47 protein-coding genes and 1 pseudogene are annotated in these 57,671 nt (G+C 38.8%); 17 read left to right on the top strand and 31 right to left on the bottom strand.

What is annotated here, in order from left to right:
- Positions 1–364 precede the first annotated feature (364 nt).
- The 8 genes from ASE74_RS12905 (at position 365) to ASE74_RS12870 (ending at position 6,738) form a co-directional block, all read left to right on the top strand.
- Positions 365–1,645: an OmpA family protein gene (locus ASE74_RS12905; RefSeq protein ID WP_055909672.1), complete on the top strand. Its 1,281-nt coding sequence runs from the start codon at positions 365–367 to the stop codon at positions 1,643–1,645.
- Positions 1,646–1,668: 23 nt separating this feature from the next.
- Positions 1,669–2,250 carry a hypothetical protein gene (locus tag ASE74_RS12900; protein ID WP_055909669.1) on the top strand — a complete coding sequence of 194 codons (582 nt, stop codon included), beginning with the start codon at positions 1,669–1,671 and terminating at the stop codon, positions 2,248–2,250.
- 144 nt (positions 2,251–2,394) lie between these two features.
- Positions 2,395–3,408: a hypothetical protein gene (locus ASE74_RS12895; RefSeq protein WP_157255419.1), complete on the top strand. Its 1,014-nt coding sequence runs from the start codon at positions 2,395–2,397 to the stop codon at positions 3,406–3,408.
- Positions 3,409–3,411: 3 nt separating this feature from the next.
- Positions 3,412–3,813: a hypothetical protein gene (locus ASE74_RS12890; protein ID WP_235526080.1), complete on the top strand. Its 402-nt coding sequence runs from the start codon at positions 3,412–3,414 to the stop codon at positions 3,811–3,813.
- Positions 3,814–3,844: 31 nt separating this feature from the next.
- Positions 3,845–4,030, top strand: a complete 186-nt coding sequence (locus ASE74_RS12885) for a CsbD family protein (protein WP_055909662.1) — start codon at positions 3,845–3,847, stop codon at positions 4,028–4,030.
- A gap of 212 nt (positions 4,031–4,242) precedes the next feature.
- Entirely contained in the window at positions 4,243–4,812 is a 570-nt protein-coding gene (locus tag ASE74_RS12880) for a Crp/Fnr family transcriptional regulator (protein ID WP_055909656.1), read from the top strand.
- A 74-nt stretch (positions 4,813–4,886) separates the two neighbouring features.
- The gene (locus tag ASE74_RS12875; RefSeq protein ID WP_055909654.1) at positions 4,887–5,816 is read left to right on the top strand and encodes an alpha/beta fold hydrolase; all 930 of its coding nucleotides are present in this window, start codon (positions 4,887–4,889) and stop codon (positions 5,814–5,816) included.
- A 16-nt stretch (positions 5,817–5,832) separates the two neighbouring features.
- Entirely contained in the window at positions 5,833–6,738 is a 906-nt protein-coding gene (locus ASE74_RS12870) for an NmrA family NAD(P)-binding protein (RefSeq protein WP_055909651.1), read from the top strand.
- A 302-nt stretch (positions 6,739–7,040) separates the two neighbouring features.
- On the opposite strand, the gene ASE74_RS12865 is transcribed toward ASE74_RS12870, so the two are convergent.
- A complete protein-coding gene (locus ASE74_RS12865; RefSeq protein ID WP_055909795.1) occupies positions 7,041–9,383 on the bottom strand; it encodes a mechanosensitive ion channel family protein in 2,343 nt (780 codons plus the stop codon).
- A gap of 310 nt (positions 9,384–9,693) precedes the next feature.
- Between ASE74_RS12865 and ASE74_RS12860 the strand changes: the two genes are divergently transcribed.
- Together ASE74_RS12860 and ASE74_RS12855 are read left to right on the top strand one after the other, a co-directional pair.
- Positions 9,694–10,284: a Crp/Fnr family transcriptional regulator gene (locus tag ASE74_RS12860; protein ID WP_055909647.1), complete on the top strand. Its 591-nt coding sequence runs from the start codon at positions 9,694–9,696 to the stop codon at positions 10,282–10,284.
- Between the two features lie 91 nt (positions 10,285–10,375).
- A complete protein-coding gene (locus ASE74_RS12855; protein WP_055909643.1) occupies positions 10,376–11,128 on the top strand; it encodes an SDR family NAD(P)-dependent oxidoreductase in 753 nt (250 codons plus the stop codon).
- A gap of 263 nt (positions 11,129–11,391) precedes the next feature.
- Here the strand turns inward: ASE74_RS12855 and ASE74_RS12850 are convergent, their stop codons facing one another.
- Both ASE74_RS12850 and ASE74_RS12845 read right to left on the bottom strand, forming a co-directional pair.
- Positions 11,392–12,228 carry an AraC family transcriptional regulator gene (locus ASE74_RS12850; protein WP_055909640.1) on the bottom strand — a complete coding sequence of 279 codons (837 nt, stop codon included), beginning with the start codon at positions 12,226–12,228 and terminating at the stop codon, positions 11,392–11,394.
- On the bottom strand, positions 12,229–13,200 hold the full coding sequence (locus ASE74_RS12845) for an aldo/keto reductase (protein WP_055909637.1): 972 nt from the start codon (positions 13,198–13,200) through the stop codon (positions 12,229–12,231).
- A 250-nt stretch (positions 13,201–13,450) separates the two neighbouring features.
- On the opposite strand from ASE74_RS12845, the gene ASE74_RS12840 reads away from it, so the two are divergent.
- Entirely contained in the window at positions 13,451–14,566 is a 1,116-nt protein-coding gene (locus tag ASE74_RS12840) for an acyltransferase (protein ID WP_055909634.1), read from the top strand.
- A gap of 88 nt (positions 14,567–14,654) precedes the next feature.
- On the opposite strand, the gene ASE74_RS12835 is transcribed toward ASE74_RS12840, so the two are convergent.
- From ASE74_RS12835 to ASE74_RS12800, 10 genes and pseudogenes are all read right to left on the bottom strand, one after another.
- Complete coding sequence (locus ASE74_RS12835) at positions 14,655–15,530, bottom strand: alpha/beta fold hydrolase (protein ID WP_055909631.1); 876 nt, start codon at positions 15,528–15,530, stop codon at positions 14,655–14,657.
- A 249-nt stretch (positions 15,531–15,779) separates the two neighbouring features.
- Entirely contained in the window at positions 15,780–16,394 is a 615-nt protein-coding gene (locus tag ASE74_RS12830; RefSeq protein WP_055909792.1) for a GNAT family N-acetyltransferase, read from the bottom strand.
- A 7-nt stretch (positions 16,395–16,401) separates the two neighbouring features.
- Positions 16,402–16,557, bottom strand: a complete 156-nt coding sequence (locus ASE74_RS24730) for a hypothetical protein (RefSeq protein ID WP_157255418.1) — start codon at positions 16,555–16,557, stop codon at positions 16,402–16,404.
- Between the two features lie 424 nt (positions 16,558–16,981).
- A complete protein-coding gene (locus ASE74_RS12825) occupies positions 16,982–18,397 on the bottom strand; it encodes an arylsulfatase (RefSeq protein ID WP_055909628.1) in 1,416 nt (471 codons plus the stop codon).
- 6 nt (positions 18,398–18,403) lie between these two features.
- Entirely contained in the window at positions 18,404–19,894 is a 1,491-nt protein-coding gene (locus tag ASE74_RS12820) for a RagB/SusD family nutrient uptake outer membrane protein (protein ID WP_055909625.1), read from the bottom strand.
- Positions 19,895–19,903: 9 nt separating this feature from the next.
- Positions 19,904–23,287: a TonB-dependent receptor gene (locus ASE74_RS12815; RefSeq protein ID WP_235526079.1), complete on the bottom strand. Its 3,384-nt coding sequence runs from the start codon at positions 23,285–23,287 to the stop codon at positions 19,904–19,906.
- An 812-nt stretch (positions 23,288–24,099) separates the two neighbouring features.
- Positions 24,100–24,297, bottom strand: a pseudogene (locus ASE74_RS24420) (helix-turn-helix domain-containing protein); the annotation flags it as partial.
- Positions 24,298–24,313: 16 nt separating this feature from the next.
- Positions 24,314–24,679, bottom strand: a complete 366-nt coding sequence (locus ASE74_RS12810) for a DUF2200 domain-containing protein (RefSeq protein WP_055909622.1) — start codon at positions 24,677–24,679, stop codon at positions 24,314–24,316.
- A 197-nt stretch (positions 24,680–24,876) separates the two neighbouring features.
- A complete protein-coding gene (locus tag ASE74_RS12805; protein WP_055909612.1) occupies positions 24,877–25,410 on the bottom strand; it encodes a DinB family protein in 534 nt (177 codons plus the stop codon).
- Positions 25,411–25,814: 404 nt separating this feature from the next.
- Positions 25,815–26,609 (bottom strand): SDR family NAD(P)-dependent oxidoreductase, encoded by a 795-nt coding sequence (locus ASE74_RS12800; protein ID WP_055909609.1) that lies wholly within the window; start codon positions 26,607–26,609, stop codon positions 25,815–25,817.
- Between the two features lie 221 nt (positions 26,610–26,830).
- On the opposite strand from ASE74_RS12800, the gene ASE74_RS12795 reads away from it, so the two are divergent.
- Complete coding sequence (locus ASE74_RS12795) at positions 26,831–27,469, top strand: hypothetical protein (protein ID WP_055909606.1); 639 nt, start codon at positions 26,831–26,833, stop codon at positions 27,467–27,469.
- 127 nt (positions 27,470–27,596) lie between these two features.
- Here the strand turns inward: ASE74_RS12795 and ASE74_RS12790 are convergent, their stop codons facing one another.
- From ASE74_RS12790 to ASE74_RS12735, 13 genes are all read right to left on the bottom strand, one after another.
- Positions 27,597–28,139 (bottom strand): DoxX family membrane protein, encoded by a 543-nt coding sequence (locus ASE74_RS12790; protein WP_055909604.1) that lies wholly within the window; start codon positions 28,137–28,139, stop codon positions 27,597–27,599.
- A gap of 180 nt (positions 28,140–28,319) precedes the next feature.
- Positions 28,320–30,104: an ATP-binding protein gene (locus tag ASE74_RS24415; RefSeq protein ID WP_082458766.1), complete on the bottom strand. Its 1,785-nt coding sequence runs from the start codon at positions 30,102–30,104 to the stop codon at positions 28,320–28,322.
- A 148-nt stretch (positions 30,105–30,252) separates the two neighbouring features.
- The gene (locus ASE74_RS12780) at positions 30,253–30,621 is read right to left on the bottom strand and encodes a PleD family two-component system response regulator (protein WP_055909601.1); all 369 of its coding nucleotides are present in this window, start codon (positions 30,619–30,621) and stop codon (positions 30,253–30,255) included.
- 186 nt (positions 30,622–30,807) lie between these two features.
- Positions 30,808–31,173, bottom strand: a complete 366-nt coding sequence (locus tag ASE74_RS12775; RefSeq protein ID WP_055909598.1) for a hypothetical protein — start codon at positions 31,171–31,173, stop codon at positions 30,808–30,810.
- Between the two features lie 165 nt (positions 31,174–31,338).
- The gene (locus ASE74_RS12770; RefSeq protein WP_055909595.1) at positions 31,339–32,469 is read right to left on the bottom strand and encodes a histidine kinase; all 1,131 of its coding nucleotides are present in this window, start codon (positions 32,467–32,469) and stop codon (positions 31,339–31,341) included.
- A gap of 6 nt (positions 32,470–32,475) precedes the next feature.
- A complete protein-coding gene (locus tag ASE74_RS25135; protein ID WP_055909592.1) occupies positions 32,476–32,724 on the bottom strand; it encodes a hypothetical protein in 249 nt (82 codons plus the stop codon).
- A gap of 133 nt (positions 32,725–32,857) precedes the next feature.
- On the bottom strand, positions 32,858–33,928 hold the full coding sequence (locus tag ASE74_RS12760) for a porin (RefSeq protein ID WP_055909589.1): 1,071 nt from the start codon (positions 33,926–33,928) through the stop codon (positions 32,858–32,860).
- A gap of 138 nt (positions 33,929–34,066) precedes the next feature.
- A complete protein-coding gene (locus ASE74_RS12755; protein ID WP_055909586.1) occupies positions 34,067–34,627 on the bottom strand; it encodes a K(+)-transporting ATPase subunit C in 561 nt (186 codons plus the stop codon).
- Between the two features lie 36 nt (positions 34,628–34,663).
- Positions 34,664–36,691 (bottom strand): potassium-transporting ATPase subunit KdpB, encoded by a 2,028-nt coding sequence (gene kdpB, locus ASE74_RS12750; protein ID WP_055909582.1) that lies wholly within the window; start codon positions 36,689–36,691, stop codon positions 34,664–34,666.
- 88 nt (positions 36,692–36,779) lie between these two features.
- Positions 36,780–38,498, bottom strand: a complete 1,719-nt coding sequence (gene kdpA, locus ASE74_RS12745) for a potassium-transporting ATPase subunit KdpA (protein WP_055909580.1) — start codon at positions 38,496–38,498, stop codon at positions 36,780–36,782.
- Positions 38,499–38,538: 40 nt separating this feature from the next.
- Complete coding sequence (locus ASE74_RS24410; RefSeq protein ID WP_082035969.1) at positions 38,539–38,616, bottom strand: potassium-transporting ATPase subunit F; 78 nt, start codon at positions 38,614–38,616, stop codon at positions 38,539–38,541.
- 649 nt (positions 38,617–39,265) lie between these two features.
- Positions 39,266–40,369, bottom strand: coding sequence for a M20/M25/M40 family metallo-hydrolase (locus ASE74_RS12740; protein WP_055909577.1), 1,104 nt, complete (start codon positions 40,367–40,369; stop codon positions 39,266–39,268).
- Between the two features lie 19 nt (positions 40,370–40,388).
- On the bottom strand, positions 40,389–40,994 hold the full coding sequence (locus ASE74_RS12735) for an N-acetyltransferase (protein WP_200912306.1): 606 nt from the start codon (positions 40,992–40,994) through the stop codon (positions 40,389–40,391).
- A 352-nt stretch (positions 40,995–41,346) separates the two neighbouring features.
- Here ASE74_RS12735 and ASE74_RS12730 point away from each other — a divergent pair, with 352 nt between their 5' ends.
- Complete coding sequence (locus ASE74_RS12730; protein WP_157255417.1) at positions 41,347–41,976, top strand: Crp/Fnr family transcriptional regulator; 630 nt, start codon at positions 41,347–41,349, stop codon at positions 41,974–41,976.
- Between the two features lie 224 nt (positions 41,977–42,200).
- Here ASE74_RS12730 and ASE74_RS12725 read toward each other — a convergent pair whose 3' ends face one another.
- The 4 genes from ASE74_RS12725 to ASE74_RS12710 all read right to left on the bottom strand — a co-directional run bounded on the left by ASE74_RS12725 (position 42,201) and on the right by ASE74_RS12710 (position 50,888).
- Positions 42,201–43,169, bottom strand: coding sequence for a phosphatidylinositol-specific phospholipase C (locus ASE74_RS12725; protein WP_055909570.1), 969 nt, complete (start codon positions 43,167–43,169; stop codon positions 42,201–42,203).
- A 507-nt stretch (positions 43,170–43,676) separates the two neighbouring features.
- On the bottom strand, positions 43,677–46,052 hold the full coding sequence (locus ASE74_RS12720) for a hypothetical protein (RefSeq protein WP_055909569.1): 2,376 nt from the start codon (positions 46,050–46,052) through the stop codon (positions 43,677–43,679).
- A 23-nt stretch (positions 46,053–46,075) separates the two neighbouring features.
- The gene (locus tag ASE74_RS12715) at positions 46,076–47,812 is read right to left on the bottom strand and encodes a RagB/SusD family nutrient uptake outer membrane protein (protein WP_055909565.1); all 1,737 of its coding nucleotides are present in this window, start codon (positions 47,810–47,812) and stop codon (positions 46,076–46,078) included.
- Positions 47,813–47,822: 10 nt separating this feature from the next.
- Positions 47,823–50,888, bottom strand: coding sequence for a TonB-dependent receptor (locus tag ASE74_RS12710; RefSeq protein ID WP_055909562.1), 3,066 nt, complete (start codon positions 50,886–50,888; stop codon positions 47,823–47,825).
- Between the two features lie 175 nt (positions 50,889–51,063).
- On the opposite strand from ASE74_RS12710, the gene ASE74_RS12705 reads away from it, so the two are divergent.
- The 4 genes from ASE74_RS12705 to ASE74_RS12690 all read left to right on the top strand — a co-directional run bounded on the left by ASE74_RS12705 (position 51,064) and on the right by ASE74_RS12690 (position 55,354).
- On the top strand, positions 51,064–52,353 hold the full coding sequence (locus tag ASE74_RS12705) for a hypothetical protein (RefSeq protein ID WP_055909560.1): 1,290 nt from the start codon (positions 51,064–51,066) through the stop codon (positions 52,351–52,353).
- A gap of 104 nt (positions 52,354–52,457) precedes the next feature.
- Complete coding sequence (locus ASE74_RS12700; protein ID WP_055909558.1) at positions 52,458–53,645, top strand: glycosyltransferase family 87 protein; 1,188 nt, start codon at positions 52,458–52,460, stop codon at positions 53,643–53,645.
- A complete protein-coding gene (locus ASE74_RS12695) occupies positions 53,638–54,570 on the top strand; it encodes a glycosyltransferase family 2 protein (RefSeq protein WP_055909556.1) in 933 nt (310 codons plus the stop codon). Before ASE74_RS12700 ends, ASE74_RS12695 begins: the two co-directional genes overlap by 8 nt.
- Position 54,571: 1 nt before the next feature.
- The gene (locus ASE74_RS12690) at positions 54,572–55,354 is read left to right on the top strand and encodes a polysaccharide deacetylase family protein (protein WP_055909554.1); all 783 of its coding nucleotides are present in this window, start codon (positions 54,572–54,574) and stop codon (positions 55,352–55,354) included.
- An 18-nt stretch (positions 55,355–55,372) separates the two neighbouring features.
- Here the strand turns inward: ASE74_RS12690 and ASE74_RS12685 are convergent, their stop codons facing one another.
- On the bottom strand, positions 55,373–57,139 hold the full coding sequence (locus ASE74_RS12685) for a S8 family peptidase (RefSeq protein ID WP_055909552.1): 1,767 nt from the start codon (positions 57,137–57,139) through the stop codon (positions 55,373–55,375).
- Positions 57,140–57,671: the final 532 nt, after the last annotated feature.

The following is a 57,671-nucleotide window of genomic DNA, read 5'->3' as shown; positions in this document are numbered from 1 at the left end:
GTAAGGCATTCTGACGAACGGATTTTCTGCCGGAAATACAAATAACTTTCTTTGATGTGTTTACATCAGGGCTGATAAGCGCTGCTACTAATTTGACACGACCATGAAAAAATATATTACTCGTTATCCTGCCACCTGCTCATATAATTTGGCCATAGAAATCTACCAAAAAGACTGAGCCGTCGCGATGTGATCTATAACAATAAATCATTTCGAAGATAATCCCCTGGCCTTTAAGATGAGTGAAAAATGCGATCAGCCTGAAGTTACTTCTGGCCTATTACCAAGCATATCGAACCGGCCAGGTATTATCCACTAACACTCAGGTATAATTAAAATAAACAATAACAAAAACACCCAAAAGATGAATTACAAATTTACAAAATCAACAATGTTGCTTGCTTTATTAAGCATCTCAACCCATCTGTTTGCGCAGGAAACCCCAACTGCATCAGCGCGGTTTGGCAAACAATCTTTAAGAACATGGAGCGTTGGCGCCCATGGCGGAATATTAAGCCAGAATACCTTTTTAGGTGGCGAAAGCATTAAGGCCAAAGAGTTTAAAAGCATTGGCTATGGCGGCTTCATTAAAAAACAAATCTTGCCAGCGTTGGGTCTTCAAGCAGACTTTTTGCGTGGCGAAATTAAATCTTTAAACTCAACCAGCACAATCGAGCAAAAAAACAGCATCAATTGGTCTGGCTCATTAACCGCGGTATTAAACATTGCAAACTTTAGCCTTAATACAGAAAACGCTGTACTTATTCCTTACGTTAAAGCAGGTGCAGGTTATATGTCGTCGGATTCTCAGACCGGAAATGTGGAAGTATTTTCCAAAAGGGAAGGCTGGTTTATTCCTACCGGAGTAGGATTTAAGTTTGGTGTTGCCAAAGGGATCAATATTGATTTAGGTTATGACATCAACTTCATTAAATCTTCTCCAACTGTTAAAAGTGTTTACAACGAAAGCAGGTTTTCTTATGCCCATGCAGGTTTGGAATTTGCTTTAGGAAATAAAGAAAACTCACAACTGCAAAACTATAGTGCAGTTGCCGATCTGCGCAAGCAAAGTGCAGCAGAAAGTGCCGATCTGAGAAGTGCATTATCTACCGCAGCGCAAAATGCTGAAAGAGACAGAGCACAATATGCCAAAGATTTAGGTGATGATGATAATGATGGTGTTGCCAACAAATTTGATAAATGTCCTGGTACACCTTCTGGAACTGCTGTTGATGGTTCAGGTTGCCCATTAGCTGCACCAACCACCATTATTAAGGAAACCACAGTGATTACTGAGGCAGACCGTAAAGTAGTTAGAGATGCAATTTCGAACCTGGAGTTTGATTTAGGAAAATCAACCATCCGTTCAAAATCATACACCACGTTAAACAGAGTTGCGGCCCTTTTAATAGAGAAAAACTTCAGCTTAAAACTAGCCGGCCATACTGATAATACAGGCAGCAGAGAATTAAACCTGCGCTTATCAAAAGAAAGAGCAGAATCTATTAAAACTTACCTGGTATCTCAGGGTGTAAATGCATCAAGAGTAGAAACTACAGGTTATGGCCCGGATCAGCCAATTTCAACAAATAAAACTGCCGCAGGCCGTCAGGAAAACCGCCGTGTAGAATTCACATTATATTAATCCTTAAATAAATAACATCAATCATGAAAAAATTTTTAGCAACTGTAATTATCTCAGCAACAACTATCCTTGCTGCCAATGCCCAAATTCAAAAAGGCAATGTATTGGTAGGCGGAAACCTAACCAATATCAATCTTGGGTTAGATGATCCGAAAATCTTCAGTGTAGACATTACACCAAAAGCGGCCTGGTTTATTCAGGATAATGTAGCACTTGGCGGTTATGTAAACTTTGGATTGGAAACAGCCAAAAATTCCAATACAACAACAAGCTATGGTGTTGGCGCATTGGGCCGTTACTATACCGGTAAAGATACTGAAGTACTTCGCCACGGACGTTTCTTTGCAGAAGCAACAGTGGGTATAGGTGGCGTTAATGTGAGCAATGGCGGTGGAAATACAAATGGATTAAACCTAAGCGTAGGCCCTGGTTTTGCCTATTTCATTACCCCAAATATTGGCCTTGAAACCCTGTTGAAATACAATGGACTGGTTGGATTTGGAAGTGCTACAACACAGAACAACATTAACCTTTCATTCGGTTTTCAAATCTACCTGCCCGGACAACGGACTGCCAACAAGGTAAAAAGAGATATTACCAATTAATAAATCAAATTTAAAATGCTGCTTTCCATCCCGAAAGCGGCATTTATTTTAATACATCGCATTATTTATAAACTCAAACGGTTTAAAGTTTTGCCGATTTCCAATCGCGGTCTCCTAAATAATTTTCTATCTAACAACAAAATCATGGAACAAAATATTGATCACATAAGAAATAAACCTGCCCTCGGATTTTTAACCCGCCTATCATGGAGTGCTATAATTGCTGGGGTTTTCATTGCCATAGCAGTGCAACTTCTTTTAAGTTTCTTAGGGCTTGGCATAGGCTTCGGCAGCATTAATCCGCTCGATGAAGCCAAACCTTTCAGCGGCCTTGGTACAGGAGCATTAATCTGGTGGATAGTAACTATGCTAATTTCTATATTTACAGGCGGATGGACTGCTGGCTGGTTCTCCAATCACATACAAAAAACGGATTTGGTATTGCATGGGCTGCTCACCTGGTGCCTGCTCACTTTCCTGAATATCTACCTGATCACTTCATCAGTTGGAAAAATTGTAGGTGGCGTAGGCTCGGTAATCACCAAAGGCTTTTCTCTTGCCGGAGAAGGAATAAAGGCGGCAGCCCCAGAAGCAGGTAACCTGATTAAAGATCAACTGGGTGTGGATAAAAACACTTTTGGGAAGATGAAAGATGAAGCTCAATTATTGTTAAGGCAAACTGAAAAAAAAGAATTACAGCCCAATAAATTGAATAAAAAACTTGATCAGGAATCCCGTCTGGGTGAATCAACCGGTGAAGCTGTTCTGGAGAATCCTCAGGAGGCACAGCAAAAAGTAGATGCATTAGTTTCTAAATTATTTTCTGAAAACGACTCTACCTTCAATGCTGTAGATCAGGAAGCATTGGTAAACATTGTAAAAAACAGAACCGGAAAAAGCCAGGCTGAATCAGAACAGATTGTAGCAAACTGGGTAAGCACCTTAAAAACAGCAAAAGAAAAGATTAAAGAGGTTAAGGCAGAAGCAGAACAAAAAGCGCGCAAGGTGGGCGATGAAATGGCTTCAGCCCTTTCAAAATTTGCAATCTTCTCTTTCATCGGTATGATATTGGGAGCTGTTAGTGCAGGTTTCGGAGCAATTTTGGCCTCAAAAAAAAGGCTTACAATTATTGAAATAACACCCGAAGAACGAATTTAAATCTTGATTAAAGAAAACATGACTAAAGGGAAAAGAATAGGAACCATTGTAGCGGTAATTTTCGTTTTAATGCTTTTCGGCTTTGCTTATTACAATTACTTTTTTGTTTTTGGCGAGGGCGTTAAAGCCGGGGAATTAAATTACATCGTTAAAAAAGGCTATGTTTTTAAAACCAATGAAGGAAAACTCATACAAAGCGGAGTGCGCTCCAGACAAAAGGGAACACTTGAAAACAACGAATTTGAATTCTCTGTAGCTGACGAAAATATTGCAGCAAAATTGATGGGCAACAGTGGCAAATTTTATGAGCTGCATTATAAGGAATATAAAAGCACTTTACCCTGGAGAGGATACAGCAAATATGTTGTCGACAGTATTTATGCCGCAAAAGAAGTTCAAAACTAATTAGTAGTTAATACCAAAAAAATCAAATACAATGGACAAATTAGAATTAAAAGGTGCCTGGAATGAGCTTAAAGGAAAAGTAAAACAGGCCTATGCAGATCTTACGGAAGATGATCTGAAATACGAAGAAGGAAAAGATGATGAACTTTATGGAAAATTACAGCAAAAAACCGGCAAAACCCGCGAACAGGTTGTAGATTGGCTTAAATCTTTATAATCACAAGCTCCTAAAAGCTCCAGAACAAATGTTTTGGAGCTTTTTTATTAGCGCAATTTCCCGCTAATGGCGAGCAATTCGATTGCCCGATATTTCAAAAGTGAATAACCCTTTAGGCTTTGGCTTTATATTTTGCATAAACAAATTTCAATATTCCCCAACATATACAGTATATTGTCCGGCTTTTAATCCCCATAAAAACCGCTTAATAAATGCGTACCGCAGAGTTTGTCGCTTTCATAAAAGGAACTGTTTCCATTGAACAACATGAGCTTGATCTTGTACTATCGCGGTGCAGGTTTAAATCGATACCCAAAGGGAAGCTCGTACTGAAAACCGGCCAAATTGCCAACCAATACTTCTTTATTTCAAAGGGAGGTTTACGGTTTTATTATGATTTTAATAACAAGGAAAATACAACCTGGGTATGTTTTCAAAATGAATTTTTCACTGAAATTTCCAGTTTGAATCCGCAAAAACCCACCAGGTTTAACATTCAGGCAATTGAAGAAACAGAACTGCTGATTATCGACAAAAAGGATATGGATTTTCTATATGCGCACATTCCCAGCTGGGAAGAATTCGGGCGGAAAGTATGGGAAGCCACAGCGGCGAGGATGGTAGACCAACTTCTTAACTTTCAAACCATGTCTGCCGAAGAGCGTTATGCAGGATTCTTAGAGATGCCCGAATTGTTGAAGAAAATCCCTGTGAAACACCTGGCTTCCATTCTGGGGATCACCCCCAATGCCTTAAGCAGAATAAGGGCAAAAATCAGATAAAACATTTACTACCAATTGGTAGTTTTACCAACCTGTGGTCATGTTAACTTTGAAATCACAAAAAACATGACAATATGCAACAAAATTCAATAGCAAATGATATTTCTTATCCTGACGAAAAGTTAATTGAAGACTTTCCAGGTTTTACCAACGGCTATGCAAAGGTAAATGGAGTTAAACTTCACTACGTTGATGGAGGTTCGGGAGAACCCTTATTATGCTTACCCGGCTGGCCACAAACCTGGTATTCTTATCGCCCAATTGCGCTTGAACTTGCTAAAACGCATCGGGTAATTATAGTGGATATCAGAGGAATGGGCACATCAGAGAAACCTGAATCCGGCTTTGATAAAAAGAATATGGCACAGGATATTGTGGAGCTGATAAAAATACTCAACCTTGAGCAGGTGAACATTATCGGCCATGATATTGGTGGCATGGTTGCCATGAGTTTGGCCTTCAACTTCCCTCAGTATATAAAAAAACTGATCGTTGCAGATGGCATACACCCCAATGAAGGCATGATGCATATGGCACTCCTACCAACCGCTGGTACCTTTGGAGAAAAAATGGATGCCAATTTACCTTATGCTTGGTGGATGGGTTTTAACCAGGTGAAAGGCCTCCCTGAACTGATTCTAGAAGGTCGATTTAGGTACCTTATAGACTGGCTTTTCCGTTATGTGATGATTGATGAATCGCTGATGAGTGAAAAAGAGTGCGCAATTTATGCTGCTGCCTACAACGATAAAGAAAGTATCCGGGCATCCAATGCATGGTATCAGAGTTTTATTACCGATATCGAAGATGCAAAATCATACCAACCCTTATTAATGCCTGTACTTGGCATTGGAAGCTATGTAAGTTATAACTACATGAAAATGGCTTTGCCCTATGTTTGTAAAAACCTTGAGATGGCCGGGATGACCGAAAGCGGGCACTATCTATTTGAGGAATGCCCCGAAGCTGTTATAGCAACAGTAAACGAATTTTTAAAAAAATAACCTACCTTAAAAAGAAATGAAAAAAACAATTTTAGTTGCAGGAGCAACAGGCAATTTGGGATCGATGATCTGCATGGCCCTAGTTAAACGTGGCGCAGTAGTAAAAGCCCTTGTACGGCCGGAAAGTGATGCTGAAAAAATTGCTCTGCTTGTAAAAAATGGAATTGAGCCAATTACGGCCCAATACAGCGATCATACAAGTTTGGCAAATGCGTGCGAGGGTGTAGATTGCGTAGTTTCTGCATTGGCAGGCTTAGAAGAGGTAATTGTTGATCACCAAAGTGCCTTGCTGGATGCCGCCCTAAAGTGTGGTGTAAAAAGATTCATTCCATCTGATTTCTGCACCGATTATAATCCATTGGTACAGGGGGAAAATAGAAATTTCGATCTTCGCAGAAAGTTTAAAGCATATATAGATGGCACAACCATACAGGCAACATCAATTTTTAACGGTGCATTTGCCGATATTCTTAAATACAATACCCCCATGCTTGATTTAAAAAATAAAACAATTGGTTACTGGGGCGAAAAGGCAGATTGGAAACTTGATTTCACTACTATGGAAAATACGGCAGACTTTACTGCTGAAGCCGCTCTTAAAGATGAAACTCCGCGTAACCTCCACATTGCCAGCTTTCAGGTTAGCCCAAATATGTTAGCGCAAATTGTAAATTCTATCAACAACGAACATTTTACTGTCCACAAAATTAGCGACCTTGATCAGTTTGCGAACTTTATAAAGCAACAGCGGGCAGATAATCCTGCTGGAGAAATGGAATTGTACGCCAAATGGCAACAGGCACAATACATGTATTCGATGTTCACCACTCAACACCCAACCCTGGATAATGAGATTTTTGGGCAAACAGCATGGACAACTGCAGCAGATTATCTAAGCCTTTTTATTAAGAAAGCAAATTAGCGTCATTATAACCACCGCAAATTTTTGGGTGATTTACCGTAATAATAAAGTATAGTTGGATTTTTAAACAGCATTATTGAGCCATATATGCTTGAATTTGTTATGATTTCATTCTGATTGTAGCAAGACACAATTAAGTTAGCGTTTTAACCACAGATGGACACAGATAAGCACGGATCTTTATAACGGTGTGCATCCTTCTCATCTGTGGTTAAATTATATTAGCCGTTACCAGAGCTTAACTTAATGCCATTGGAAACACAACGATCTGAACCATAAATTACAAAAAGTACTGGGCATCTTTAGCTTTCCTCCTTACCGCGAACGGTATTATGCAAGTATATTTCTTGTTGTGGAAAAGGAATTTTTATCGCGTTCGCTTTAAACTTTTCGTTAATAGCGGTTACAATATCACTTTTAATTAGGGCTGCCTCCTTAAAATCCCTTACCCAAAAATATATTTTCATATCAATTGAACTTTCGCTAAAAGAATCGTAAAGCACCGCATATGAAGGCTTTTTCAAAATGCGTTGCTCCTCTTCTAAAATTTGACTTACAAGCGTTTTTACAACCGGTAAATCAGAATCATAATCTATGCCTAAAGGAATAAAAACACGTCTTTTGTTTCCGGCCAGCGACCAGTTAATTAAATGCGAACTCAACAGGTCCCCATTCGGCATCACCACATCCGCCCCATCCCAGGTGGTTATTACACTGCTTCTAAAACCAACCGATTTCATTGTTCCGGCCTGCCCGCCAATATCTACCACATCGCCAACATTAACGGGCTTTTCAAATGCGATAATTAAACCACTTACCAGGTTGTTAACAATGTTCTGTAACCCAAATCCGATCCCTACGCCTAGTGCTCCAATTACTATTGTAATTCGATCAAGGGGTATCCCCACGGCTGCAATAGCAAGAAAAAGCCCAACGCTTAATATAACAATGCGAATTAAAAGCAACCAGCTCCCTATCCCTTGCATTACGTTCTTTTTTCCCTGTTTATCGTGTACGAGGTGCTTATCCGACGCAAAGAAAGATACCACTTGCGAGGTTACAACGGATACACCCATGATAAAGAAGAATAACAAAAGACCATTGATAGTAAAGGTGTATTCACCCAAGGTTCTTTCTATAGCAAAAAAGTCTTGAACTGGGTTTACCACAGATTCAAAACCTGCAAAATTTCGTCCAAGCAGTAATATCCATCCAAAAACAAGGAGAAAATAAAAAGACATTGGTACCTTTTTACCAACCTTATCGAAGTTGAGGTAGAAAAGTTTCTTATCCTGCTCCTTATATACACTAAATGCAAGAAAAAGGCCCTCATTAATCAGGCGAACAGTCCACAAAAACAAAATGGCAATAACAACATTTAAAAAACCACCGATAAAAAGCGTTTTGGCAAGATTGTACCTGCCAAATATGTTTGCCAGGGTAGAGCCGAATTCTAACAACACCATTAAACCAATTGCCAAAACGATTAATTTCTCACGGAGTTCCTGCTTCTTTCCAGTAATCATAATCACTGCACCTGCAACCGAACCTACTGTAGAAATGATCAGCACCAACCATCTTTCAGGTCTTGAAGCCTGAAGAATAAGATTATCTAAAGCCGCAACCAAGAAAAACACCACCATCAATAGCCAGGTACGCATCCAATACCGAGTAATAAATGCCCTGAACATCACTGTTAAACATAAACAAGATAGGGTCCAGATAATCACATTTAAAACAAATGGAGGAGAGATGAACATAAATTGCGATACATTTAGTACCAATAATATAGCCGAAAGCAGCGGATAACGAAGTACCAGCTTACCTTCAAAATTATCAGTTAAAAGATCTTGTTCTTTATAAATTGATTTCAGGGAGCGGATATACAGAAATGAGCATAATATCAGCAATAGAACAACAAATAATTTCCCTACGTTATTTTCAAGGTAAAAAATAAGTGTCAGCATTCCCTTTGCCTCTGCCTGTTGAAGAATTTCTTTAAAAGGCCTGCTGTAAACGGCCGAATCCCAAATATTGGCAAATTCTCTCTTAAAAGAATTCCTAGCCATATCCTGCTGGTAAGCAGATATTTCTTCCTGACTGATTTGCAGGTTAAATACCAATAGGTTTGTTCTATTTAAAAGAGCCGTTGTGCGCAAAAGATCTTGCTTTAACAGGCTGTCAATAGGATGATATTGGTAAGCCACCACTTTGATCTGTCCGATATACCTGGTTAGGACTGCAGAATCATTAGAAAATTTGAACAGGGCAGGAATGCTTAATAATGAGTCTAACTTGTACCTGAAGGTATTAAGCTGCTCTTGATGTACATCCAGAATCAATTTAATAGCGGCGGCTTTAACCTGTAGCTCGGTTAAGATTTTAGATGTCGCGGTCAAGTTTCTGAAGGTCTGCGCGCTTCCCGTATTAATGATTACCCCATCAATTGCTGTTTTAAAATCTTTATCAATGCCATCTAACCGCGATTTTGTAACCAAATTATCCGGAGACTTTTTAAGGAACATTTTTGCCTTTTGCAGGTTTCGTTTAACCTCTTCAAAAATTTTGTTTTGCGCCAGCAGGGCCTTATCAGACTCAAATTCTTTCGCGCTCGAACTTGCTGATTGCTTTGCGAATCGCTGCATTTTTTCTACAAATCCAATCCTAGCAGTATCACTATGCACAGTGTCTTTTACCTGAGACTTATTTTGTGCCAGCAAAACAATTGGCAATAAGAGTAATATCAGTTGGATTGAAAAGGGTCGAAAGAATATGCTAATATTCACCATGGAGCTTTAGTAAAACAAAAAATTAACTCAAGTTAGAAAAAAAGGTGGGATTTATCTGCACAATGGCGTAGTTCTGAAATTATAAGCAGAATAAGTACATTCGGGTAAAGCTATTTTGAAACCAATTTGAAAGTTTTATTTTTGAAGCTTCTCCTTAAGCACTTCTATGATGGATAATTTTCAGGCGCTGTTCGATTATGTTCAAAAACTTTCAGGCCAAACGCTTTCTGTAGAAGATAAGCAAATACTTACCACTCACTTTAAACCAAAAAAAATCCGCAAGCGGCAATACTTTTTACAGGAAGGCGATGTATGTAAATATACTGGCTTTATTGTAAAAGGGGCAGCCAAAACGTTTACGGTAGATGAAAAAGGGCATGAACATATTTTAAAATTAAGTGTTGAAAACTGGTGGTTGGCCGATTTTGAAAGTTTTTACAAATTAATACCAAGCCGTTTTAATATAGAAGCGTTAGAGGATATGGAGATCTTACAGATTACCCATAACCTGGTAGAGGAATTTATAAAGCCCATCCCCGCTTTTTCGGCAATGCAGAATGTGCTTAGCCAGAACAATACCATAGCGGCACAGAAGAGGATGCAGAATGCCATTAGCTTAACCGGCGAAGAGCGTTTTCAGGAACTCATTAATGATTATCCACATTTTATACAGCGGTTTCCGCAAAATTTAATTGCTTCTTACCTGGGTTTAACCCCCGAAACCTTAAGCCGGATCAGGAAGAACTCTTCCCGGTAGATTGATCTTTATCAAGCGTATTTAATGACTTTTGATAAGATGCAGCTCCTTGCGCAAGTGCATCTTTGACCTAACATTAAATAGGTAAATCATGAGTAAATTAAAAAACAAAGTAGCCGTAATTACAGGCGGTAATAGCGGCATTGGATTTGGTATAGCTGAAGCGTTTAAAAATGAGGGGGCTGCCGGAGCTATTGTTGGCAGAAATCATCAAACTTTAGAACATTCCATTAATCAGTTAGGCAATGATTTTATAGCCCTCAATGCAGATGTAACCAACCTTGCCGATTTGGAGCGGGTGTTTAAAGATACAGCAGAAAAATTTGGCAAAATTGATGTGCTGGTAGCCAATGCCGGTGCAGGAACAACCGGAACCGTAGCAGATGTTAGCGAAGAAGACTATAATAAAACGATGGATCTTAACCTGAAAAGCGTTTACTTCACTGTACAAAAAGCATTGCCTTACATGAATGATGGAGGATCTATCATCCTTATCGGATCTAATGCCGCACATCGGGCATACCCCTCATTCGGACTTTACGGTGCGGCAAAAGCTGCGGTAATCTTTTTTGCTAAAAGCTTTTCGAACGACTTGTTAGAAAGAAAAATCAGGGTAAATGTAATTACGCCGGGCACTACAGATACGCCAGCATTTGATAAATTTGTTCCTGCAGAACATATTGAAGCTGTAAAAACTCAATTTGCAGGTGTAATGCCAATAGGCAGAATCGGGCAGCCATCTGATATTGGTAAAACAGCAGTTTTCCTGGCATCTGAAGATTCTTCGTTTTTACTTGGTGCCGAAATTCTTGTTGATGGCGGCATGACCTACCTGGCCAAGTAATTCTTATTCACTGGCATGAATTTGAATTTGTGCCAGTGAGTAATTAGCTGTTGAAGGTATCCACTCAACAATATTGAAAAGTGATTATCAGCATATTCAATCCTTACTGTTTCTTTGCTTTATTAACAACAAAGGCATTTATTATTGCCATTATAATAATGACAAGGATATTTCTTTGCCAGTTAATTTCGGAGAATATAAAGTAATCGATAAGGAAAAGAACTATCCCACCTATAATAGGAGGTAGTATAATTAAGGGTAATCTATTCATATATATTTGAAGAGATACTACTGATAATGGTAGTTGGCGCCATACCGAACTTTTTCTTAAAAGAATGAGAAAAGTGCGACAAGCTTTCGAAACCCAAATCAAGATAAACGGATGAAGGCTTTTGATGTTTGGTTTCAATAAGGTGTTTGGCTTCATTAAGCCGTTTATCCTGCAACCAATGCCTTGGCGGTGCGCCGAATGTTTTCAGGAAATCGCGTTTAAAACCTGCGAGGCTGCGGCCGGTGAGTTGTGCAAATCTTTCAATGGGCACATTAAAATGGTAATTGCTTAGCATAAACTTTTCCAGGTCGATTTTATACGGTTCAGAAAAATCGAACAGAAAGTTGCGCAGCGTTGGAAGGGCCAATAACAACAATTTAATTCCTTCTTTCACTTTCAGAATCCCCATTTCATCAGTCATGCTGTCGCCCGAACTACGTGCATAAGGCACAATAGATTGAAAATAGCCCTGCAAGAATTCATTTGTAGGAATCAGGATATTGGGCGGACCTATATATTTATGGTCTGCCTCTAACTTTTCTTCAAGCACAATTTTGCGCAAAAGATTTTCTTGCAGGGATATCACAATGGTTTCATAGTTTCCACCGGGCAGCGGCGTTTTAGTAAGCGTACCCAACTGGTTTTTACCAATCAGCAGCACCTCTCCTCCCCTTATTGAGATATTCTGACCGGAGGTTTCTAAAACCAGCTGACCAGAAACCTGTAACACCAGGGTATGGTGATTCCAGAAGCATACTTTCTCCTTACGCTCTGTAGAGAGGTAGGAATAAAAGATTACGCCGGGGAGGATTTCTGCTGGACTGTTCATTTAGCGTTGTAAATAAGTGCCACCATGTATTGCACCTATTGCAAAAGTAGTATTTAAAGTGTTCATTTCTTCAGGTGTAAATGCAATATCCATGGCTTTAATATTTTCAGGCAATCGCGATCTATGGCTCATGCTCACCAAAGGCATAATGTTATTTCCCTGCTCTTTAACCCAGGCAATGGCCAACTGTGTTGGCGTACAGCCTTTATTATGGGCCAGTTGCTTTAACACTTCTACTTTTTCGAGGTTATGCACCAGGTTATCACCCTGAAAACGAGTAAAGTGGCTATGGTAATCATTTTCGGCAAGTGGAGCTTTCATCTCTCCGGTTAACAAACCTTCGGCAGTATTGGCAAAGGCCACTACGGCAATGCCCAACTCGGCAGCTGCGGGTAAAAGATCGGTTTCTATTTGCCGGTCGGCAAGCGAATAACCAATTTCCAGGGCACTTATCGGGTGGATGCTGTTGGCCTGGCGAAGTTGATCAGCATTAATCTCGGATACACCAATATGGCGCACTTTACCTTCTTTAACCAAATCGGCTACGGTGCCAATTATGTCTTCTACCGGTACGCTTCCATCCATCCGGCTGGGCTGGTAAAGATCAATAGTTTCGATACCTAAACGGGTAAGCGAGTAATTGATAAAGTTTTTAATGGCAATCGGTCTGAGATCCAAGCCCAGCCACTGGCCATTGTGAAAGATGGCACCAAATTTTACACTGATAAAGGCATCGTTTCGCCTGTCTTTAATGGCTTTGCCGATAAGCATTTCGTTGTGGCCGGCACCATAAAAATCTCCGGTGTTGATAAAATTAATGCCACTATCCATAGCTTCGTGGATGGTAGCAATACTTTCCGTTTCATTAGGTGTTGGCCCGCCCCAGATAGACGACATGCGCATACAACCTAAACCAAGTTTAGATACGAAGGGACCATTTTGTGCCAATTGAATTTTTGTGATGTTGTTCATAATACAAAGATCAACAATCAGCAATGCGGAAACTTTCTTCTACGGCTCAAATATTTTGCTTGTATGGCTCAATTGTCTAGATTCATTGTATTACCTACGGGTAAGATAAACAAATTGGTTGTGGTCTGAGACGTTCTCTTAATCTCTAAACTTAGATTTAACTTATTATGTATCATTATGAATGCAATACTTACCGAAGCACCGAATCTTCGTTATTTTTTAGAAATTGCAATTTTTTACCAGAAACCAGATGATCACTAACCCAAATATTGAGCTGGCCACCAAGCCACATTATCCCATATTAGATGGCCTGCGTGGCATTGCAGCCATTATTGTAGTTACCTTTCACCTCACCGAACCCTTAGGTACCGGGCACCTCGATATATTGGTTAATCATGGTTACCTCGCTGTAGATTTTTTCTTCCTGTTATCGGGTTTTGTGATGGGCTATGCCTATGACGACAGGTGGCAGAAAATGAGTTTAGGCAATTTTTTTAAACGCCGCATAATCCGTTTGCAACCAATGGTAATTTTAGGGATGACACTCGGTACCATCGGGTTTTACTATACGGATTCTACCATTTGGCCCCTTATTCATACCATCCCATTATGGAAGATGCTGCTCGTGCTGTTAATCGGTTATACCATCCTGCCTGTGCCTTTATCGCTCGATATTCGTGGATGGGAAGAAATGCATCCTTTAAACAGTGTGGGCTGGTCGTTATTTTTCGAATATATTGCCAACATTTTGTATGCGGTGTGGATCAGGAAATTTTCTAAAACGGCGTTAACAATATTGGTCGTTATTGCTGGAATAGCATTGGCACAGCTCGCCATTTCTAACGGCGATGTTAGTGGTGGCTGGACGTTGAATGTAGAACAGGTACGCATTGGCTTTACCCGCACCATGTATCCTTTTTTTGCCGGCCTGCTCCTATCGCGCATTGCGAAACCCACCAAAATTAAAAATGCTTTTTTATGGTGCAGCCTTTTAGTGGCCCTTGTACTTTATATGCCACGTATTGGCGGTGCCGATCACCTATGGATGAACGGGGTATATGAATCCATTTGCATCATCATCGTTTTCCCGCTTATTGTATACATCGGTGCCAGCGGACTGCTGCAAACACAAAGGGAACGTAAAATATGTAAATTTTTGGGCGATATTTCTTACCCGCTTTACCTGGTACATTATCCATTGGTTTATTTTTACGTGGCCTGGATCAGCAACCATAAAGGCGTTACACTTGCGCAGGCCTGGCCATATGCCCTGCTTATTTTAGTTGGGGGTATTGCCTTAGCTTATGCAGCATTAAAATGGTATGATGAACCTGTTCGCAAATGGCTGCAAAAAAAGCTGGCTTAATTACAGCAATTCATTTATACCCCTGCCTGTAGGGTTTTTATTGAAAAAGGTGGCCATTATGCTCTTTACATATGGCCACCTTTTGTGTTTACTTTAAAAAGCCATCCAAATAAGCCAGTATTGTTTTGGTTTGCATCATCAGGCTTACATGGCCCTGCGCCGGCACAATGGCCAGTTGTGCTTTTGGCATCGCACCCATATCGGCAAATTTATCACCACCCAACAAACGGTAGGTTCTAATTAATTCAATTTTATCAAGGCCATCATTATCACCCGCAATGATGAGTACGGGCGAGGTAATTTTAGCAAGCTTGTCGTCGCCCATATCGAAGGGCACATTGGCATACGCAATCATTTGCGTTAAAAAATTTGTCCATTTAGTTTTGTCGGGTGCTACCGCGTCATAAGCAGTTTTCATTGGTGTGTTTGATAACATCTCCGGTTTAAGCCCTTTAAATGCATTGTTTACTTCGGGCAGCCAACCAGTGCTTTTATAGGTAGATGATATGATAACCAGTTTATTTACACGCTTTGCACTTTGTGTAGCAAACTGATAAGCAATGGTTCCGCCCATGCTATAGCCAACAACATCAGCACTATCCACTTTCAAATAATTCAATACCGCTTCAACATCGCTGGCCAGAGTAACCTGGTTTAATTTACGGTCTGAATATGGTGTGTGCCCATGGCCCTGCATTTCTATAGCAATTACTTTCCTGGTTTTGGCTAATTCGGGTATAAGTTCGCCCCAGTTGGTGGCAATCGTCATAAACGCGCCATGCAACAATACCAGCGGTTTACCTGCTCCGTAAACTTCGTAATAAACCTTTAAGCCGTTTGCCGGCGCATAACCGCTTACGGCAGGTTTTAACTGTTGCCCTTTTGATTGAAGTGTGGTTAACATTACCATGGCCATTAACAATATTAATTTAAATGTATTCCCTGTTTTGAATAAGCTTTTCATAAGGCTATTAAAATTTGGTATGAAATTATTTACAATACAAAGATGGCGCACATTTATTGATCCGGTGAGCGGTATAAACGACAACATTAGATGTGAATTGCGTCATTATTTAAACAGGACAGCCTAAGATTTAGTTGCAGGAGATCAGAATCGCGCATATTTAGCTACCGAAAACTTGCAGGAGGCCAAAATCGCGTAATATTGAGTTTTGAATGTTAATAAGTTGCTATTTCTACGCAAACTAAGCTTTTAAGCTTCTATTGATCCAAGATTTCTTAAGGCAATAAGATCAAAAAACATTAATCTAGTACTAAGTTTATCTTCGGGGTCTAAAGTGAGGTATTCTTTCTCTTGTTCTTCAGTTGAAAACAAATAAACAAATCCACACTTTTCGTAATAAGTTAAAGGAATTGGCTCATTATAAGCGTCAACTACGATAAATCTACAACCAGTTTTATTACTTCTTTCTGTAAACCACGCCTTAATGAAATCCATGACTTGCTCACCTATCCCTTGTCTTTTAAAATCACCGTTTATACCTAATCTACCAATAAGAACAGCAGGATAAGAACGCATTGTTTTTTTTCTAGGAATATCTTTTTGAACTTTCTTGCTTCTTGCATTAGGAAGGTGAGTAGTTTTTACACTGTCATTTGAAAGAGTGAACTCAGCAATAATGATCTTGGGATCTTCATCAAGCGTAAAACAATAGGTTTCACCAAGTAAACTTTCATAATATGCCTTTGCATCATTTTGAAAGAAATCGTTTAAATCCTGATGCTTGCAATCAAAAAAAGTGCACCTCTCAACTACATCAACATAGTTTTCCAAGGTGCACTTTTCTTCTAAAAAATTTCCAGCCACTAATATGTTATATCTTTGCTTTTGAGAGAATTTTACTTGCCGACTTAACTTGAGACGAAAAGTCGACAGAGGCCTTTTTGTTAAAGTTTGAGGAAACTTGCTTTTCAAACGAAGCAGCCACCTTGTCTTTTAAGACTGGAATAACTTTAATTGCAATTGCCATGATTCGTAGTTTTTGTTATTTTTATTATTTCTAATGCCAAAGATAGTCCATATATAAAATTTGTCAATATGATATTTTTTTTCTGTCTCAAGCTGTAAAGAATAGGTTATAAATCTTTCTTTCAGCGTAAGATGCAGTTTATAAGTTGTTTAGGCTGACACATAGATGCACTACCTTGATGCGATCTTGCATACAAACAATACCAAAATCAATATCATAATACGAGTTGTTTACATTGCTTTAAAATGATTCGCTGCAGTATCTATTTTCGAATAAACATTTTTATCGAAACATACTAAATGATAATTCTATGACAATCAAATATAAAAATTTGAAATTATTGGAGATAAATTAAGTTATTCATAAAATGTTAACTTCACCATTTTACAAAGCTTATAACAAAATTCACCATAGTAAAAATGCTTTACTTCACCGTCCAATAAGGCGAATCAGTTCTGGCGGTTAATAGATAATCCTCAATTTTTTTCACCACATCAGGATGGGCCGCAGCAACATCATTGGTTTCGCCAATGTCTGTTTTAATGTCGTAAAGTTCCAGTTTATGGTGTCTTTTTACTGCTTTCCATCGGCCGTACCGTACACCCTGTTCAAAGCCCAGCTCGAAAAACTCCCAATATAAAAACCGGTCAGTTTTAACTTTTGCTCCCTTCATTACCGGATAGATACTGGTGCCATCTGTACGGAATCCGGAGGTTTTACCGGCAATTTCTCCAAACGTTGGCATAATATCAGGAAAATATCCAGGTACATCGCTTGTTTTCGGGGCGTTTTTAATAAAGGGTGCCCAGGCAATAAACGGGATTCTGATTCCTCCATCATACATATCCCTTTTGTAGCCTTTAAGCTTACCGTTCGAATCAAAAAATTCTGATACCGCTTTGAGCTGGCTCGTTGGCTCCGATCTTGGCCCGTTATCGGATGCAAAGAACACGATTGTATTCTCCGACAATCCGCTTTTTACCAGGTAATCTTTTATTTTTCCTACCGATTGATCTAAATAATACACCATGGCGGCATAGGTTTTCATATCTTCCGGCCAGTTTTTATTCTTGTAAATGGCCTGGTCTGGCACATCAAGCGGCGAATGCGGATTGTTGAAGTTCAGCATTAAAAAGAAAGGCTTTTTATTGTTTTTCTGCGTTTGCAGATAGGTCAATGCTTCATCCGTACACATATTGGTTTCATAGTATCCTTTTTTTGCATCGGCATTTGGTGCCACGTTTACAAGTTTTCCGTTGATGTAACGGTGATCGGGCCAATAGGTGCTGGCGTAGGTGGAAGGAATATTAATCAGCCAGCCCGAAAATTGATCAAAGCCCCTTTGTAAAGGTGTAGCAAGCGAATCGTAACCATCTACATGCCATTTTCCAACGAGTGAAGTTTCATATCCGGCATCCTGCATCAGGTTTCCTATCGTATAATCATCTTTGGTAAGGTTGGCCCTGTACACTACATTTTTACCTTTCTTACCTGCAATTCCGCCTTGCTCGGTTGCATTGCCCCTAATGGTGGCATGCCCGGTGTTAAGCCCGGTAAGTATTGATCCGCGAGAGGGCGAGCATACCGGTGCCCCGGCATAAAAATCGGTAAACCGCGTGCCTTCATTGGCCAGCTTATCAATATTAGGGGTCAGGATCTGCTTCTGCCCGTACACACCAACGTCGCCATAACCCAGGTCGTCGGCCAAAATAAAAACAATGTTTGGCCTTTGTCCCGCCTTTCGCTGGGCAAAAACTGCTCCGCTGTAAAGCAGCGAAAAGCTGATGATGATTAAACTTCTTATGGTCATTTTATTAAAATCAACACTTGTAATTCTCATAATACACTAGTTATAACCCGGGTTTTGAATATATAGGCCAGGTGCTGTCTGAATTTCTGCAGCAGGTACCGGATAAATTACATAGTTGGGTACAATTTCATTAATTTTAGCAATCCCATCGGCCACCCTCCAGGCATTCATCTGTGTAACGGCAAGTCCTTCGCGCACAAGATCGTTCCAACGGAGGCCTTCGCCCAAAAATTCTCTCTGCCGCTCCTGCATTAAAGTCTGTATGGTTACATTAGTTAATGCACCTACACCTGCCCTGGCCCTAACTTTATTAACCGCTGCATCAACATCGCTCTGCGTGCCTGCCGCTCCATGCAAAATACATTCGGCTTTCATAAGCAAAATATCGGTATAACGCAGTACGATAAAGTTAACAGACCAATCTTTGCCAGACAAGCCTTTTTTGGCTACATCGATATATTTTTTAATAAAAGGCCCCGCAGTATAGGTTGTGGCTACGTTAAATGGGTACCGCGTATCTGTTCCGCTAACCGTATTGGTGGTGTAAGCAGTAACAAGATTTTTGGCCACCGGAAAGGTACTGGCACCATAACCATTTCCAAAGCTGTTGGATATTCCGTTGCCCGTCCAATACGCTACAGGTACCAGATGTGAAGGAAAACCAGCTCCGTTTAAACTGGATGCAAACTGCACATCGAACACCACTTCACTGTTGTTTTCGTTGGTATACGAAAAGATGGAAGCGTAATTAGGGGCAAAACTATAAGGGCTGCCGGTAAGTACCGCATCAAACAGGGCCGCAGCCTTATCATATTCGTTGCTGTTAAGGCCAGGTCCGTTTATACCATAAGTGGGACCCGATTTGGTTAAATAAACCAAGCCCAATAAGCCTTTTGCAGCATACGAGGTTGGCCTTCCAAGGTCGGCACCTGTAAAGGTGGCCGGCAGGTTGGCCGCAGCATATTGCAGGTCCGATTCAATCAGCGCATACACTTCAGCTACCGGGCTTCGGGGAATACTGGTTACTTCTGCTGCACTCTTAACCGTTGCAATTAAGGGCACCTGCCCAAAGGTACGAACGAGGGAAAAGTAGTAAAAAGCCCTCAAAAAACGAACTTCAGCTGCATACCTGGTGGCGTTTGCAGGGGTAAGCACGCTTCCTTTGGTTTCTAATGCTGCAAGTACTGTGTTTGCATTGTATATGCCATTGTAATTTGCTTTCCATGCGGTTGCGATAAAGCCCGTTGTGGTAATGCTTGGTGTAAAATTATTAATCCCGTCCCAATCGCGGTTACCGTCAGATGTGGCATTTAAGTTATCGCTCCGCATTTCACCTAACCATAAGGCCTGGCTTGGGTAATTACTCAATTGTGCATACACACCATTTACGGCCTGAAGAAAGTCGTTGTTGTTCGTAAAAAAATTATCGGTGGCTAAACTCGATTCTGGTGTTTGATTTAATTCCTTTTCGCAGCTGCTTAACAACAGTATTGCAGAGAACAGGGTTAAGTATATTTTCGTTTTCATCTTATTTTACTAAAAGCCAATATTTATACCAATTGATGCTGTTTTACTTAATGGCGCCGAACCGTAATCGCCCGATATTGCGTAGCTGGCATCGCCGCTTACATTTGTATTTTGCGCTTCGGGGTTGGCCCCACCCTTGTAGTTATCATGACTGAAATAATTTTCTAACGCCACAAATATTCTTGCCGATGAGATGCCCCGTGTTTTAATCAATCCTTTAAGGTTATAACCCAAGGTGATATTTTGTACCCTGAAGAAATCGCTGGAGTATACCCAATCTGAAGTTACATTGGGATAGGTATAAGTTGCACCCAGTTTACCTCTTGGTGCATCCGGATTTGGATTTGCCGCCGTCCAGCGGTCTCTCCATACCCCAAGTACATTAGCTGTTGTACTTCCGGAAAAGTCTATTGCCCTGCCCAGGTACGAAAGTATCGAACCTCCATGCTGGCCATACAGCTGTACGCCAAGATCGAAGTTGCCATATTTGAAATTGTTTGTCCAGCCCCAGGTATACTTCGGAGAAGGCTGGCCGCCCACTACCCTATCGGCAGCACTTATTTTTCCATCACCGTTGGCATCAACATACTTTGCATCTCCAGCTTTCTGTCCTGATACTTTTGCCACCGCCGGATTGGCAACATCAGCAGCAGTTAAAATGCCATCCGTTTTGGTAATGTAATAGCTAAAGGCAGGCAGCCCTTCCCTTAACAGATATGGGGCATTGCTCCCGCTGTAAGCAGAGGCAATTTCAATATCAGCATGTGTAGGGCCAAGATCGGTTACCGTATTTTTGTTAAAGGCAATGTTGGCATTCATTGTCCAGCTGAAGTTGGCCGTTTTTACGTTTACGGTGTTCAACCCAAACTCTAAACCTTTATTAACAACTGCGCCTATATTTTGTAAGCTGCTGCTAAAACCACTTGCAGAGAGTACCGGCAGGTTTAATAATAAATCTGTATTCTTTTTATGATAGGCATCGAAAGTAAAATTGATTCTGTTGGCCAATAAACTGAGGTCTAAACCAAGATCGTAAGTGTTGGATGTTTCCCATTTCAGTGCTTTGTTGGCAAGGCCCGAAACCACCTGCCCGGTGGCTGTTGTTGGCGTATTGCCGCCAAATACATAGTTGGCATTTATAAGTGTGCTTATGGCGTTATAATCGCCAATGTTGTTGTTACCCGATTTACCCCAGCTTAACCTTAATTTTAGTTCGCTGATGGCTTTAACATCTTTAAGAAAAGATTCTTCTGAAACTTTCCATCCGGCAGATACCGAAGGAAAGGTACCCCACCGGTTTTCGGTACCGAATTTTGAAGAGGCATCCCTCCTGATGGTACCTGATAACAGGTAGCGGTCTTTAAAAGCATATTGCAACCTGCTATAGTAAGAAAAAAGCGTACTGTTTGCCGCGGTTGATGTTCCTGTGGTGGTAACACCTGCCGAGTTGGCAATGGCATTACTTAGGGTTTTAATGATATCATTTGCAAAACCACCTGCTGTTGCAAGGCTCACGCCCTCGGTATGTACAATATTGTAAGATACCCCTGCAACGGCCGAAATTTTGTGTACACCAGCAATTGTTGTACTATAATTTAGTGTGTTTTCGTTTAGGAAATTTTGTTTTTTGATTACCGCATAAGAACCGGTTGAGTATAAGCCAGGGTTGGTTAATAAAGCTGATGCTGCGCCTACAGTAACCTGATCGGATGTGTATTTTGAAGTGTTCCTGTCCAGGTTGTCATAATTTACACTCGAGCGTAACGACAGGCCTTTTATAATCTGATAATCTCCGTATACGGAAGCAAGCAGCCTGGAAGTTTTCACTTTGTTAATGGCTGTTTCCAGGTAAGCATATGGGCTGATTATCCTTGGGCTACCCCAGGTGTAGGTGCTGTAACCATAAGCACCGGAATTTAATCCTGCCGTACTTTCTACAACGGGTACCATTTGTAAGGCATTCATCAATTGGTTGTCTTTACCCTCGCCCGGTGGCGCATTGTTAACAGAATAAGATGGCGCGAGATTGATTCCGAACTTAAGTTTTTTACTGGCATTGGCTTCTACATTGGCCCTTAAACCATAGTTTTTAAAATTGGAGTTAATCAGCGTTCCATTTTGGTTGAGTACATTACCGGAGATAAAGTAGTTTACGTTTTCCGATCCGCCACTTGCCGAAACCTCATAGTTTTGATAAGGTGCACTGGTAAAAATTGCATCCTGCCAATCTACATAATCAAGCCCCGGGTGCCCGGGCTGTGCCCACCTCGGATCCGTCATGTAACTGGTGTTTATTGTGCCTGCGGCCAAACCTAAAATAGCAGCTCTTTCTGCATTGCTTTGGCTGGCTGTTCTGCCCGTACCCGATGCTACCCATGCCGCGTTGGCCAGTTCGGTTGCCTGGGCCACCCATTCATCAGCATCGAGCATATCGATTTTTCTGGCAACTGAACTGATGCCTGCATTGGCGTCTAAAGTGATTCGGGGTTTACCCGCCACACCTTTTTTGGTGGTAATAATCACAACGCCATTCGCCGCACGTGAACCATAAATAGCCCCGGCAGCAGCATCTTTTAATACCTGTACACTTTCAATATCGTTAGGGTTAAGGTTATCAAGCGGACTGTTGGAGATTCCGCCAGCGGCATTCTGACTGGCTACATCAAGCGGGAAACCATCCAGAACATACAGGGGTTCGTTACCTGCTGTAATGGAACCTGCCCCACGTACCTGAATGCTTAGGCCTGCACCGGGTGTGCTGCTTTGCTGCCTTACCTGCACACCAGCCATTTGGCCGATAAGTGCCTGCTCTACCCTCGATATCGGCTTTTCTTCTACAGCTTTTGCATTAAAACTAGCCACAGCACCGAGAACATCACTTTTTCTCTGGGTTCCGTAACCCACTACCAACACTTCATCTAGCTTACTTTGATCGGGATCGAGCTTAATCAAAAGTTGTTCGCCTTTATAAAGCACTTCCTGGGTTTTGTAGCCTACATAGGTAAAAACTAATGTGGGTTGGTTTACCTCGGTAACCAATTGAAATTCGCCATCAGGATTGGTAGATACTGCCTGGGCAGTTCCTTTTATACGTATGCTTACCCCCGGCAACGGAAGGTTCTTTTCGTCGGTCACTTTTCCCTTAATTGTAATGGCATTCCATCGCTGATGAACAACATTTAGCACACCAAAAGTGCTGTACACTGGTGGGTTTGCAGTTTGGGGGCTATTCGGGTGCGCAGGTAGCTTAACATGTGTTTCTTTAATACTTTTATTTGCCGAAGCAGGTAAAATGGAGGAAAACAGGAAAAACCCTGTTAAACCTGGTAAAAAAAGTGTTTTTAACAAAGGTTTGTGATGCGAGTCCTTCCAGAACATTCCGCTTATTTTCATAATTAAGGTTGGTTTATGCCAATTATAAAATTGCAATGGGCTTAATGGGATGAAAAAACTCCTGCAATTTTCTTAATTTTAGCATGATCATTGAATAAATAGACCGGGTGCAACGCCAATTGATCTCCGGTTAAATGGTTTAATGTGAGGAATGTGCAGAAATGCATTTCCCCTATGTTGTAAATTATAACGCTGCGCTGTTGGTAAGCTTCTTTTTCTACCTCATATTGTGTTTACCTGCTTCATATGTATAACCAGGTAAATGGCTACGCTTATGTTTTGCTGTTTAATGCAAAGATCATATAGCAAATATTGATGATGAGGAAAATTTGCCGTGCCGTAACCTCACTTTCGATATGAGTTGTTAAAAAAAAAATCTATCGAGAAGCTTTCTGCCAGAGAAAAGATTAATTCAACAACAACTACAGCGGTTACTGTAGCAAATTTTTGGTATCAGATGGTAGGGAGTAAGGAGTGGTTTGGGATTCATAATATATAAAGTCTATCTTATTAGTAGACAAAATTATATTATCTTAACATGCCCTACAAACATTTAACAAAATTTACGATTTTGATAATTTTTGAACTTCCGGCAACGATGGCATAACGATTTGCATGCTCAATAATTATTCTATTGATAAAAATATTCAGTAAATGGATTGTATTGCAAAAGTGATGGAGATTGGGAAAGTAATTAACGAAGGGAAAAAGTCAAACCATTTATCCGATCTGCAATAAGCGGGCATTACCAATATGATGTTAAAACTAAAGCCCATCGTAATGAGCTTTGATCATACCATTTCATGTATTAATCAATTAAAAGTTGCCCTAAACGCCAGTGGCGAAAGCTGCGTTTTTGCTTTAAACAGTTTACTAAACGATTGCGAATGTTCGAAACCCAATTGATAGGCAATTTCGCTGACTGATAAATTTGAAGTAGATAATTTTTCTTTGGCTTTTTCAATAAGCTTATTGTGCACATGCTGTTGCGTGCTCTGCCCCGTTAAAATACTTTACCGATACTCTTTATGCCTTTCGTAATATTTTCTCCATCGCTCTGCCCTTTGCCAATTCATCAACCAACTTATCCAGGTACCTGACTTGTTTGGTTAAAATATTTTCGATTTCCTCAATGCGGTACCCACAAATTGATCCGGTGATCAGGCATGCATTAGGATTTAATGTTGACTGCTGAAAAAAGCTTTCAAAAGTTACTTTTTCATCAATAAGCTGCTGGAGTTTTTGCTTGTTGAAACCTGTTAACCAGGTAACCACTTCATCTAATTCTTCTTTTGTTCTGCCTTTTTTCTCCACTTTTGCCACATACATAGGATAAACTGAAGCAAATGTCATTTTTGCAATGCGCTCATTGTGGGTATCAGAAGTATTCATATGGATATGCTAATGTTAAACCTTATTGCCTATAGCGATACCAAATTTAACATTTATTTTTAGGAAGGATAAATCAATCTAGCATTCTTTCATATTGATGAATAATAGCAATTATTACCCAAACGCACCTGTCTTTCCGGTTTCCAAAAAAAAAGATGACACCTACAACACCAGGAAAACATTATTTGAAAAGCAGTTTAAGCCCGCTCTGAACCAACATAATAGTCTTTTTTAACCACGGCTGCGGTAACCATTAGCTGACCAACATGCCTCATGGTATGCTCGGCTGCATGGAATAACAAACCTATTACAGTTGAAGGGAGGCCTGCACGGCCCACTCCTCTAAAATCGGGCAGGGTAGATATATCTGTATTTTTTAGCTGCGCCAAGGCTAAATCGACCTGATTACTGAAACGGTTTACCAAATCGGCCACAGTGTATGGATCTGCCGCATCGTTACCTTCTTCTGCCAATTGTGCAAACTGAAATTGGGAAAGCCCTTGTGCCCTTGCATAAGTAAAAACCCGATCGAGTACGCCACTTAAGTGCTGAAGATGAAAACCTGTAGAAGCCATTCCGGCCGGGCGTTCCCAAAGTAAAGCTACCGGAAAACCATCCATGTATTCGTTAATCTCCTCTCTGGCTTGCAGTAATGCATGAGCAATAGGCTGTAGTAATGGATTAAACTCTGGCAGCGGACCTCTTTGCCAAACTTCTAACTTTTGCGACATATCTTAAATAAATATTGCCTTATAGGTAGGAAACCGTTATTATCAGCAACCAGATTACGCTAAATGTGCCTCCAAAATAAACCATAGACATATTTTGTTTAAGGTTTTTCTTGATGAAAGCGGCATAAATCATCCAGCCGAAAAATGCAATAAAATATAACGGAACTGCGAATAACAACATAGCTTATAAATTGATAATCAAATATAAACAAAACCTGTGAGAAATTTCGTCTACCATTAAGAAACGCAAGTGAAAACAAATCTTTGATTATTTATTGCTAACTTCTTTTTCAACTGAGATAAGGCATTGTAAAAGAATCAACAAATCATCATGCTGAACCAAGCGAAATGCCTTAGATATTAAGTACCTAAAGATAATTCACCATGTTCAGCACAATATTATATTACAAGATCGATCTTACCAAACCACCCTCTACCCTAATGGCTGCGCCATTGGTGCCAGAAGCTAAAGGACTTACGTAAAAAGTAACGGCATTCGCTATTTCGCTTACATCAAGAAAGCGCTGTAACAATGAAGTAGGCCGCATATTTTTGAAAAAGTCGGTTTCTACCTCTGCTATACTAATGTTTCCCTTTTTCGCCAAATCTTCAATAAAACCACCCACTCCTTTTGATTTTGTTGGCCCTGGCAAAATTGAATTTACAGTTACTTCTGTACCCTTGGTTAATTCTGCCAAGCCACGACTTACCGCCAGCTGGGCAGTTTTGGTCATACCGTAATGGATCATCTCATCCGGAATAAACACAGCCGATTCGCTTGAAATAAAAATAATTCTGCCCCAGTTCTTCTTCAACATTTTAGGGAACAACTCGCGGGATAACCTGATGCCGCTCATTACATTTACCTCAAAAAACCTGAACCAATCTTCATCGCTTATCTCTTCAAAGGCTTTGGGTTCAAAAATTCCAGCATTGTTAACCAGAATATCGATTTCAGGAAGTGCTGCAATCAGCCTGTTTACGTCTTCGGCACTCGAAAAATCAGCAGCAATACCCGAAATAAATTCACTGCCTGCAATACTTTCCAATGCTTTAACTGCATCATCTACACTTTGCTGCGAACGGCCATTTATGATTACTTTTACGCCTTCTTTTAACAAACTTTCGGCAATTGAGAATCCAATACCAGCGGTAGAGCCGCTTATAAAAGCTGTTTTATTCTTTAATTGTAAATCCATTTCTAATTTTTAAAATGTTAATCATAATATTAACTGCCATTTGGCATGTAAAACTTTTTAACTTAGTTGCTTTAAGCAATACAAACTGAACAATTTTCTGCTTAAAATGTGTCATTTCAATATGCTAAAAATGAATAATCGTTAAAGCAATCCGGGCATCATTTTTGAACACAGAGTCTGGCTATAATAAACATATAGCTAAAACGTAATCAAATCTATTTATGAAAAAAACAGCAATCGCTCTCGCCCTAGGGGTAGCTATGGCCTCTTGTAACAACAAAGAGAAAAAAGCAGAAGTAAATCTTAAAGATAGTACCACAACCAGTCAAACTGAACCATCAAAAACCAGCGGAAGTGTTACCGCTACCGAAATCGACTGGAAAACTATTCCTGAGGTTAAAGAAATTGGCGAATTTCCTTTTTTTAAAGCTCCGGAAGGTATAAAAATTGTAGATGAAAAAGCCGGGCTGACTGATGTTTTTGAAAATGAAATGTTGGAAAACTATACTGGCACTGGCGTTTACACCACCAAAGGGAAACTTGGTATTATTGCTTTTGCAGATGAAAAAAGTCAGAATTTTAATCAACGCTTTTTTAATCAGGAGTTAACTGACTATATAAGTAAAATAGGGGCGAAACAGTTATACAGTGGAAATTATCCTGCCAACGATACTGCGAATGAGGCTTTGAGGCAAAAATTGAAAGGAAACATTTGGAACGGCAAAGGGCATACTTTCGCACTTTCTGATGATGAACCTTTTGCCGTATATGCATTTAGAAATAATGGTAAAAATTATATCGTTAATGTGCAAACAAACTCTGCCCAAGGGTATATTTTTATAATGGAATTAAAAGCTTAATTGGTTATAAAACAAAAACAGACCTTGCTGAGCAAAGTCTGTTTTGTAAATGTTTACGGTAGATGTATTGATATAACACGATACCTTTTTTATTGTTTTAATTATTGCAAAATAATTTAATCAAAGTTCAAATGGCTTGTAGATTAATGATACGCCTGATTCTACCAAAGCGCTTTTCGAGTTTTAATGACTTCTCATTTAATTGTGTTTTAGCTACCAACTTCGCCCCTTTTAATGTTGCACCAATTAAAATCCCGCCAGAAATCAATACAAAGTTTTTTATAATATATTGCCCCAGCAGTGTTGGAACCAGTATCGAATGATGAAAGGTTTCATGAGGGAAGAAAATTAGCGGAAGAAATGTACCAGCCATTTGCATGTACAATAAAATTAAAGTTAGTCTAAGCCAGGCTTTTGTAATTAAGCCAATACCAATAACGCATTCCCAAATTGCTAATATAGGCATGGAAATGGAGGGTTTGATGGCCCCGAAAGTAAGTTTGAGTATAGTACGCCCTGCAATTTCTTCTGCAGAACTCATGCCAGGGAAAAATTTAAGCATTCCAAACCAGATAAATATAATACCCAGACATATACGCAAAATATTAATGCCGTTCCGTGCTTTCCAGGCTACTATTCTTGATTCTGTTATTCTGAGGATACTGAACATGCTATAGGTTTTAGACCTTAATATACGTCGATTAACATCATTGAGTTTACTTCCAAAAGGGGTTACCTACTCGTTTATGATGTTAAAGCATGGTTAATCGCTAAAATGCTATACCAGTTATTGTAGAGAATAGAAGATGTGATTTATATAAAAAGATTGGAGGCTATGGGTCGTTTTGTTTTAAAGTGGCAAACTGAAATAGAAAGTTGAGCCAACTCCTAATTCGCTTTCTACCCAAATTTTTCCTCCATGGCCACGGATAATCTCATCACAAAGGTAAAGCCCAATCCCAAAACCGCTGATATTGGCCATTTGCTTACTATCTACCCTAAAAAAACGATCAAATAATTTATCCTGATCTGTAGGCAACACACCCATACCTTCGTCTTTTACACTCACCTGTGCAGTTTCATTAACCCTGATACAGGCTACATTAATGGTAGAGCCAAGTGGAGAATATTTTACCGCATTGTTGATCAGATTGGTAATTACCTGCCCAACTTTATCTTTATCGGCTACAACAGGTGTTGTTTCTACAGGTGCAAAAATAATATTGTGGGAGGAGATGGTGGCCAGCGATTCTACTTCGGCCTCTTTAATTAAGTCGGCCATATCAAATAATTTCAGGTCGATGGGTATTTTTCCTGTATCGGCCCTTTTCATATTCAAAAAACCATCTATCATGGTGCTCATCTTCTTGGTTTGAATATAAGCCCTGCTCAGAATATTCCCACTCATGCCATCTTTATTTTTATCGGCACGCATTTGTAACACCTGGATATAACCACCCATTGAGGTAAGCGGTGTTTTAAGTTCATGACTTACCATACTGATGAAATCATTTTTGCGCTGTTCGTTTTCTTTTTGCTCGGTAATATCCAATACAGTACCAGAGAAATATGATTTTCTTCCCTTTTCGGCAGGGTTCAGTTTCCCTGTTGATTTTACCCAGCGTTGCCTTTTGCTCCTGAATTCGATAATGGGATATTCAAGATCGTAGGATTCATTATTAAGAAAAGCCTCGTTAATTTTTTCTACCACCTTGGCACTATAATCTTCTCTAATTTGAGAAACCGCAGCCTCGTAAGGCATTGTTTCATCTTCATGGTAACCAAAAAACTGCTTTAAGCGTGGCGAAGGAATAAATGCCCTTGTATCGGCATCGATGTACCAAATGCCTAAATCGGCTTGTTCGATTGCCATATTTTTCAGGTTTTCGCTTTCTGCCAGTTTTGCATTTACCAATAATAAACTGTTTTGCGTAACCTTGAGGGCGTGATTTACGGAGAGCAATTCTTCATTTGCAGCACGGATTTCGCTGTTAGTTTCAGATAATTCGGCATTTAGCTTTCCCACTTCTATCTGACTGCGGATTAACTCCTCATTAGAAGCCAGCAATTCTTCATTTGAAGCTGTAGTTTCTTCCATTAACTGATGCTGTAACTCTACTTCGCTGATAGAAGAAAGGCGCAATTCAATTTCATCCATCACAATTTTAGCCATGCTTTTTAAAATGGCTCTGCTGTTCGCATCAAATTTTCTGGGTATTTTATCTATAATGCATAAAGTACCAATCCTAAAACCATCAGCTGTAGTTAATGGTGCACCTGCATAAAATTTTAAACCAAAACTGCCTGCAACATTTGGGTTGGTAAGCAAACATGGCTCATGTGGTGCATTTTCGAAAACGGTAACCTCCGGATCTAAAACAGCCAGTGAACAAATACTTACGCCCCTTGGTGATGTGGTTGCCTTGCCCATACCAACATTGGCTTTAAAATAAACCTGTTCTGCATCTACAAGTGAGATTAAAGAAACGGGTACATTAAATATTTGAGTAGCCAAACCCGCAATATGATCAAAACAATGCTCTGGTGGGGTATTTATAATTTTGTAGCGCTTGAGGGCTTCAACACGCTCGACATCATTATCGGGGATAATATTCTTTCCGAACGTATTTTCCATTGTTATAATTTTACTTTAAAGCAATTAACTACCTTTAAGTGAAGGGTTTATTAAAAATAATATTATGATTTATCTAGTATTGTAACAGCCAGGCGACACAAATGTTTGGCACATCAATTAATATTCCTAAGGCTTGTACGAGATCTATTTAGTGAGGATTTGTAAGGTGATAATCTACCTTTTTAAGCAAATCAAAAATATCAAAAGGTTTGGCAATAAAATCTTCAGCTTTGCAGTTGCGCTTCATTTCATTTAGGCCTGCATGGGCACTCATCATCATAATGGGTATCTTTTTAGTGGCCTCGTCATTTTTTAAATCATCGCATACCAGTAAGCCGTTCCCATCAGGCAACCTAACATCGAGAAGGTACAAATCCTGTTTCCCCTTATCCTTAAAGGCCATAAAGTCTTTTATGTTCGAGAATCCATAAACCTCATATTGTTCATCGGTCAGTATCATTTCGATAATCTCACGTATGCCCTCATCATCTTCCAACAAACATATTTTCTTGCCCATAACTATATCACCCTTATTTGTTTAACTAAACAGTGATAATGTAACAACACTTGCCAGATAATGTTTTAGCTGTTACACTATAGGAGTACAAAAAATGATGGTATTAAAAAAAACAGCTAAACGCTAAGCGAATTTTCCATTTTTTGAATGAAATTGTGGTTTATTTACAATAGTAAAAAAGCGTGATTAATTCCCGATTGCTCTTTTTGCAGGCTTAAACTGTGTAGCCAATAATACACCCCCAAGTGCAGCGGTTAAAAATACCCCTTCAATAATTGCTAAACGTTTTTTCTTTCTAAAACCACGGTAAAAGGAGTGTGCAGCGATAATGCCCAAGCCCGCAAATTCTATATTTCTCTGTACACGCTTAGAAGAATCTTTACTTTTAACCAATACCAGGTGCAAAAGTTCGTCAATTAAACTTATGTTTTTCGAAATGCCTCTTCTAACTTGTGCCTTACTTGCAGATGCACCAATTTTTTTTGCAGCAGTTTGTAAGCCGGCAGTCGTAATTGCATTAATCAAATGTGTTCTAGTATCTTTTTTTTCCATATCAATTCCATAGGTCCTATTATTTGAACCCAATTGCTGTGATATAGTTTTGATTAATTTGAGAAAGACTTAATGCCGTAGCATTTATCAATTTTAGTGTTAGCGGACAGCAATTTTATATCGTGATGAGTTTGACTTTTCACTAACGATCAATAATTAAGGGTTTTAAGATAAAATAACGAGATCGATATCCCTCATGGCCAGATTTTTCAAAAGACCATTGAAAACTGCGGTACGGAGAATTACCTGGAAAATATTAAGGTGTGGCTTGCCGATGCAAATGGTGGTAACTTCTTTTTCGGTGGCCACATCGATAATGGTTTTGGTTATTGCATTACTTTTTACTTTAATCACTTCTGCACCAAGTTCGGTTGCCAATTTAAAATGATTGATAAGGTGCCGCTGTTTATCCAGCTTAATGCGCTCCAAGCTTTCATTATCACTTTGCACATACAATACGATCCACGGAGAACGGTAGTATGAAGCCAATCTTGCTGTTTTGCGGATTACCACACCAGCTGTTTCTGCATTGGAAGAAATACAGGCAAGAAATCGCTCGGGCCGGAGTTTTATTGATTTGGGAATTTCTGTCTGGATTTTCCGTTCTACCTGATGCACAACTTCTTTAAGGGCAAGTTCGCGAAGTTGGAGAATTTTGTCTGACTGGAAAAAATTGCCTAATGCCCTTTCAATTTTAGATTGATCATAAATTTTCCCTTCTTTAAGCCGGGTAACCAGTTCATCAGCTGTGAGATCGATGTTTACAATTTCATCAGCAAGTTCCAATATTTTATCGGGAATGCGTTCGGTAACGGCAATTCCGGTAATTTGTTCAATTTCCTCATTTATGCTTTCGAGATGTTGGATATTTACTGCGGATATTACACTGATCCCTGCTTCGAGCAGGTCGAAAACATCTTGCCAGCGTTTGGTATTTTTGCTGCCTTCGGCATTGGTATGGGCAAGTTCATCTACAATAACGATTTCGGGATGGCGGTTTATAATTCCTTTCAGATCCATCTCCTCTATTTCTTTGCCCCGATAAAATATTTTTCGCCGTGCGATAATGGGAAGGCCTGCAACAAGCGCTTCTGTTTCTGCTCTTTTATGGGTTTCTACATAACCGATGCAAACATCAACTCCGTTGCGCAACAGCGCATGTGATTCTTGAAGCATGCGGTACGTTTTGCCCACCCCGGCACTCATACCGATGTAGATTTTAAGTTTCCCGCGCCTGGATTTTTTTACCAGATCCAAAAAGTGCCTAACCGATTCTTCTTTTTGTTCTTCTTCCATAATCTTTTACCAGGTAACTATTACAATTCCTTTTTCTATTAATATGCTGAAGGCAACAATTATTACAAGGGTAAACAATATAACCTTAAACCTGAATGAAATTTTCCTGGTAAGCAAATTAACATGTTTATGCGCCGTATAACTTTTTTTGAGATGAGATGCCTTGCTCCTTTTTAACGCATTCAATTTTCTGATCATTAACTTACCGGTAATGGCTAAAAACAGGCTGAAGATGATTTCTATATAAGGATGCATTGTTACAATTGATGATTACAGGAATTATTTTTAAAATAGCCGCCATCTCGACCGATTGCAACGGAACGGAAAGATCTACAATAGACTTATCGACTCCAACATGCTCTGCCCGAAATGACGACGCTATTAAATGCTAAAACGAAACTGCTATGCTTGCCGTAAGGGTAGCATTTGCATTTACCGCAGCATTTTCTCTTGCAAATATTTTGTCTTTGCTATCGTAAGCTTTTCCTTCTAATCGAATTACAGCGTTTGCTATTGGCGCATAATCAAGATTTAATGAATAACCCTTGGTTTTGAAACCATTTGTTGTTCCTGTAGCGATAAAAATGCCGTTTTTGTCTTCGTAATACTCAAATCTTCCGGCTACAGCCCATTTAGGTGCAAATTTGTATTGGAGAATTGCCACTGGCGAAATCACTTCATTTTTATCATCGCTTCCTTTTACTTTCTGTTGGGTGCCATAATCAAAACCGACTGTTACGCCAAATTTATCAGTAACCTGAAAAATGCCGTAAATATTGTGGTAAAACCTGTTTACCCGGGCCGAATCGGCACCTTCTGTTCCAAGATAATTGCTATAATTAACGGTAATTTTATCGGTTGGTTTCCAGGTAAGCTGAAGTCCGCCGGCAGGTTTATTGTTTCCATTTTGGCGTGTAATACGCTGCCATCCGTTAAGGTAAAGTGCTGTAGCAGAAAACTTACCATCATTTGTTCCATAGCTGATTTTAGCCCCAGATTCATAATATGGCGTATTCTCTGAAGAAATATTCCTGGTAAGCACCCAACAGTCTTTTGAAACTGCACTTTCAAACCCGATATGAGAAGAGAAAATTCCGGCATCAATCCAAAGGTTTTCTGATTTGGATAATTTTACTCCAGCGTTGGCCTCAAATATGTTTTTTAGCACACCAGGCTCAGCAGCAAGGTTTGCATTGGTATAGGTTCCGGCCATTACCGCTAAATTAGCGCGGATATTGCCACTATCGTAAGCTGCTTTAATAAAACCAAGGTTAAGGTTCACTTCGTTTGCACGGTTATGCGAATAAATAAATGCCGGGCGGTTATGATCGGCTGGTTTGTTAAAATCATATCCGTAATAAGCTTCGAGGTAACCTGTTACTTTAATTTTTGGTTCTTCCTGTGCTTTCGCGAAGAAACCCGTAGTGAGTGTAGCGGCTAGTAATAGTAATTTTTTCATTTTATCTGATTGTTTTATTAAGTAAAGTTTAATGTGAGCGTCATCTCTGTCCGATAGCTATCGGATGAATGCAATGAAATAGAGCGATCTAATTCAAAAGATTTCTCTAATACGGTCGAAATGACGTTCGTGGATTATTTAAAGTTCATCAAGTGCAATGTTTAATTTCAGCACATTTACTGATGAAGGGCCAAAAACGCCCATAAAAGGTTTAAGGGTATTCATCGCGATAAGTTCTTTTACTTTTTTCTCATCTATATTCCTGGCTTTCGCAACCCGTTGGATCTGAATGGCTGCACCTTGCTCAGAAATATTTGGGTCGAGCCCGCTACCTGATGCAGTAACCATATCGGCAGGAATATCTGATTTTTTGATACCTGGGTTGTACTTCAATAATGTATCAATACGCGACTGTACTTCTTTTAAATAATCAGGATTGGATGGACCTTTGTTAGATCCGGCAGAGCCAGCTGCATTGTAAGCCACTGCTGATGGCCTTCCCCAAAAATATTCTGGCTTGGTAAACGACTGGCCCAGTAATGCATAACCCACTGTTTTACCGTTTTTAGTGATTTTTTCTCCTCCACCGCTTCCTTTAGACATTTTACCAATAAAGGCCACACTGATGGGATATATTACGCATAACAGTACCAATAGCACAAGGGTTAAGCGGATAGATTGAATGATGTACTTTTTCATTTTATTAAAATTTATTTTACTGATAAACAGATTTTTTTAGACAAATAACCCCACTAATAAATCGATTATTTTAATGCCTATAAATGGTGCTACAACGCCGCCAATACCATATATAAACAGGTTTCTGCGTAATAATGCAGTGGCACCGATAGGTTTGTAAGCCACACCTTTTAAGGCCAGCGGGATTAGGATCGGAATAATAATGGCATTAAAAATTACTGCCGACATAATGGCCGATTCGGGGCTGTGTAAGCCCATGATATTTAAACTTTGCAAAGCAGGTATCGAGGCAATAAACAATGCCGGAACGATGGCGAAATATTTGGCAACATCATTCGCAATAGAGAAGGTTGTTAGCGTACCACGGGTAATTAACAATTGTTTTCCTATTTCTACAATCTCAATTAGCTTGGTAGGATCATTATCTAAATCGACCATGTTACCAGCCTCTTTTGCAGCTTGTGTACCACTGTTCATGGCTACACCAACATCGGCCTGGGCTAAAGCAGGCGCGTCATTGGTACCATCACCCATCATTGCCACCAGTTTACCAAGTGCCTGTTCATCTTTAATATAATTCATCTTATCCTCGGGTTTAGCCTCGGCAATAAAATCATCTACACCAGCCTTTTCAGCAATATATTTAGCCGTTAATGGATTATCGCCCGTAACCATTACCGTTTTTACACCCATTTTTCTTAAGCGTTCGAATCGCTCGCTTATACCTGGTTTAATAATATCCTGCAATTCGATTACGCCAAGGGCTTTTTCATTTTCTGATACTACAAGGGGTGTACCGCCATTGGTTGCAATTGCCTTTACATGGTTTTCAATGTCAGATGGAAATATATTTCCGGCCTTTTCTACTATATTTCTAATCGAATCGAAGGCCCCTTTTCTGATTCTTCTTCCATCAGCAGTATCTAATCCACTTGAGCGTGTTTCGGCAGTAAATTTTATAAAAGTTGATCCTTCAGGTGTTCCTACAGATTTTATACCTTGTTCTGCAGCCAGTTCGATGATTGATTTTCCTTCAGGGGTTTCATCTGCCAATGAGCTTAGCACACAGGCATCGGTAAAAGCTTTAATGTTTACGCCAGCAGTTGGGTAAAAATTGGTGGCTTTACGGTTTCCTATAGTAATTGTTCCGGTTTTATCTAAAAGCAATACATCAATATCGCCTGCGGTTTCTACTGCTTTACCAGATTTTGTGATTACGTTGGCTCTTAATGCCCTGTCCATCCCGGCAATGCCGATGGCCGATAAAAGTCCGCCGATGGTGGTTGGAATTAAACATACAAAGAGGGAAATTAATGCAGCAATGGTAATGGGTGTGTTGGCGTAATCGGCAAAAGGTTTTAAAGTAACGCACACAATGATAAATACCAGGGTAAAGCTTGCCAGTAAAATGGTTAAGGCAATTTCATTTGGTGTTTTTTGGCGCGAGGCACCTTCTACCAGGGCAATCATTTTATCTAAAAAGCTTTCTCCAGGAGCAGTACTTACCTGAACTTTAATCTCATCAGATAAAACTTTTGTTCCTCCTGTTACCGAAGATTTATCGCCTCCAGATTCGCGGATAACCGGAGCAGATTCACCAGTAATGGCCGATTCGTCGATTGTAGCAATACCTTCAATAATCTCTCCATCTGTAGGAATGGTATCTCCGGTTTCGCAAACAAAAACATCACCTTTTTTCAACTGGTTAGAAGAGCGGATTTCGATTATACCATTTCGCAAAAGCACTTTTGCAGGTGTTTCCTCTCTTGTTTTACGTAAACTATCTGCCTGCGCTTTACCCCTTGCTTCGGCAATGGCCTCCGCAAAATTTGCAAAAAGTACAGTAAGCAAAAGCACTAAAAAGATGAAGAAATTATATAAAGGCGATCCTTGCCCGCTGTGGCTAAATGAATATACTGTAACATAAGCCATTACCAGGGTTCCGATTTCTACAGTGAACATAACCGGGTTGCGGACCATTACCCTTGGATCGAGTTTGATAAAAGATTGTCTAAGTGCGGTCTGCACTAAGGCAGGTTCGAACAATTTATTATTGGGTTTCATATTTGAATTTTATTATTGTTTTGTCGTGCTGAGCTTATTGAAATACTTATAATTGCATCTCGAGATACTCAACTGCGGCAATTCTTATTTATTTAAGCATGGTAAAGTATTCTGCCAATGGCCCAAGTGCCAATGCAGGGAAATAAGATAAAGCGTTCAGTACCAATATCACTGCAAAAGTCATCAAGGCAAAGGTTTTGGTATCTGTTCTAAGTGTACCAGCCGATTCAGGGATGAATTTTTTGGCACCCAATAATCCGGCAATGGCAACAGGACCAATAATTGGCAAGAAACGGCCAATAAAAATCACAATACCGGTAGATAAATTCCAGAATATATTGTTATCGCCCAATCCTTCAAATCCTGAACCGTTATTGGCGTTAGAGGAGGTCATTTCATAAAGCATCTCTGAAAATCCATGGAAACCAGGATTATTAAGCCAATTTTTAGGTTGAACGGCCCATGCCGCATCGCCATGATTGGTAAAAATGTAACTGGCAATTGCAGTACCTGCAAGAATCAAAAACGGACTTAGCAAAGTAATAATGGCAGCGATTTTAATCTCTCTGGCCTCAACTTTATGTCCGAGAAACTCCGGCGTTCTACCTACCATTAATCCAGATATAAATACGGCAACAATCAGGTAAATAAAATAATTTAATAAACCCACACCACAGCCTCCATAAAAAGAATTGATCATCATGCCAAGTAATTGCCACGTCCCCGACATTGGCATGGTACTATCGTGCATACTATTTACAGATCCTGTAGAAATAATAGTAGTTACCGTTGCCCAGTAAGCAGATGCAGCGAGACCGAAGCGGACTTCCTTCCCTTCCATTGCTCCGGTAGTTTGAGAAATGCCCATTTTTGCCAGGGCAGGACTTCCACCAAGTTCTGAACTTAGCATAGGCAAAAGCAGCATAAACAAACCAATTGTCATTACTCCAAAGATTGTCCAGGCCAGTTTTTTCCTGCGGATAAAATATCCGAAAGCAATCACCATTGCAATCGGAATGATTACCTGTGCAATTAGCTCGGCCATATTGGTAAAGTAACTTGGGTTTTCGAAAGGATGTGCTGAATTTGCTCCAAAATATCCGCCTCCGTTAGTACCCAAATGTTTAATGGCAATCATTTGAGCGGCGGGCCCTCTCGAAACATTAACCGTATCACCCTGTAAAGAAATAAACTTGTCTTTACCATCATAACTTGCCGGGGTACCGTTAAAAGTTAAAATTAAGGCCATCACAAAAGATAGCGGCAACAATAAACGGGTAATTGATTTTACAAAAAACTCCCAGAAATTTCCAAGTTCGGTTGTTGTTTTATCTCTAAAAGCTTTAAAAAGCACAACTGCAGCAGCTATACCTGTGGCAGCACTTACAAACTGAAGAAACATCAGTACATATTGCTGGGTGAGGTAACTTACACCACTTTCGCCTGAGTAATGCTGAAGATTACAGTTGGCTACAAAGCTGATAATGGTATTAAATGCTAAATCTGGAGTCATTCCAGGGTTTCCATCCGGGTTGAAGGGAAGTTTATCCTGAAAAATGAGTACAAAAAAGCCATAGAATAACCATAATATATTAATGGTGAGCAAAGCTTTTAATTGCTGCTTCCAGTTCATCTGTTCTTTAATGTTGATTCCGGAAAGTTTGTAAATACCAGTTTCCAATGGTTTTAAAAAATCTGTCCAGACTTTTTCTCCTGCAAAAACCTTAGCCAGGTATTTACCCAAAGGTATTGCGATGGCCAGGGTGAGCAAGAATGTGGCGATAATGCCGGTTAATTCAGTGTTCATTTTTTTGATGTGTTAATTGTTCTCCAGGAAGGAGAAAGGATTAAAATTTTTCGGGTTTGATCAGCACGTAAATCATGTAGATAAATACGGCGATGGCGATAATAAATAATGCGATCATAGTGTTAGATTTTTTCGAACCAGTCGATTGATTTGTAAGTTGCCCAACAGAGCAAAATGAGAATTAAAAAAAGTAGTATTGTCATGATTGTATTTGCTTTGCATGCCATTAGCCAACTGTTATACCAGAAAAAGCAAAAACAATATAAAGTATTCATTTTCAGATATTTATAAACAAAAAACATAATTACAGCAAATTAAAGCATAAAAAAACCATTCCATTTTGGAAAGGTTTTTTTCATTTGGGAAAATTAATTCGTCATTGAAGAGGGGAAAATCTCAAGTCTTAGCGAGATGCTAAGACTAGAAAAAGAGATCCTTCGAATACGCGACCATTGACAGGCTTCAGTAAAGCGGTCGTAATTGCGAGGTAAGAAGCAATCTTTCATGCTAGTGAGCCTTGCCATAAAGATTGCTTCGTCGGCTGAAAAACCTTTACAGCAATGACAATTTGTTAGGGCTTATCTGAAAGGTCTGTGAGGATACAGACCTCCGTTATAGTCAGTTTCCTTTGAAACTATCGTCATTGCGAGGAGGAACGACGAAGCAATCTTTCATGCTAGTGAGCCTTGCCATAAAGATTGCTTCGTCGGCTGAAAAAGCCTTCTCACAATGACGATACCCATTAAAGCCTTAGCGAGACACTAAAATTAGGAGAGCTCCAAAGTTTCGAGTAAACTAATATAAATATCAATCCCTTCTTCAATTTCTTCAATACCGATAAATTCATCAGCAGTATGCGAACGTGCAGAATTGCCTGGCCCCATTTTTACTGATGGCATATCCAGCCAGCCTTGATCTGAACTAGTTGGCGACAGGTATGTTTTTCTACCCAATGATAGGCCTGAAATTACAAGCGGGTGAAGAATATCAATATAAGATGGTTTCAATACATTGGCGCGAATAGTAAAATGGCATGATGTGTGGTTAATTATCGTATTTATAATTTCCCTTTCGGTATAATTGTGATCGAAGCGGATATCTACCGTAAACCTGCACTCATCAGGAACAATATTGTGCTGAATTCCGCCTTTAATCTCCGTAACCGTCATTTTTACGGGTTGCGGCTGATCATCCATAATGGGAAATAAATAGTGCCTGAACCATTCAATATCTTTAAGCGCATGGTAAATGGCATTGTCTCCTTCTTCCCTGGCTGCGTGGCCCGCACGGCCTTTCGAAACACAGTCTATTACCATTGATCCTTTTTCAGCAATAGCCATTTGCATACAAGTTGGTTCGCCCACAATTGCAAATGATATTGTCTTCATATCATTTAAGATGCTCCGAATGCCTAATTCTCCTGAGGTTTCCTCTTCAGCCGTAGTCGCCAAACAAAGGTTAAAAGGAAGCTCTTTCCGCTCAAAAAAATACAAAAAAGTGGCAATTAAGGCTACAAGAGGTCCTCCAGCATCATTACTACCAAGCCCATGTATTTTTTCATCTTCAATAACCGGGTTAAAAGGATCTCTTGAATATTGTCCGTTTGGCCTTACCGTATCGTGATGGGAGTTTAGAAGTATGGTGGGTTTCGAAGCATCAAAATATTTATTGTAGCACCAGATATTATTATGTTTTCTGAAAGTATTTATGCCATGTGTGTTTAAAAAAGATTCGATTTCATTGGCGGTAAGTGATTCTTCGCCACTAAAGGAAGGAATAGTGATTAAGGTAGAAAGTAGCTCGAGCGATTGCTGATACAACTGGTTAAGATCAGTACCCTGGGTAAGGTGAATTTTACTTATGGTATTCATGGTAATGTAATGGGGGTGATTAAGAATGTGCAACTTCCTGATAAATTTCTGTTTGCTGATAAACAATTGGCTGAGCATCTATAAAATATGCCGGATCGAAAAGCATTGCGGTACAGAGGCAGTTGCATTTTTTCTTCCGCTCCAAAATATCATAGTTTACACAGCTTTTACAGCCTTCCCAAAAATGCCCGTCGTGTGTAATTTCAGCAAAACTTACCGGAAGAAAACCAAGTTTGGTATTCATCCGCATAATTGCCGGCCCTGATGTGATACTAAAGATTTTTGCGTTGGGGTATAATCTTCTCGACATTCGGAAGATCTTGTTCTTGATTGACCTTGCAACGCCGGAATTTCTGAACTTTGGCGCAACAATAAGACCGGAATTGGATACAAAACGTTCGTTTTCCCAGGTTTCAAGGTAAGAAAAGCCAACCCACTCTCCCGTATCGGTTAGGGCAATAACAGCTTTGCCAGCCGCCATTTTCGAGATTACCGATTCTACCGTTCTTTTTGCAATACCCGAGCCGCGGGCAAGTGCCGATTGTGCTGTTTCCTGTATAATTTCTTCAGCGTAATGTGCATCGTTCTGATTTGCGGTGCGCACAAAAATAATGTGGTTATCCATTGTGATTAAAATTTCATGCCAGGCCAATTACAAAGGAAATGCCTAAACACGACTCTACATCCAGAATCTGGCTTTAAACAACAATATGAAGCACTATTAATTTATCAATAGGAAGCTCCCACCACAATACCTTACCAAAATGAAAGGGTTAGTTCCATAACGGAAAACCATTAACAGTTGAATAAAAAAATCAATGATGCGATATAATCTTGAATCTAACCTATAGGATAATAACTTACAGTCAAATATTGATGTACTAATACTAATATTTCGGATTTTTTGGCGTATAATAGATTTTGCAAGACCATTAAACTTCTACAAGAATCAAACTTCGATCCCAAAAGTTGATATTATGATGCTCAACGCTAACAAAATTTCCTTTGTAAAGCCCCTTATACAGTATATGGAGCAATACCATACTTTTCCCGACGATCTCGCAGCCCAATATGAAAAAAATTGTACTGTGGTTATGGTAAAAAAGAATAAACATATTGTTTCACCAATTGATAGTAATGCGGCGCTCTACTTTGTAAAAAACGGTATTGTACGTGGTTTTGTAAAAGAAGGGAGTAAAGATATTACCACTTGGTTTAGTTTTGGGAACAATATTGTGGGTGCTATACGCCATCCCGATGCACCGAGCAATCAATCTATAGAATATTTGCAGGCCCTGGAAGATTGCGAACTGATCCGCATTCCCTACACCCTGATTGAATATGGATATGCTCATTTCAAAGAAGCAAATATTATTGGCAGAAAACTTCTGGCACTTCATTATTATGCAGCTTCTGAAAGATCTATTCTCGCCAGAATACCGAATGCACTGCGGAGGTACAGAAAATTGGCAGACAGCAAAAAAATTGACTTGAATAAAATACCTCTCCGTTACCTGGCCAGTTATTTAGGGATGAGAATAGAAACGATGAGCAGAATTAGAAGTAAAGAATTTAATAAAAACACTGAACCTAACATTGAGCTATAAAAGTTGCGATTGGACATATACCAATCGTAATTTTGAACTTAAACTAACTATATTTTGTTTAAAAAACCGCTTATAAAAGGAAAAGTATAATTCTATATTTCTATTAATTTATGAACTGATATTTCCCACTCACAACTAATTAATTATAAGCATCCCCAAAAAAAACGGCACACCCATAATGAGTGCGCCGTTTTACCTGAACCCATAAATCAATTGGTTTTAGTTTAGAAATTTGTGTTTACAATTAATTGACTGCGACTTGAATCAACAAAATCAAGCGGAATAATTCCATATTTACCATGTATATTATTGGTAAAAAAGGTGGTAATTTTTGGATTTACAGCATTCGAAACTGTTGTAATGCTAGGAATACTGAATACTCCTGCTTTATATCCACTCGCGTAATTAAGATAAAGCTTGTTCGAAGAATCATTTTTTGCCTCGTTTAACAGCGTTTCAATTTTAGTCCATTTGGTATTTACATCGTTAACATTGTAAAAATCCTGCACTTTTAAATTGGCAGCAGCGTTGGCAATGTCGAACGTAGTATTATCCGCCCAGGCAGTAGCATCAATTCCCTTTGGAGATGAGCCAGAGAACCTTCTTAATAACCTGATTTTTCCACGGATGCTACCCAGCGTAGGAATGTTATTGCCCAAATCCCATTTACCAGGGTTTTGCTGTACATAAGCATCAAAAGTCTGCTCAAACGAGCGGGTATTATTTGATGGCGTATGTTCTTCTTTCACACTCATAATGATTGTTTCGGTTGGATGGTTGTTTAAAAAATTAATACAGGCATTCAATACATCATTAAAATTAAGGTTTTGGTAGATGGCTCCATGGTGGATCGCGAAAGCATTATCAATATGCCTGCAACGGATATCCAGATAGCGAACACCTGCATTTAACTGGTCGGCAATGCTTAGGTTCTGGCATTTTGCAGTACCTGATACGGGTTCTATAGTAGCACCAGAATCGTGTGTGCCAGGAATAGATATTGCCGAAATGCTGTTTTGATCTGCCAGTACACTCATCCAGTTGTTTAACGAAATGCTTAACAGTTGCGCTGCCGGACTCGAATTACCTTTTAGTTTTGGACTTGCAAAATTTTCTTTTGATTGCTCTTCTTTTTTACAGGCACTAAAGGTTAATACCAAGGCCACAAAAAGTGGTAGTTGTAATTTTCTCATAGTTTTTTTAAGGAAGGTGATGATTTATTTGGTTCAGTATTATAAAACTAGTAAAAGGTTTTACCAAAACAGCACATCCTAAATAAATTCATAATTCGTTAATATAGATTGGGTTATTAACATTTAGGAATAATGATTTTTGTGTAAGAATCCGAAATACTTAAATGCTAAAAAGCCACAGTATTTAACCGTGGCTAAGGTAATGCAATTGATTGTATAACATTTGTGGTTTGAAAACTGAATTAAGGCTTATTAACTTTGAATTAAATTCACGTTAATGCGTTTGGATTGTTAAAAGAAAAAATCAGGTACAAGGGCAGATGCCCTTGTACTGATAGCGTTGAGTATCCCTAAACTTCGCTTTTAGATATCCCTATATATCCAAGTGAGCTGCAATAATAGATGCTTATTCCGAATAATTATAATTTATGCACGTCCATTTGTTTGTCCAAAAATATGAACGGCTAAAAAATTAATAATGAGCATTTTACAAATTAAAAAAAATAATTAAAAGTAGGTAAATGTAACCGTCGCCTGGCAATTTTTACTTGCTACTGCCCTTATCCAATGCGCACTGAAACCTGCTGGAAATGTGTAATTTAAATTTTGGCCAGCTTTGATTGAGAATTTTTTGTATTGATGAAAACCCGTTAAATCAAAATCTACCTCCAAAGTAATTTCTACATCTTGATCGGTTGCAATCCTTACTTTTTTCTGATCGTAGCCAGTCATTAAATAAGGTAATGATGGATCATTTGCTTTTACTGCGGTATTTTTCCATACACTCCCTTCACCAACCGGTTTACCCATTTTCCACAAATCATCAATACCACCATACCATAATCCATTGGTTTCGTTGCCAAAATATTGTCCATCAGGTTTAGCACCTATTTTGGTACCACTTAATACCAATAAGCCTCGCCAGGTACAAAAATCGATTATTTTTTTGCGATGTGTAGTAACCGGGCGAATGGCAGCATAGCCAGATTCACGGCCAACTTCATAAAATGTACCTTGTACATTCAACATAAAACGTTCCGATTCCACCTCCCGTTTATCTCGGTAAGGAAAACGCTCATATTCATCAGATCCCTTTGGCAAGCGAAAAGTTCCTGTTTTATCTTTGATGATAACAGAAGCCTCATCAACAGTATAATTTTTATTTAGCGCTAAAAGCTTTTCCATTTGCGCTGTACTATCAGCCGGATTGGTTAGAAACGATAATTTTTCGTCAACTTCAAAATATTGCTTTTTCTCCTTTGAAGTATTTAATACCTGTAGATTTTTGTTGTACCCTGATGGACGGATCAAATTCTCGTTAATTGGCAATTTCTCATTGATTCCTGCGAGCGTATTGAATAACTGATCTTGTATTTTATGTCCCTCCCCGGTGAAATGGAAAAATGCAGAGGCATTACAATCTTTATTTACCTTAAACCGAACCCATGTGGCCTTAAAATCAGCAGGGAAGATAAAATAGTGATACGCATTGGCAGCAACGGTGATCTTTTTATAATCTTCCCACTTGTTATTTCCTGCCCTATCTATTTGAACCGTAAAAATTACAGGTTGATCTGATTTTTGAGTAAGATGCAATACCTTTTTATCAAAACCGTTTATCAGAAACGCATCAGATGGTATATTCGCTTTTATAGCATCATTATCCCACGGTCCACCCCAACCTGTTGCAGCACCCCAGTTTTTTAAATCATTCCACTGCCCAAACCAAAGATTGGATTGTGCCCTGCCAGCCATAGGATTTTCTAAAACAGTGGTTTCGTCTGTAGAAATTACAATTTGATTATTCCAGCTACAAAAATCAGGAATATAACGTAAATGGCTATTTACAGGTGTAATGCCACTGCTGTTTTTCCTTGAAAAAGATTTAGGAAAATCATACATCATGCCATGCATATCCATCAACATTTTATTATTTCCAACTTCACGGATACGTGGCCATTCGGTATACCAGCCACCTCTATGATCATAGGTATGCGCAGCTTTTGGCAAACGATATGTATACCATTGCCCATGATCCAATAATTTCAGCATTACAGAACGTTTATCCCAACCTATACTCCACAACGGGCTTTCATCATTTGGCGAACCGTAAATACCACCAGGTCCGGTTACATCTGTAAACTGTTTTCTTTCAATAATTTTCCAGGTATTTCCATCCCAACTTGCTAAAACACCTTTTTCTTCATCGTTTTTTGGTAAATCTCCAGCTTCTAGCATATCTTTTGTTAGCTTAAAAACAGCTTCTTCGCCATTATTTGCAACCACCAATTGTTTTTTCGCAGTGTAAGCACCTTTACCATGCCAGCCTGGCACAGGTTTATTAAAAAGCTTTTTTACTGCCAGGGTATGCACATTTGCTTCGTATAACATGCCCTCCATATCATAAAAGTAAACCATATTGGCCGGGTTAGTTAAATGCCGTGCTGTAGCCGTCATTCTGCCAGGCATAACCGAAAATGGAATAGTCCTCACAATTCCTTTATCATTTATAAAATAGTTACTCGTTATTAACTGGTTAGACTCTTTGTGGATCATCCGGTTTGCAGGTGTGCCACCAATGCTCTCGGGATGAATGGTAACATTGAGTTCATTATCAATGCTATACAACTTATCAGAACTTCCTTTAGGCATGTGTGGGGAATAGGTTACCATCCAAAGTTTGCCTGCCCATGGGGTAATGGCTCCAATACCGTTTTCGCCACCATCACCATTTGTTTTTTTTATACTTCCGGGCAGAGACCAACTTTCGTTAAATGTGGCTAAATGTGGGTATACTCCACTTACTTTTAAGGGCTTATCTTGAGCATAGCTCAAATGGCCAGTAAGGATCGCAGTACTTAGTAAGAGACTAAATTTTATCATCAGGTTTTATTTTCATGTGTGGATTAGTAATTTGGATTTTGTATTAATTTGGGATTTGCCCTTACTTCAATAGCCGGTAATGGCCATAAGTATTGTTTCGATTTGTCGAAGTTACGCTGAAATAAAACTTTAACATCGGTACCAAAGCCACTGTAATCGGCAATTCCATCGTCATCAATTGGCGTAACACCCGGAAAAGGCCATTTGACTCTATTTTGATTTACTGGGTCTGGCAAACCGATAACAGGACGTGTTAATGCCTTTTCTGCTAATTTCCATCTAATCAAATCCATATAACGCAGTCCTTCAAAAGCAAATTCTACCCTACGTTCTCTTCTTACCACATTTTTTAGTTGTGCTAAATCTAAAGTAGTAATTGCTGGATAAGAGGCTATTTGACTAACAGATAGGCCATAAGCTCTGGCCCTAACTTTGTTAATGGCATCAAGTACGGTATTATCGGCTTGTCCCAATTCAATTTTTGCCTCCGCATAAGTAAGTAGTATTTCAGCAAAGCGGATAATAATGGCATCATTATCTTCCTTATGCGTATCAGACCAATTCTGAGCAACACCTTTTTTAAATACAAAACCGGTAAAACTTGCAAAAGGTGCAACAGCGCGCGTATCGTTGTTGGTTACCTTTCGCCCTAACTTATTGCTCCATACCTGTGCAGAATCGGGGTGTGGATTATAGTTATAGCCTAACCAATAACTGGTACGCGGTACCGCTGTTGAAGAGGTATTACTATAAAATGGTACTATTGTAGCAATTAATCGTGGATCGCGGTTTGTGAAAGGATCTAATGGATTGTACAAAGGGGATTCATCAATCGGCTTTCCATCTGTACATTCGAAAGCATCTACCAATTCGCGGGTTGGCAAGGTAGCACCAAAACCACCAGCGTTACGCGTCAGAATATCATCTGGCACACTAAATACCTGCTGCGTTTGGTCTCTGGGTATACTAAATATAATCTCTGCACTTTGCTCGCCAGCCAATTGGAAAAGGTTATCATAAGAAGCGTTTAAAGTATAAGCGCCAGCTCCTGCTAAATTCATAACCGCTAACGATGATGATCTGGCCGTTTCCCAATCACCCATATATAAAGCAGTACGCGCTTGCAAGGCTAAGGCTGCTCCTTTTGTTAATCTTTTTATAGCAGTTCCATAATTTTGAGGTAAGTTTTGTGCGGCAAACTCATATTCTCCCTTTAAAAAGGTATAAATATCTGCTTTACTGGTTTTATTTACATTTTTTGCCTCATCTATGGTTAGCGTTTTGGTATTTAAAGGTACGTCGCCAAAATGGGTTATTAATTTAGTGTACTGATAAGCCCTAATCAATCGCATTTCGGCTTCTAACCTGGTTATTATGGCAGTAGGCGTAGTTGCTGCTGCCCGATCTTTATTTTCTAAAAAGGTATTTACCCTTGCAATGGCTTTATAACAATTTAAATAATAGGTTTGCACATTGGCATTATCAGATGACAGGCTACCCGCTATAACTGGATTACCGCCTGATCCACCACGATAAAAGCAATTATCTGAGAAAAACTCCTCCCATGTGCTAGTTGCGGTTTTAGCAGAAGTCCAAAAATCTATCCGGTATAAATCATTTACCGCCAATTCCAGCTCGTTCTGGTTAGTATAAAAGCTACCTGTAGCAGGACTGGATGGATCTGATAAATCGAGTTTTTTGCATGACGATGCAGTAATAATGCCTATCGTCAAAAATGCATATATGATTGTCTTATTCATTTTGTATAGATTAAAATTTAACACTTATACCACTTAGAAATGTGGTAACGATAGGATAGCTTGCATTGCCAGACTCTGGATCGGCATATTTAGGATATTTACTACTGGTTAAGAAATCGTTGGCAGAAATATATAAGCGAATAGATTTAAGTCCTAGTTTTTGAAAAACATTGCATTTATCAAAAGTATAACCCAGTGTAATATTTTTTAACCTAAAATAAGAACCATCGAATAACCAAAAATCTGATGAGGCATAATTATTAGCAGCATTGGAATTGGTTAACCTAGGTAATGTTGCGTTTAAATTTTGTTCAGTTGTGTTGGTTTTGCTCCAAAAATTTCCTTCTAAATAAGTTGGAAAATTACCGAACTGCTCTTGAAAAGGCCGAACGATATCATTGTTTAGTCGGCTTAGTTTTTTGCCAACTCCTTGAAAAGTAATACCAAAATCAAAGCCTTTATAACCCAAATTTATATTACCGCCATACTGATAACGAGGCAATGATCCGCCTAATAACACCCTATCGTCGGCATTGATTATTCCATTACCATCTATATCTTTATAACCTACATCGCCAGCAGTGATTGCAGCGCTGGTTTTTGCAGTTCCTGCTATTGGAGCAGTCTGGTAAATACCTGTACTCACATAACCATACCATTCGTTAAACTGGCTTCCCTCCTTATTAACTAAAGTACTGCCACTTTCCTGGCGTGTACCACTCATGTTTTTTATTTTACTTTTAGCATCAGAAATATTAAAACTAGCGCTATAATTAAAATCGTTAATTTTATCTTTCCAGTTTAGGCCTAGTTCCCAACCGCTTACATCAAGTATACCCGCATTTTGCTGTGGTTTATCGTAGCCCATATTTAATGGAATATCAAGTAGCAACAAAATGTCTTTAGTACTTTTTTTAAAATAGTCAGCAGTAATATTTAACCTATTATTTAAGAAGGTAGCATCCAATCCTATGTCTGTAGAGCGGGTAGTTTCCCATCTGATATCATTTACCGCATAAGCAGTCTGGCTTCCAGAACTTAAAGGAACAAGTACGCCATTTTGATAGAATAAAACATTTCGAAGGTCGATATTGGCCTGATAAGGGTAATAAACTTGTCCCCCACCAGGTCCATTACTGATCCGTTGGTTTCCCACCTCGCCATACGAAGCCCTGAGTTTTAAGAAATTAATCCATTTTGTTTTTTTCATAAAATTTTCTTCTGAAAGCACCCAACCCGCTGAAAATGAAGGATAAGTAGCACTTCTAAAACCTTGTGCAAACCGCGAAGATTGGTCTAATCTTAAATTTGCCTGGAAAAGATATTTTCCCATATAATCATAGGCAACCCGGCCAAATACAGAATGTAAACTTTCTTCAGTTGCGCCTCCAGAATTATCACGTAGCGCAGTTGAACCCACCGTTAAATATGGAAAATCTAACAAAGGAAAACCATCTCTGCTTGCACCAAGTGATTCAGCATTTGAATAAATGCTTTCGTAACCCGCCAGCGCGCTAAAATTATGTTTATTGGTAAAGGTTTTGGTGTAATTTGCCAAAAACTGGCCTGTAATTTGGTAAATCTCATCTCTCGATTCATTTAATGTGGTGAGTGAGGTATTACTTGCTGCACTTGGGCTCCCATCGGGATTGGTGAATGCAATTTTCTTTGAAAATGCCTTGCTTTTATTAAAATCGAAAGTCGGTGCAACAACCCCAGATAAGGTTAAATTGTCAATTGGTTTAAAGTTTAACACTAACCTGGCTTGGAGCTGGTTAGATTTTGAGGCGGTTGTGCCCCCCTCATTTAGTTGTGCTAACGGATTTCGTCCATCTTTAGCAAGAGCAAAAGCACCATTTGAATAATAAGCGGCGTATACCGGAGGCAATACCCTAGCTTCGTAAATAGGCGTTTGACCACTAAAAGGGTTAGCAACAGGAGATAGGTTATTTAAACGACGAAAGGCCAGATCTGCAGTTGCACTAAATTTATTACTGATTTTAATGTCGTTGTTTATTCTAAATTGATATCGTTCATAATTATAATGATCATAAAATGCGCCTACATCTTGATAGCCCAACGAAACTTTTGTTCTTAATTTTTCAGTGCCGGAGGTAAACACCAAATCATGTTGCTTTCTTGGTGCATATTTATTGGTCATAATTAAATCTTGCCAATCAGTATCAGCAAAAGGAAATTTATCAGGAGTGACCGCTCTGTTTTTTTCGAAATTATCAATGGCATCCTGCGCATATGGACCTGTTGCCGCACCATCATTAACGGCCTGCTCGTTAAAGTAACGCATATATTTTGGCGAATTTACATATTCAGGAAGGGCTGTTGGCTTTTGTAAAGCATACTCGAAATTGTAATCAATACTCGAAACCCCGCTTGCGCCACGCTTTGTTGTAATTAATATTACTCCTGCAGCACCCCTTGAGCCATAAATTGCAGCCGAAGCTGCATCTTTTAAAACACTCAATGATTCAATATCATTTGGGTTGACTAAATCCATGCTGCTCACAGGTATGCCATCTACAACAACTAAAGGACCATTGGTATTAAGTGTAGTTACCCCCCTGATTTGTACTGTAGCACCTGCACCCGGTGCCGAATTGCTACGGGTTACACTTACGCCAGGAACTGCTCCCTGCAAAGCTTCTGATACTTGCAAGGTTTGACGGTTTGTAATGTCTTGCCCGCTAACCGTTGCAATTGCCCCTGTTAAATCTTTCTTTTTCTGGGTACCATAACCTACTACCACGACATCATTTAAATTTTTTGTGTCCGCGATTAAACTGATATTAAGGTTATTACCCGTTATTGAAACAGTTTGTTCCTGATAGCCAATATAGGTAACCAACAGTTTATTGGTACCATTAGGAATATTAAGGCTAAACTGTCCGTTCGCATCAGTGGTTGTACCTGTTTTTTTTTCAGGAATACTTATGGTTACACCGACAAGACTTTCTTTGCTACCAGCATCAATTACCTTTCCGGTAACAAATCTGGTTTGTGCCTTTAAGGTGTAAAACGTACACAAAAGCAGCACAAATAAGAGTAGTTTTTTTTTCATTTAATTTGGTTAGTTTTATAAAAAATAGTTTGTTTTGCAGCAATTGGTTTCAACCTTTGATTTTGCTTTTATAAACTTAGGTAATGATTTATATCACCAAATACTAACCATTTGTACAAATGTTTGCCAATATTATTGACAAGACAACAAATTAAAAATCAGTCAATTAAATCAAATGAATAACGAGTTTGTACAAGCCGAAAATTCTGTTTTTTTTAAACAGCTGGATATTTGCTGTAAAAAAGTTGCCAAGGAGATTAGTGAAAAAAGCATTTCGGAATGGAGAAATAGCGACTATATCAAGCTTAGTGGTTTATTGCATCGAAAAACAAAAGTTCATCTGAGTGAAAACACCCTAAAACGCATTTTCGGAAAGCTCAAAACATCAACACGTTATTACCCACAAAAAGCAACAAGAGATGCCCTTGCTCAATTTATTGGTTTTAGAGATTGGTATGAATTTGAACTTTTACACCCACTAAATGAAAAGGATACTCCTATTAAGCCAGAAATAAAACCGGGGACTTCAAAGCATAAGAACAAAACCTATATCTACGTTTTGTTAGGCTTTGGCATTATAATGACCGGCATAATTTTCTTCCTTTTCTTAAGTGGTAACCAGAGTGTTAGCAATGTTAAATTAACCTGTTTAAACCCCGAAGGTAAAAGTCCGCATTCTGCCATTTTTAAACTGGATGTTTTGGGAAATCTACCTGATGATCCATCAACTTTTATAATAGACTTTGGAGATGCTAAAACCAAACGATCTGCTTCTGCAAATGCTGTTGTTAATCATTATTATGAAACTCCGGGGCGTTATTTCCCAATATTATACCACAAAAATACACCTATAGATACCGCTTATGTTTACCTGCAAAGCAAGGGATGGGATGTGATTGCTACAATACAATATGATACAACTAGGGTATATCCAATATTAAAGAAAATTTCTACCGCTCCTGATTATCATGTTACCACTAAGGAATTACTGAATGCAGGTATCGATACCAGTAAAACCTTTTTTGTATCGTTTGCAAATGTAAGACCCACAGCTATTAGTGCTGATAATTTTGAATTTAGTGCCGATATTAAAACCTCGGCCGAAAGACCAGGTGTTCGCTGCTCTCAGGCCGATATTGTGGTGTATGGAGAAAGCGATAGTCATTTTCTAAGTATTATCAAACCAGAATGTATTGCGTGGAGTGCTTACAGATTTTCTGAGCAGTTTAAAAATGGAGATAAAACTGATTTAAGAGCATTCGGACATGATTTAACCATTAGTAAAAATGTTAAATTACGAGTAAAAAATCAGCACGTATCCTTATTAATAGATAATAAGGAAGTTTTTAAAACCACCTATCATAAACCCATTGGAAAATTAATGGGCTTCAAAATTATGTTCGCAGGGATTGGCTCTTTTAAAAACTTCAATCTTGCGGACTTGAAAACGGGCGAAAAGTTTTAAGCATATATCTGCCAATGGCAAAAAATACCACAATTATCAGCCGTTAAAGCAATAGATGATTATGCGATATGTTAAAATGGTTATATTGCAACACTAAACCGTTAATGAACAATCTCAAAAAAGCTAATTTTAATAAACTATCGTCATTTCTGTTAAAAAAGGAATGCATTTTTGCCATTTACCTGATATTAGCTATTGTAGCAGGTTATAAGCAATATCATCACCATACTTATAACAATTACCTGATTTTTAAATATGTATATTGGCACACTGTAGATTTACAAAACTTATATAACAATTATCCTGAATATTTAGATAGTAACCACTACGGACCCATATTCTCTATTTTTATTGCCCCATTTGCTTTACTTCCTGATGGTTTGGGCGCCATTCTATGGAACATTTCTAATGTATGTATATTACTATGGGGTATTTACAGCCTACCCATTTCAATAAATAAACGTACTATAATTGCCTGGATCTGTGCTCACGAAACTTTAACTGCCCTATTCAGTTTTCAATTCAACATTGCCCTAACCGGAATAATATTACTCAGCTTTTCTTACCTGATCAAAAAGAAAGAAATACAATCAGCATTTTTTATTGCCTTTGGCACGCTTGTTAAACTCTATGGAATTGTAGGACTCGCATTTTTTTTCTTCGCTAAGAATAAATTAAAATTTATTATAGGCTGTTTTATTGCTTTCACCGCACTCTTTTTATTACCAATGGCACTCTCATCACCAGCATTTATTGTTCAATGCTATGCCGATTGGTACCACTCACTCGCGCATAAAAATGATATAAATGCTTCTTTAACATCTTTTCAGGATATTTCTTTAATGGGGATTGTGAGAAGAGTATCCGGGAACGTAAATATTCCAAATACACCATTTTTGTTGGGCGGTGTGCTTTTGTTCGGTTTACCATATCTGCGGATCAATCAATACAAAAATTTAGGTTTTAGGTTAATGCTTCTCGCATCTACACTTATTTTTACTGTTATATTTAGCAGCGGGTCGGAATCGCCAACTTACATTATCGCATTCGCCGGTGTTGCCATTTGGTTCGTGGTGCAACAAAAACCCAAAAAAGTATGGGTAATTGCATTGTTTGTTTTCGCTTTTATCTTAACCAGCTTATCTCCAACCGACATTTTTCCCAAATCAGTGAAAGAATTTATTCGTCTATATTCCCTTAAAGCCCTACCTTGCGTAATCATTTGGCTAACCATAATATATCAAATGATGAAAGAAGATTTTAAATCTTATCTGATTGCCGAGAATGAATAAATTAGTTTCTATAGTAATCCCTGCCTACAACGAAGCCGATAATATTTTTGTAATTGCAGAAAGTATTAAAAATGTTTTTTCTACGATCAATTATCGTTACGAGATTATCCTTGTGGATGACGGAAGTGCCGATCATACCCTAGAAAAAATAAAAGACCATGCATTAACCGCAGATAATATATTTTTTCTGGAATTTTCTAAAAACTTCGGCCATCAACTGGCAGTAAAAGCGGGTATGGATCATGCTTTCGGCGATTGTGTTATTTCTATGGATTGTGATATGCAGCATCCACCAGAGCTGATTCCACAAATGCTCCAAAAATGGGAGGAAGGTTTTGAAGTAGTCTATACCATCCGCGAAGAAGATAAAAATTTGTCAAAAAGTAAAAGAGGTTCATCTAATCTGTTTTACAAAACCTTAAACTGGCTTTCGGATATTGACCTTGAGCCGGGAGCGGCTGATTTCCGTTTGCTCGACCAAAAAGTTGTTTCTGTTTTTAGAAATTTTCATGAAAATGAGCCTTTTTTGCGTGGATTAGTTAAATGGTTAGGTTTTAAACAATTTGCGATCAGGTATAACCCTGCTGCCCGGTTTTCAGGCCAAAGTAAATACACTTTTAAAAAAATGATAAGGCTAGCACTTCATGGTGTTACTTCTTTCAGTATAAAACCGCTTTATTCTGCCGTTTACTTGGGTTTCACCCTTTCTTTCGCTTCGGTGCTATACATACCCTATATTATTTATGCATTCGTAAATAATGTTGAAGTTTCCGGCTGGGCATCAGTAATCATGACCATTGTTTTTTTTGGAGGATTACAACTCATCATTTTAGGGATAATTGGCATCTATGTCGGTAAAATGTTTATGCAATCTAAAAACCGTCCAAATTATATCATCCGTTCAACAAATATTCAACATAAATAAAATGGTGCTTTTAAGTTTTGATATCGAAGAGTTTGATATGCCTTTTGAATATGGAAAAGACATTTCTTTTGAAGATCAGATTGCCATTTCGAGGGAAGGAACCATTGCTATTTTAGACATTTTGGATAAATACAATGTGAAAGCCACGTTTTTCTGTACAGTTACTTTTGCCGAAAATATTCCGGATCTGATAAAACGAATTACAGAAACAGGTCACGAACTCGCATCCCATGGCTATTATCATTCTGATTTTAAACCAGAACACCTGCTTCAATCTAAACTTAAATTAGAAGAACTCTCTGGCAAAGAAATTACAGGATACCGAATGGCCAGGATGATGCCTGTTGATGAAAAAGAAATTGAAAAAGCCGGATACAGATATAATACATCTATTAATCCAACTTATTTACCAGGGCGTTACAATAATTTTAATATTTCGAGAACACATTTTATTAAGGATAATGTAATACAAATTCCAGCTTCGGTAAGTCCGCTGATTCGTTTTCCTTTGTTTTGGCTTTCCTTTCATAACCTCCCATTAAGCGTATATAAAACATTAGCCAGCTGGACTTATAAAAAGGATAAATACTTGAATATTTATTTTCATCCCTGGGAATTTACTGACCTGAAAGATTTTGAAAGATTTGGTTTCCCCGCTTATGTAAGGAAAAATACCGGCATTAAAATGATTAAACGCATGGAAAAACTTATTTCATGGATGAAAGTTAAAAATTATACATTCGGAACGTTTCAGGAGTTTATCCAAACTATTTCTGTAAAATAAAAAATCGATAGCTGAGAACTATTTATACGTTTCAGCCAATTTTAAAGCATTATAGGCATTAACAATACCTCCGCTCACACATACCTCACTAAAAAGTACCCGAACATTTTCACCTTTCTCGTTTTTGCATTTTACTTTGTGTGCAACTTTTGAAACGGATTTCATAAGAATCTCACGTATTTGAGCAGGCTTTAATTCCGGATAGTAGCTTAAAATTAATGCGGCCAAACCTGCAACAACAGGCGAAGCCATACTGGTACCATCCGCCTCCTCATACTTATTGTCGGGTACGCTTGACTTTATTAAAAATCCTGGTGCAAAAACATCTACATTGTATTTACCATAGTTTGAAAAATCTGCTTTAAGGTTATCATCATCCTTGTAAGCACTTGCACCAACCTCAATCCAATTGCTGGCATGTGGGAGATTAAACTTAGCAGTGTCTACCGGAATAGCTTTAATCAATGCCGACCTTTCGAAAGGTGGCCGCATACCCATTCCATTATTTTGTGCCATTGGTTTAGGAGGTGTAAAATCTGGTTTAGTTGGCTTTTTGTTTGCTTGTTTATAAGCTTCAGCTTCCTTACTATCGAAGAACTTATTAGGATAATTTTCTTCTAAATCATTATTTTGATTGTCGTTTCCAGCAGCATGCACCAATAGAACACCTTTTTCTTCCGCATATTTAACAGCAGAATCTACTGCTTTTTTATCCCATTTATAACTTTTGCCGAAGCTCATGTTAATCACCTTTGCGCCGTTATCTACCGCATAGCGGATACCATTGGCTACATCTTTATCACGTTCATCACCAGTGGGCACAACCCGGATAGCCATAATACTTACATTATTGGCTACACCAAAAATGCCTTCAGTGTTTGTGCGATCTGCACCTATAATACCTGATACATGGGTTCCATGGAATGCATCTGGCCCTTTTACATCATTATTCCCGTAGTTTTTCTGATAAGGATTGGTGTAATCATCACCAACCAATTCAGCACGCATATCATATTTAGGATTTAAGTTGTATTTTAACATTGCATCATATTGCTTATAACCTTCTTTGATGCTTTTGTAAAATTTATCAAAACTTCCATCCTCTCTAGATCCTTTTCTGATGATATTTTTTACCTGTTCTTCGGTCTCATCATCCGCTTTATAACGATCAACATCCTCCAACGTAGGTACTTCCTTTTTATTGATTTTAGCTACCGAATCCAAAACTTTGTTAATTGCAATAAGTACAGAAAATGTGTTACTGGCATCCTCATACTTTTTCCCGAAGTCGCCTACCATTTTTTTATACAATTTAAATTCTTCCTTTTGGCTGCTATCCAAAGGTGTTAGATTGGTTGTGGATTGATATTTTGGTGTATAAATTCTTAATAAGCGTACCAATTCTAAGTTATCATACTCGAGATTTCCTTTTTTTGATCCAATAAAATTCCAGCCATGAATATCATCAATGTAACCATTTCCGTCATCATCAATTCCGTTTCCAGGAATTTCCTTTTTATTCGTCCATAATATGCGTTGTAAGTCCGGATGCTTAATATCTACTCCCCCATCAATTACAGCCACAATGATATTTTGCTTTGGCTTTTTATCTTTCAAAATATCGCGATAAGCCTTTTCCGTACTTATTCCGAAATATCCATTTTCTAACAAATCGAGATTAAACCAATTTGCCGGAAGTTGCACATTTTTACTTTGAGCAAAAACGGAGGTGTTTATGCACAAAATTAAAGCAAGAAAAGTCAATGTCTTAAAGTTCACATTCATTATGATAGTATGTACGAAATACTACAATAATACGGTTTTATTACCTTGAGGGTGAAAGATTTTACATTTTTTAACAAGTCATAATGAAGTGTATCAACAACATAATCTGTTGGAAATATTTCTTCATCATAACATTTATGGAAGAGCCTGTTTTGATATAATACCTTAATCTTTCTTAACTTCTTAATGGTAGAGAAAAGAAAACCCTCTTCGTAATCAGCGGGAACCTAACCATCAACCATTTAGAAATAAAGGTAATAAAGAAAGGGTTTCCAAGCCAACATAGTGCTTAATTTTACTTAACAGCTTAATGATGGTAAAAACAATATGCGGAGATCAGCACGACCAGCCTCTTTATTATTTAGAAATTAAGGTAATGAAGAAAGGGATTCCAAGTTAACATAGTGCATCTTCATGTCGGGAAGAAAATCGGAAATGCTGATAGGATTGCCTTAAACGAAGAAAACCCTTCAGCATTTCTGCTGAAGGGTTTCTTTTAAGATTTGGCACCGACCTACTCTCCCACGTGTTA

It is taken from the genome of Pedobacter sp. Leaf216 (assembly GCF_001421515.1).
GTDB lineage: Bacteria > Bacteroidota > Bacteroidia > Sphingobacteriales > Sphingobacteriaceae > Pedobacter.
Note: the sequence above shows the minus strand (reverse complement) of the source record. Positions and strands in the feature narration are given on the sequence as shown.

Excerpts from the sequence above, each read along its gene's own strand:
- ASE74_RS12905 (WP_055909672.1), top strand. The coding sequence starts at position 365 with ATGAATTACAAATTTACAAAATCAACAATGTTGCTTGCTTTATTAAGC.
- ASE74_RS12900 (WP_055909669.1), top strand. The coding sequence starts at position 1,669 with ATGAAAAAATTTTTAGCAACTGTAATTATCTCAGCAACAACTATCCTT.
- ASE74_RS12895 (WP_157255419.1), top strand. The coding sequence starts at position 2,395 with ATGGAACAAAATATTGATCACATAAGAAATAAACCTGCCCTCGGATTT.
- ASE74_RS12885 (WP_055909662.1), top strand. The coding sequence starts at position 3,845 with ATGGACAAATTAGAATTAAAAGGTGCCTGGAATGAGCTTAAAGGAAAA.
- ASE74_RS12880 (WP_055909656.1), top strand. The coding sequence starts at position 4,243 with ATGCGTACCGCAGAGTTTGTCGCTTTCATAAAAGGAACTGTTTCCATT.
- ASE74_RS12875 (WP_055909654.1), top strand. The coding sequence starts at position 4,887 with ATGCAACAAAATTCAATAGCAAATGATATTTCTTATCCTGACGAAAAG.
- ASE74_RS12870 (WP_055909651.1), top strand. The coding sequence starts at position 5,833 with ATGAAAAAAACAATTTTAGTTGCAGGAGCAACAGGCAATTTGGGATCG.
- ASE74_RS12865 (WP_055909795.1), bottom strand. The coding sequence starts at position 9,383 with ATGCAGCGATTCGCAAAGCAATCAGCAAGTTCGAGCGCGAAAGAATTT.
- ASE74_RS12860 (WP_055909647.1), top strand. The coding sequence starts at position 9,694 with ATGATGGATAATTTTCAGGCGCTGTTCGATTATGTTCAAAAACTTTCA.
- ASE74_RS12855 (WP_055909643.1), top strand. The coding sequence starts at position 10,376 with ATGAGTAAATTAAAAAACAAAGTAGCCGTAATTACAGGCGGTAATAGC.
- ASE74_RS12850 (WP_055909640.1), bottom strand. The coding sequence starts at position 12,228 with ATGAACAGTCCAGCAGAAATCCTCCCCGGCGTAATCTTTTATTCCTAC.
- ASE74_RS12845 (WP_055909637.1), bottom strand. The coding sequence starts at position 13,200 with ATGAACAACATCACAAAAATTCAATTGGCACAAAATGGTCCCTTCGTA.
- ASE74_RS12840 (WP_055909634.1), top strand. The coding sequence starts at position 13,451 with ATGATCACTAACCCAAATATTGAGCTGGCCACCAAGCCACATTATCCC.
- ASE74_RS12835 (WP_055909631.1), bottom strand. The coding sequence starts at position 15,530 with ATGAAAAGCTTATTCAAAACAGGGAATACATTTAAATTAATATTGTTA.
- ASE74_RS24730 (WP_157255418.1), bottom strand. The coding sequence starts at position 16,557 with ATGGCAATTGCAATTAAAGTTATTCCAGTCTTAAAAGACAAGGTGGCT.
- ASE74_RS12825 (WP_055909628.1), bottom strand. The coding sequence starts at position 18,397 with ATGAGAATTACAAGTGTTGATTTTAATAAAATGACCATAAGAAGTTTA.
- ASE74_RS12820 (WP_055909625.1), bottom strand. The coding sequence starts at position 19,894 with ATGAAAACGAAAATATACTTAACCCTGTTCTCTGCAATACTGTTGTTA.
- ASE74_RS12815 (WP_235526079.1), bottom strand. The coding sequence starts at position 23,287 with ATGAAAATAAGCGGAATGTTCTGGAAGGACTCGCATCACAAACCTTTG.
- ASE74_RS12810 (WP_055909622.1), bottom strand. The coding sequence starts at position 24,679 with ATGAATACTTCTGATACCCACAATGAGCGCATTGCAAAAATGACATTT.
- ASE74_RS12805 (WP_055909612.1), bottom strand. The coding sequence starts at position 25,410 with ATGTCGCAAAAGTTAGAAGTTTGGCAAAGAGGTCCGCTGCCAGAGTTT.
- ASE74_RS12800 (WP_055909609.1), bottom strand. The coding sequence starts at position 26,609 with ATGGATTTACAATTAAAGAATAAAACAGCTTTTATAAGCGGCTCTACC.
- ASE74_RS12795 (WP_055909606.1), top strand. The coding sequence starts at position 26,831 with ATGAAAAAAACAGCAATCGCTCTCGCCCTAGGGGTAGCTATGGCCTCT.
- ASE74_RS12790 (WP_055909604.1), bottom strand. The coding sequence starts at position 28,139 with ATGTTCAGTATCCTCAGAATAACAGAATCAAGAATAGTAGCCTGGAAA.
- ASE74_RS24415 (WP_082458766.1), bottom strand. The coding sequence starts at position 30,104 with ATGGAAAATACGTTCGGAAAGAATATTATCCCCGATAATGATGTCGAG.
- ASE74_RS12780 (WP_055909601.1), bottom strand. The coding sequence starts at position 30,621 with ATGGGCAAGAAAATATGTTTGTTGGAAGATGATGAGGGCATACGTGAG.
- ASE74_RS12775 (WP_055909598.1), bottom strand. The coding sequence starts at position 31,173 with ATGGAAAAAAAAGATACTAGAACACATTTGATTAATGCAATTACGACT.
- ASE74_RS12770 (WP_055909595.1), bottom strand. The coding sequence starts at position 32,469 with ATGGAAGAAGAACAAAAAGAAGAATCGGTTAGGCACTTTTTGGATCTG.
- ASE74_RS25135 (WP_055909592.1), bottom strand. The coding sequence starts at position 32,724 with ATGCATCCTTATATAGAAATCATCTTCAGCCTGTTTTTAGCCATTACC.
- ASE74_RS12760 (WP_055909589.1), bottom strand. The coding sequence starts at position 33,928 with ATGAAAAAATTACTATTACTAGCCGCTACACTCACTACGGGTTTCTTC.
- ASE74_RS12755 (WP_055909586.1), bottom strand. The coding sequence starts at position 34,627 with ATGAAAAAGTACATCATTCAATCTATCCGCTTAACCCTTGTGCTATTG.
- kdpB (WP_055909582.1), bottom strand. The coding sequence starts at position 36,691 with ATGAAACCCAATAATAAATTGTTCGAACCTGCCTTAGTGCAGACCGCA.
- kdpA (WP_055909580.1), bottom strand. The coding sequence starts at position 38,498 with ATGAACACTGAATTAACCGGCATTATCGCCACATTCTTGCTCACCCTG.
- ASE74_RS24410 (WP_082035969.1), bottom strand. The coding sequence starts at position 38,616 with ATGATCGCATTATTTATTATCGCCATCGCCGTATTTATCTACATGATT.
- ASE74_RS12740 (WP_055909577.1), bottom strand. The coding sequence starts at position 40,369 with ATGAATACCATAAGTAAAATTCACCTTACCCAGGGTACTGATCTTAAC.
- ASE74_RS12735 (WP_200912306.1), bottom strand. The coding sequence starts at position 40,994 with ATGGATAACCACATTATTTTTGTGCGCACCGCAAATCAGAACGATGCA.
- ASE74_RS12730 (WP_157255417.1), top strand. The coding sequence starts at position 41,347 with ATGATGCTCAACGCTAACAAAATTTCCTTTGTAAAGCCCCTTATACAG.
- ASE74_RS12725 (WP_055909570.1), bottom strand. The coding sequence starts at position 43,169 with ATGAGAAAATTACAACTACCACTTTTTGTGGCCTTGGTATTAACCTTT.
- ASE74_RS12720 (WP_055909569.1), bottom strand. The coding sequence starts at position 46,052 with ATGATAAAATTTAGTCTCTTACTAAGTACTGCGATCCTTACTGGCCAT.
- ASE74_RS12715 (WP_055909565.1), bottom strand. The coding sequence starts at position 47,812 with ATGAATAAGACAATCATATATGCATTTTTGACGATAGGCATTATTACT.
- ASE74_RS12710 (WP_055909562.1), bottom strand. The coding sequence starts at position 50,888 with ATGAAAAAAAAACTACTCTTATTTGTGCTGCTTTTGTGTACGTTTTAC.
- ASE74_RS12705 (WP_055909560.1), top strand. The coding sequence starts at position 51,064 with ATGAATAACGAGTTTGTACAAGCCGAAAATTCTGTTTTTTTTAAACAG.
- ASE74_RS12700 (WP_055909558.1), top strand. The coding sequence starts at position 52,458 with ATGAACAATCTCAAAAAAGCTAATTTTAATAAACTATCGTCATTTCTG.
- ASE74_RS12695 (WP_055909556.1), top strand. The coding sequence starts at position 53,638 with ATGAATAAATTAGTTTCTATAGTAATCCCTGCCTACAACGAAGCCGAT.
- ASE74_RS12690 (WP_055909554.1), top strand. The coding sequence starts at position 54,572 with ATGGTGCTTTTAAGTTTTGATATCGAAGAGTTTGATATGCCTTTTGAA.
- ASE74_RS12685 (WP_055909552.1), bottom strand. The coding sequence starts at position 57,139 with ATGAATGTGAACTTTAAGACATTGACTTTTCTTGCTTTAATTTTGTGC.